Origin of the sequence: Pseudonocardia xinjiangensis (assembly GCF_012911925.1) — a bacterium.
In the GTDB taxonomy this organism is placed as follows: domain Bacteria; phylum Actinomycetota; class Actinomycetes; order Mycobacteriales; family Pseudonocardiaceae; genus Pseudonocardia; species Pseudonocardia xinjiangensis.
The window spans coordinates 1-55,628 of sequence record NZ_JAAXKY010000021.1 but is presented as its reverse complement, the minus strand read 5'-3'; the positions used below and the strand labels follow the sequence as shown (position 1 = coordinate 55,628).

The 55,628-nt window shown below is 70.2% G+C and carries 55 protein-coding genes and 2 pseudogenes (1 of these 57 running past the window's edge); 28 read left to right on the top strand and 29 right to left on the bottom strand.

Features of this window, described 5'->3' with window-relative positions; all coding sequences use genetic code 11:
* Both HF577_RS09375 and HF577_RS09370 read right to left on the bottom strand, forming a co-directional pair.
* A protein-coding gene (locus HF577_RS09375; RefSeq protein WP_169395365.1) for an SRPBCC domain-containing protein crosses the window boundary here: on the bottom strand, positions 1 to 78 show its 5' end (the start). It extends 354 nt beyond the left edge of the window; the window shows 78 of its 432 coding nt (coding positions 1–78); its start codon is at positions 76 to 78; its stop codon lies off the left edge, out of view.
* Between the two features lie 241 nt (positions 79 to 319).
* Complete coding sequence (locus tag HF577_RS09370; RefSeq protein WP_169395364.1) at positions 320 to 1,105, bottom strand: IclR family transcriptional regulator; 786 nt, start codon at positions 1,103 to 1,105, stop codon at positions 320 to 322.
* 448 nt (positions 1,106 to 1,553) lie between these two features.
* Here HF577_RS09370 and HF577_RS09365 point away from each other — a divergent pair, with 448 nt between their 5' ends.
* The gene (locus HF577_RS09365) at positions 1,554 to 3,023 is read left to right on the top strand and encodes an Nramp family divalent metal transporter (protein ID WP_169395363.1); all 1,470 of its coding nucleotides are present in this window, start codon (positions 1,554 to 1,556) and stop codon (positions 3,021 to 3,023) included.
* Positions 3,024 to 3,160: 137 nt separating this feature from the next.
* Here the strand turns inward: HF577_RS09365 and HF577_RS09360 are convergent, their stop codons facing one another.
* Together HF577_RS09360 and HF577_RS09355 are read right to left on the bottom strand one after the other, a co-directional pair.
* Entirely contained in the window at positions 3,161 to 4,417 is a 1,257-nt protein-coding gene (locus tag HF577_RS09360; protein WP_169395362.1) for a Zn-dependent hydrolase, read from the bottom strand.
* A 47-nt stretch (positions 4,418 to 4,464) separates the two neighbouring features.
* Complete coding sequence (locus tag HF577_RS09355; RefSeq protein WP_169395361.1) at positions 4,465 to 5,346, bottom strand: LLM class flavin-dependent oxidoreductase; 882 nt, start codon at positions 5,344 to 5,346, stop codon at positions 4,465 to 4,467.
* Between the two features lie 165 nt (positions 5,347 to 5,511).
* On the opposite strand from HF577_RS09355, the gene HF577_RS09350 reads away from it, so the two are divergent.
* From HF577_RS09350 to HF577_RS09340, 3 genes are all read left to right on the top strand, one after another.
* Positions 5,512 to 6,102 carry a TetR/AcrR family transcriptional regulator gene (locus HF577_RS09350; protein WP_169395360.1) on the top strand — a complete coding sequence of 197 codons (591 nt, stop codon included), beginning with the start codon at positions 5,512 to 5,514 and terminating at the stop codon, positions 6,100 to 6,102.
* 85 nt (positions 6,103 to 6,187) lie between these two features.
* The gene (locus HF577_RS09345) at positions 6,188 to 6,622 is read left to right on the top strand and encodes a nuclear transport factor 2 family protein (RefSeq protein WP_169395359.1); all 435 of its coding nucleotides are present in this window, start codon (positions 6,188 to 6,190) and stop codon (positions 6,620 to 6,622) included.
* A gap of 67 nt (positions 6,623 to 6,689) precedes the next feature.
* Positions 6,690 to 7,796, top strand: coding sequence for a DNA alkylation repair protein (locus HF577_RS09340; RefSeq protein WP_169395358.1), 1,107 nt, complete (start codon positions 6,690 to 6,692; stop codon positions 7,794 to 7,796).
* 30 nt (positions 7,797 to 7,826) lie between these two features.
* Here HF577_RS09340 and HF577_RS09335 read toward each other — a convergent pair whose 3' ends face one another.
* The 5 genes from HF577_RS09335 to HF577_RS09315 form a co-directional block, all read right to left on the bottom strand.
* Positions 7,827 to 9,635, bottom strand: a complete 1,809-nt coding sequence (locus HF577_RS09335; protein ID WP_312859033.1) for an ABC transporter ATP-binding protein/permease — start codon at positions 9,633 to 9,635, stop codon at positions 7,827 to 7,829.
* 122 nt (positions 9,636 to 9,757) lie between these two features.
* Positions 9,758 to 10,762: an LLM class flavin-dependent oxidoreductase gene (locus HF577_RS09330; protein ID WP_169395357.1), complete on the bottom strand. Its 1,005-nt coding sequence runs from the start codon at positions 10,760 to 10,762 to the stop codon at positions 9,758 to 9,760.
* Complete coding sequence (locus HF577_RS09325) at positions 10,759 to 11,097, bottom strand: TIGR04076 family protein (RefSeq protein ID WP_169395323.1); 339 nt, start codon at positions 11,095 to 11,097, stop codon at positions 10,759 to 10,761. The genes HF577_RS09330 and HF577_RS09325 overlap by 4 nt, the downstream gene beginning before the upstream one ends.
* Positions 11,094 to 12,608 (bottom strand): sodium:solute symporter family protein, encoded by a 1,515-nt coding sequence (locus HF577_RS09320; protein ID WP_169395356.1) that lies wholly within the window; start codon positions 12,606 to 12,608, stop codon positions 11,094 to 11,096. Before HF577_RS09320 ends, HF577_RS09325 begins: the two co-directional genes overlap by 4 nt.
* Positions 12,608 to 12,868 carry a DUF3311 domain-containing protein gene (locus HF577_RS09315; RefSeq protein ID WP_169395355.1) on the bottom strand — a complete coding sequence of 87 codons (261 nt, stop codon included), beginning with the start codon at positions 12,866 to 12,868 and terminating at the stop codon, positions 12,608 to 12,610. Before HF577_RS09315 ends, HF577_RS09320 begins: the two co-directional genes overlap by 1 nt.
* A gap of 184 nt (positions 12,869 to 13,052) precedes the next feature.
* Between HF577_RS09315 and HF577_RS09310 the strand changes: the two genes are divergently transcribed.
* Positions 13,053 to 13,589, top strand: coding sequence for a helix-turn-helix domain-containing protein (locus HF577_RS09310; protein ID WP_169395354.1), 537 nt, complete (start codon positions 13,053 to 13,055; stop codon positions 13,587 to 13,589).
* A gap of 44 nt (positions 13,590 to 13,633) precedes the next feature.
* Here the strand turns inward: HF577_RS09310 and rox are convergent, their stop codons facing one another.
* The 3 genes from rox to HF577_RS09295 form a co-directional block, all read right to left on the bottom strand.
* Positions 13,634 to 15,061 (bottom strand): rifampin monooxygenase, encoded by a 1,428-nt coding sequence (rox, locus tag HF577_RS09305; RefSeq protein WP_169395353.1) that lies wholly within the window; start codon positions 15,059 to 15,061, stop codon positions 13,634 to 13,636.
* Positions 15,062 to 15,256: 195 nt separating this feature from the next.
* Positions 15,257 to 16,225: an NAD-dependent epimerase/dehydratase family protein gene (locus tag HF577_RS09300; RefSeq protein ID WP_169395352.1), complete on the bottom strand. Its 969-nt coding sequence runs from the start codon at positions 16,223 to 16,225 to the stop codon at positions 15,257 to 15,259.
* A gap of 80 nt (positions 16,226 to 16,305) precedes the next feature.
* Positions 16,306 to 17,823: a leucine-rich repeat domain-containing protein gene (locus HF577_RS09295; protein ID WP_169395351.1), complete on the bottom strand. Its 1,518-nt coding sequence runs from the start codon at positions 17,821 to 17,823 to the stop codon at positions 16,306 to 16,308.
* A 199-nt stretch (positions 17,824 to 18,022) separates the two neighbouring features.
* Here HF577_RS09295 and HF577_RS09290 point away from each other — a divergent pair, with 199 nt between their 5' ends.
* From HF577_RS09290 to HF577_RS09280, 3 genes are read left to right on the top strand one after another with little or no spacing between them, the layout of a single operon-like run.
* Complete coding sequence (locus HF577_RS09290) at positions 18,023 to 19,468, top strand: amino acid permease (RefSeq protein ID WP_169395350.1); 1,446 nt, start codon at positions 18,023 to 18,025, stop codon at positions 19,466 to 19,468.
* A gap of 53 nt (positions 19,469 to 19,521) precedes the next feature.
* The gene (locus HF577_RS09285) at positions 19,522 to 20,694 is read left to right on the top strand and encodes an aminotransferase class V-fold PLP-dependent enzyme (protein ID WP_169395349.1); all 1,173 of its coding nucleotides are present in this window, start codon (positions 19,522 to 19,524) and stop codon (positions 20,692 to 20,694) included.
* A gap of 44 nt (positions 20,695 to 20,738) precedes the next feature.
* Positions 20,739 to 21,317, top strand: coding sequence for a helix-turn-helix domain-containing protein (locus HF577_RS09280; RefSeq protein ID WP_169395348.1), 579 nt, complete (start codon positions 20,739 to 20,741; stop codon positions 21,315 to 21,317).
* A gap of 14 nt (positions 21,318 to 21,331) precedes the next feature.
* On the opposite strand, the gene HF577_RS09275 is transcribed toward HF577_RS09280, so the two are convergent.
* From HF577_RS09275 to HF577_RS09260, 4 genes are read right to left on the bottom strand one after another with little or no spacing between them, the layout of a single operon-like run.
* Entirely contained in the window at positions 21,332 to 22,243 is a 912-nt protein-coding gene (locus HF577_RS09275) for a TIGR03560 family F420-dependent LLM class oxidoreductase (RefSeq protein WP_169395347.1), read from the bottom strand.
* Between the two features lie 52 nt (positions 22,244 to 22,295).
* Positions 22,296 to 23,591, bottom strand: a complete 1,296-nt coding sequence (locus tag HF577_RS09270) for an MFS transporter (RefSeq protein WP_211174009.1) — start codon at positions 23,589 to 23,591, stop codon at positions 22,296 to 22,298.
* A gap of 32 nt (positions 23,592 to 23,623) precedes the next feature.
* Positions 23,624 to 24,475 carry a DeoR/GlpR family DNA-binding transcription regulator gene (locus HF577_RS09265; RefSeq protein ID WP_312859032.1) on the bottom strand — a complete coding sequence of 284 codons (852 nt, stop codon included), beginning with the start codon at positions 24,473 to 24,475 and terminating at the stop codon, positions 23,624 to 23,626.
* Complete coding sequence (locus HF577_RS09260; protein WP_312859031.1) at positions 24,472 to 25,449, bottom strand: 3-hydroxyacyl-CoA dehydrogenase family protein; 978 nt, start codon at positions 25,447 to 25,449, stop codon at positions 24,472 to 24,474. Before HF577_RS09260 ends, HF577_RS09265 begins: the two co-directional genes overlap by 4 nt.
* A gap of 119 nt (positions 25,450 to 25,568) precedes the next feature.
* On the opposite strand from HF577_RS09260, the gene otnK reads away from it, so the two are divergent.
* Together otnK and HF577_RS09250 are read left to right on the top strand one after the other, a co-directional pair.
* Positions 25,569 to 26,948 (top strand): 3-oxo-tetronate kinase, encoded by a 1,380-nt coding sequence (gene otnK, locus HF577_RS09255; protein ID WP_246266132.1) that lies wholly within the window; start codon positions 25,569 to 25,571, stop codon positions 26,946 to 26,948.
* A gap of 38 nt (positions 26,949 to 26,986) precedes the next feature.
* On the top strand, positions 26,987 to 27,616 hold the full coding sequence (locus tag HF577_RS09250; protein WP_169395344.1) for a class II aldolase/adducin family protein: 630 nt from the start codon (positions 26,987 to 26,989) through the stop codon (positions 27,614 to 27,616).
* An 11-nt stretch (positions 27,617 to 27,627) separates the two neighbouring features.
* On the opposite strand, the gene HF577_RS09245 is transcribed toward HF577_RS09250, so the two are convergent.
* On the bottom strand, positions 27,628 to 29,001 hold the full coding sequence (locus tag HF577_RS09245) for an MFS transporter (RefSeq protein ID WP_169395343.1): 1,374 nt from the start codon (positions 28,999 to 29,001) through the stop codon (positions 27,628 to 27,630).
* Between HF577_RS09245 and HF577_RS09240 the strand changes: the two genes are divergently transcribed.
* From HF577_RS09240 to HF577_RS09225, 4 genes are all read left to right on the top strand, one after another.
* Complete coding sequence (locus HF577_RS09240; protein WP_312859030.1) at positions 28,922 to 30,016, top strand: LysR family transcriptional regulator; 1,095 nt, start codon at positions 28,922 to 28,924, stop codon at positions 30,014 to 30,016. The two genes, HF577_RS09245 and HF577_RS09240, sit on opposite strands and share 80 nt — an antisense overlap.
* A gap of 73 nt (positions 30,017 to 30,089) precedes the next feature.
* Positions 30,090 to 30,686, top strand: coding sequence for a TetR/AcrR family transcriptional regulator (locus HF577_RS09235; protein ID WP_169395341.1), 597 nt, complete (start codon positions 30,090 to 30,092; stop codon positions 30,684 to 30,686).
* 145 nt (positions 30,687 to 30,831) lie between these two features.
* The gene (locus tag HF577_RS09230; RefSeq protein ID WP_169395340.1) at positions 30,832 to 31,533 is read left to right on the top strand and encodes a hemerythrin domain-containing protein; all 702 of its coding nucleotides are present in this window, start codon (positions 30,832 to 30,834) and stop codon (positions 31,531 to 31,533) included.
* Between the two features lie 29 nt (positions 31,534 to 31,562).
* Positions 31,563 to 32,471 carry an LLM class flavin-dependent oxidoreductase gene (locus tag HF577_RS09225; protein ID WP_169395339.1) on the top strand — a complete coding sequence of 303 codons (909 nt, stop codon included), beginning with the start codon at positions 31,563 to 31,565 and terminating at the stop codon, positions 32,469 to 32,471.
* A gap of 223 nt (positions 32,472 to 32,694) precedes the next feature.
* Here HF577_RS09225 and HF577_RS09220 read toward each other — a convergent pair whose 3' ends face one another.
* The 3 genes from HF577_RS09220 to HF577_RS09215 form a co-directional block, all read right to left on the bottom strand.
* A complete protein-coding gene (locus HF577_RS09220; RefSeq protein ID WP_312859029.1) occupies positions 32,695 to 33,939 on the bottom strand; it encodes a branched-chain amino acid ABC transporter substrate-binding protein in 1,245 nt (414 codons plus the stop codon).
* A 96-nt stretch (positions 33,940 to 34,035) separates the two neighbouring features.
* The gene (locus tag HF577_RS40120; protein ID WP_344017181.1) at positions 34,036 to 34,215 is read right to left on the bottom strand and encodes a hypothetical protein; all 180 of its coding nucleotides are present in this window, start codon (positions 34,213 to 34,215) and stop codon (positions 34,036 to 34,038) included.
* A 542-nt stretch (positions 34,216 to 34,757) separates the two neighbouring features.
* Complete coding sequence (locus tag HF577_RS09215) at positions 34,758 to 37,469, bottom strand: LuxR family transcriptional regulator (RefSeq protein ID WP_312859028.1); 2,712 nt, start codon at positions 37,467 to 37,469, stop codon at positions 34,758 to 34,760.
* Between the two features lie 124 nt (positions 37,470 to 37,593).
* Here HF577_RS09215 and HF577_RS40115 point away from each other — a divergent pair.
* The 3 genes and pseudogenes from HF577_RS40115 to HF577_RS09205 form a co-directional block, all read left to right on the top strand.
* Positions 37,594 to 37,701: pseudogene (locus tag HF577_RS40115) on the top strand (AsnC family transcriptional regulator); the annotation flags it as partial.
* 103 nt (positions 37,702 to 37,804) lie between these two features.
* Positions 37,805 to 37,945 (top strand): Lrp/AsnC ligand binding domain-containing protein, encoded by a 141-nt coding sequence (locus HF577_RS37370; protein ID WP_211174007.1) that lies wholly within the window; start codon positions 37,805 to 37,807, stop codon positions 37,943 to 37,945.
* A gap of 175 nt (positions 37,946 to 38,120) precedes the next feature.
* Positions 38,121 to 39,395: an HNH endonuclease signature motif containing protein gene (locus tag HF577_RS09205; protein WP_169395337.1), complete on the top strand. Its 1,275-nt coding sequence runs from the start codon at positions 38,121 to 38,123 to the stop codon at positions 39,393 to 39,395.
* A gap of 78 nt (positions 39,396 to 39,473) precedes the next feature.
* Here HF577_RS09205 and HF577_RS09200 read toward each other — a convergent pair whose 3' ends face one another.
* Positions 39,474 to 40,478, bottom strand: a complete 1,005-nt coding sequence (locus HF577_RS09200; protein ID WP_169395383.1) for an aldo/keto reductase — start codon at positions 40,476 to 40,478, stop codon at positions 39,474 to 39,476.
* 143 nt (positions 40,479 to 40,621) lie between these two features.
* Here HF577_RS09200 and HF577_RS09195 point away from each other — a divergent pair, with 143 nt between their 5' ends.
* Positions 40,622 to 41,494: a helix-turn-helix transcriptional regulator gene (locus HF577_RS09195; RefSeq protein WP_169395336.1), complete on the top strand. Its 873-nt coding sequence runs from the start codon at positions 40,622 to 40,624 to the stop codon at positions 41,492 to 41,494.
* 179 nt (positions 41,495 to 41,673) lie between these two features.
* Here the strand turns inward: HF577_RS09195 and HF577_RS09190 are convergent, their stop codons facing one another.
* The 5 genes and pseudogenes from HF577_RS09190 to HF577_RS09180 all read right to left on the bottom strand — a co-directional run bounded on the left by HF577_RS09190 (position 41,674) and on the right by HF577_RS09180 (position 44,930).
* Positions 41,674 to 42,378, bottom strand: a complete 705-nt coding sequence (locus HF577_RS09190) for an IPT/TIG domain-containing protein (protein ID WP_312859027.1) — start codon at positions 42,376 to 42,378, stop codon at positions 41,674 to 41,676.
* A gap of 129 nt (positions 42,379 to 42,507) precedes the next feature.
* Positions 42,508 to 42,633 (bottom strand): annotated as a pseudogene (locus tag HF577_RS40110) (IPT/TIG domain-containing protein); the annotation flags it as partial.
* Between the two features lie 191 nt (positions 42,634 to 42,824).
* The gene (locus tag HF577_RS09185) at positions 42,825 to 43,616 is read right to left on the bottom strand and encodes an IPT/TIG domain-containing protein (protein ID WP_211174005.1); all 792 of its coding nucleotides are present in this window, start codon (positions 43,614 to 43,616) and stop codon (positions 42,825 to 42,827) included.
* Positions 43,617 to 44,152: 536 nt separating this feature from the next.
* Entirely contained in the window at positions 44,153 to 44,284 is a 132-nt protein-coding gene (locus tag HF577_RS39170) for a hypothetical protein (RefSeq protein ID WP_281359707.1), read from the bottom strand.
* A 43-nt stretch (positions 44,285 to 44,327) separates the two neighbouring features.
* Positions 44,328 to 44,930: an ABC transporter substrate-binding protein gene (locus HF577_RS09180; protein ID WP_246266128.1), complete on the bottom strand. Its 603-nt coding sequence runs from the start codon at positions 44,928 to 44,930 to the stop codon at positions 44,328 to 44,330.
* A gap of 289 nt (positions 44,931 to 45,219) precedes the next feature.
* Here HF577_RS09180 and HF577_RS09175 point away from each other — a divergent pair, with 289 nt between their 5' ends.
* The 10 genes from HF577_RS09175 (at position 45,220) to HF577_RS09130 (ending at position 52,702) form a co-directional block, all read left to right on the top strand.
* Positions 45,220 to 45,471, top strand: a complete 252-nt coding sequence (locus HF577_RS09175; protein ID WP_312859026.1) for a hypothetical protein — start codon at positions 45,220 to 45,222, stop codon at positions 45,469 to 45,471.
* Positions 45,472 to 46,221: 750 nt separating this feature from the next.
* Positions 46,222 to 46,686, top strand: coding sequence for an MSMEG_3727 family PQQ-associated protein (locus HF577_RS09170; RefSeq protein ID WP_169395334.1), 465 nt, complete (start codon positions 46,222 to 46,224; stop codon positions 46,684 to 46,686).
* Between the two features lie 16 nt (positions 46,687 to 46,702).
* A complete protein-coding gene (locus HF577_RS09165; protein WP_169395333.1) occupies positions 46,703 to 48,394 on the top strand; it encodes a pyrroloquinoline quinone-dependent dehydrogenase in 1,692 nt (563 codons plus the stop codon).
* Positions 48,395 to 48,453: 59 nt separating this feature from the next.
* On the top strand, positions 48,454 to 48,555 hold the full coding sequence (pqqA, locus tag HF577_RS09160) for a pyrroloquinoline quinone precursor peptide PqqA (RefSeq protein ID WP_169395332.1): 102 nt from the start codon (positions 48,454 to 48,456) through the stop codon (positions 48,553 to 48,555).
* Positions 48,556 to 48,665: 110 nt separating this feature from the next.
* Positions 48,666 to 49,556: a pyrroloquinoline quinone biosynthesis protein PqqB gene (gene pqqB / locus HF577_RS09155; protein ID WP_169395331.1), complete on the top strand. Its 891-nt coding sequence runs from the start codon at positions 48,666 to 48,668 to the stop codon at positions 49,554 to 49,556.
* Between the two features lie 11 nt (positions 49,557 to 49,567).
* On the top strand, positions 49,568 to 50,305 hold the full coding sequence (pqqC, locus tag HF577_RS09150; RefSeq protein ID WP_169395330.1) for a pyrroloquinoline-quinone synthase PqqC: 738 nt from the start codon (positions 49,568 to 49,570) through the stop codon (positions 50,303 to 50,305).
* Positions 50,295 to 50,621, top strand: a complete 327-nt coding sequence (pqqD, locus tag HF577_RS09145) for a pyrroloquinoline quinone biosynthesis peptide chaperone PqqD (RefSeq protein ID WP_169395329.1) — start codon at positions 50,295 to 50,297, stop codon at positions 50,619 to 50,621. Before pqqC ends, pqqD begins: the two co-directional genes overlap by 11 nt.
* Positions 50,621 to 51,703, top strand: a complete 1,083-nt coding sequence (pqqE, locus tag HF577_RS09140) for a pyrroloquinoline quinone biosynthesis protein PqqE (protein ID WP_169395328.1) — start codon at positions 50,621 to 50,623, stop codon at positions 51,701 to 51,703. Before pqqD ends, pqqE begins: the two co-directional genes overlap by 1 nt.
* Before the next feature lie 7 nt (positions 51,704 to 51,710).
* Entirely contained in the window at positions 51,711 to 51,944 is a 234-nt protein-coding gene (gene rd, locus HF577_RS09135; protein ID WP_169395327.1) for a rubredoxin, read from the top strand.
* Positions 51,941 to 52,702 (top strand): ribonucleotide-diphosphate reductase subunit beta, encoded by a 762-nt coding sequence (locus tag HF577_RS09130; RefSeq protein ID WP_169395326.1) that lies wholly within the window; start codon positions 51,941 to 51,943, stop codon positions 52,700 to 52,702. The genes rd and HF577_RS09130 overlap by 4 nt, the downstream gene beginning before the upstream one ends.
* 57 nt (positions 52,703 to 52,759) lie before the next feature.
* On the opposite strand, the gene HF577_RS09125 is transcribed toward HF577_RS09130, so the two are convergent.
* The 3 genes from HF577_RS09125 to HF577_RS40105 all read right to left on the bottom strand — a co-directional run bounded on the left by HF577_RS09125 (position 52,760) and on the right by HF577_RS40105 (position 55,486).
* Positions 52,760 to 54,157 (bottom strand): DNA-binding protein, encoded by a 1,398-nt coding sequence (locus HF577_RS09125; RefSeq protein WP_169395325.1) that lies wholly within the window; start codon positions 54,155 to 54,157, stop codon positions 52,760 to 52,762.
* 276 nt (positions 54,158 to 54,433) lie between these two features.
* Positions 54,434 to 54,973, bottom strand: a complete 540-nt coding sequence (locus tag HF577_RS09120) for a manganese efflux pump MntP (RefSeq protein WP_169395324.1) — start codon at positions 54,971 to 54,973, stop codon at positions 54,434 to 54,436.
* A gap of 402 nt (positions 54,974 to 55,375) precedes the next feature.
* A complete protein-coding gene (locus HF577_RS40105) occupies positions 55,376 to 55,486 on the bottom strand; it encodes a hypothetical protein (RefSeq protein ID WP_211174004.1) in 111 nt (36 codons plus the stop codon).
* Between the last annotated feature and the right edge of the window lie 142 nt (positions 55,487 to 55,628).

Here is a 55,628-nt window from a genome sequence, read left to right as displayed (position 1 = left end):
CGTGGTGAGGGCAGCCCACACCTTGGCCGGCGGGTGGGCGATCTCGACGACCCGCTCGATGCGATCGGGGAATCCCATGTCAACCTCCATCAAGTAGCAACTGAACGGTTGCAACGTTATTGCAACCGATGGATTGCGTCAAGTCGCCCGGCGCTGCGACCCGGGGCCCCGCGAGTCGCCCGCTTCGCGCGCGCGAGTCGCCCGGTTTCCGCGGCCGAGTCGCCCGCGCGGCCCCCGTGATCGCCGCGAGATCCGGGTATCGGCCGTTCGGAGGGCGAAGAGCCGGGTCTGGGAACGATCATCGCCGTCGGGACGGGTCCTAGCTCGGGTAGCGCCCGCCCAGGGTCCTGGTGAGCTTCTCGGCGGAGCCGACCAGCAGGTCCACCCACCCCTCGCAGACGGCCAGCGGCATCCGGAGGGTCGGCCCGCTGATCGACAGCGCGCCGACGAGCTCGGTGGCCGAGTCGAACACCGGTGCGGACAGCCCGGACGAGCCGTCCTCGCGTTCCGCGATGGTGATCGCGAACCCGTCGGCACGGGTCTGCCGGACCAGCTCGCGCAGGCGTTCCGCGCTCGTGACGGTGGTGCCGGTGATCGGTTCCAGGGGCCGCGCGAGCACCGTCTCCGTGAGCTCGGCGTTCCACGCGAGCAGTACCCGGCCCGCCGACCCGGCGTGCAGCGGGAGGATCTTGCCGACGTACATGTCGCGCCGCAGGGCGTGCCGGGTCTCGGCGACCGCCACACACACCCGGAAGCCCTGCTCCTCCCGGAAGAAGCAGGCCGTCTCGCCCGTGGCGTCCCGGATCTCGCGCAGCACCGGGTTGACGATCGTCAGCACGTCCACGCCCTTGACGGCGGGAGCCGCCCAGTAGGCCATGCGCACGCCGATCCGGATCCGGTCACCGGCCCGGTCCAGGAGCCCCTGCGCCACCATGTTGGTGACCAGCCGCTGGACCGTCGACGTCGGCAGGCCGGTGGCCTGCTGGATCTCGCCCAGGGTCAGCGCGGGGCGGGCGAGGGAGAACGCGTCGAGGATCTCCGTGATCTTCCCGAGCACCAGCAGCGGGGTGCGCCTCGACGAGCCGGAACCGTCGTCCACCGACATGCTGGATGAATGTAGACGGTGCACCGCCCGACCCGACCACCCTGCACGTCTCCGAGGGGCGCCGCCGCGCGAGATCGCGGGGAGCGATTCGGTTCCGGTGGAGTCGCCGGGCCCGGGAATCTCCGGTCCGGCGCACCCGTATTACCGTCGAGAAATTCGGGCCTTGAGCAGAGCCGATGTCATCACTAGACTTCCGCGCAAGGTTGTCGGGTAGCGCATCGAGGCGTCCTCACGGCTACCGCACGCCCGAAAAGCGATTCGCGCGTGTGGTGCACGGCGGGCCGGGTGCAGCATTTCGCCCCGCCGGCTGAGTGGCCGTTCCGGACAGAATGAACTCGATACGTGAGCGATCTGGCACGCCCGGATCGCTGGTTGTCGCCCATCTCCCGGGACAGCGCTCCGGTCGACCGGCGCGGCTCGGGGCCAGAGCGCACAGAGGAGTTGCCCCATGGCCGAGTCCGTCGAGGCGCCCACACCCCGACTCGCCACCGAACTACCCAGCAAGTACCTCCCCGCGGTCGGCTACCGCGACCTGCCCGAGCCCCAGGGTCTGCGGAAGTACATGGGGGCCAGCATCATCCTCACCGCGACGGCACTCGGGTCCGGCGAACTGGTGCTCTGGCCCTACATCACCACGCAGGCGGGGTTGGGCATTGTCTGGCTCGCGGTAGTGGGCATCACGATGCAGTTCTTCCTCAACATGGAGATCGAGCGCTACACCCTGATCACGGGCGAGACGGCCGTCACCGGATTCTCGCGATTGTGGCTACCCTGGGGCATCGTCTTCGTACTCGGCGCTATTCTGCCGAACGCCTGGCCCGGTTGGGCCTCCAGCGGGGCGACGGTGTTCACATTCATCTTCGCCCTCAGCGAGTCGGCGGTCCCGTTGATCGCCACCATATTCCTGCTCTCCATCGGACTGGCCGTGACCGTCTCACCGGTCATCTACCAGACCCTCGAGAAGGTCGAGGGCATCATGATCGTCCTCATCCTCCTCTTCGTCGTCACGGCGATCGTTGTCGCGACGAATGCGGGAGCCTGGGCCCAGGTCGTCACTGACATTCCCGACGTCACCGGCAACCTGCCCGGCGTCGTCGCCCAACTGGGAGCGGCCTCGCTGTTCGGCGCGATCGTCTTCGCGGGCGCCGGCGGGGCCAACAACCTGGTCCAGAGCAACTACATCAGGGACAAGGGAATGGGGATGGGGATCAACATCCCCAACATCGTCTCCCCGGTCACCGGCCAGGAGGTGGCGGCCCCGTCGCTCGGGTACATGGTCCCCACCACCACGGAGAACGAACGCCGCTGGCGGCAGTGGTGGCGCATCGCCAACTGGGAACAGCTCATCACGTTCTGGTTCATCGGGGCGTTGCTGCTGGTCTCCCTCTCGGTACTGGTCGTCTCGACGATCGGCACGAACACCGACCTCGAGGGCGGGCTGGGGTTCCTCCAGGAGGAAGGCGCCGCACTGGGCACCATCATCGGACCGTGGTTCACCACCGCCTTCTACGTCGCCGGCTTCCTGATGCTCTTCTCCACCAACATCGGGGTGATCGACTACGTGAGCCGGCTCGCCGGCGACTCGCTCAAGGTCACGTTCCTGAAGGAGAGCACCTTCTGGAGCGAGAGCAAGATCTACATCACCGTGGTGTGGCTGATGATCATCGCCGGCTCGGGAATCATCTGGACCGGAATCGAGCCGGTACTGCTCCTGGTCATCGCGTCCGCAGGCGGCGGCTTCGTCATGGCGATCTACTCCGTGCTGATCATCATCCTCAACCGCCGGACCCTGCCGGAATTCGCCAAGCTCAAGGGCTGGCGGCTCCCGATCATGGTCCTGATCGCCATGTTCTACATCGCCTTCTCACTGTTCCTGACCTACCAGATGATCAGCCAGGGACCGGCGTCCCTGACCTAGATCCGCGACCACGGCAAGGGAGGGCAACGATGCCAGGAACACTCCGTCGCCTCTGGCTGACCATCCTGCTCGGTCTCACGGTCTTCGCCGTGCTGACCTCGACCGCCTGGGGGCTGGGACTGCTCACCTGACGCTGCTCACTCGGTGGCGAGAGCGTGGACCATCGCGAGGAGCACGTTCGCCCCCGCATCGATGTCCTCCCACGTGGTCAGCTCGGCCGGGGAGTGGCTTCGCCCGTCGACGCTGGGCACGAAGATCATGCCCGTGGGGGCGAGCTTGGCCATGTTCTGTGCGTCGTGCCCGGCACCGGAGGGCAGGGGCAGGGTCCGCAGGCCCTGACCGGCGGCCACCGTGGCCACGAGCTCCTGCATCCGCGGGTCCAACGGCACCGGGTCGGTGATGCTCTCGCGGGTGTAGCCGACCTCCAGGCCGTGGCGGTCCGCGACCTCCCGCGCCACCGCCACGATCGCCGCCTCCAGCTCGAGCATCCGCTCGCGGTCCAGGTCACGGAAGTCCAGTTGCAAGCGGGCCAGCCCGGGCACGACGTTCGCTCCCCCGGGCTCCACGTGCAGGATGCCGCAGGTGGCGACGGCGGTCTCGCTCACCGACCGTGCCACCTCCGGCAGTCGCACCAGAAGCTCGGCGGCTCCCCGCAGCGCGTCGCGCCGCAGCGGCATCGGCGTGGTGCCGGCATGGTCCTGGCGGCCACGGAACTCCATGTGCCCGCCACCCATCCCCACGATCGCCGTGACGACCCCGATCGCGGCCCCGGCCGACTCGAGCACGGAGCCCTGCTCGATGTGCAGTTCGACGTAGGCGTGGACGTCCCCGGGGCGCACCGCGGTCCGGGTTGCCGCCTCGACATCCCAGCCCATGGCCTGCAGAGCGTCGACGAGCAGGTCCCCGTCGCGTCCCCGCAGCGTGGCGAGCTCGTCCGACGAAAAGCCGCGCGCGACGGCCGTGGAGCCGAGGAGGTGGTGGTAGTTGCCTTCCTCGTCGGCGAATACCACGGCCTCGACCGGCCGTCGCAGGGGAACGTGCTCCTCGGCCAGCCTGCGCACCACCTCCAGCGCGGCCAGTGACCCGAGCGCGCCGTCGAAGCGACCGCCTTCCGGCACGCTGTCCAGGTGCGAGCCGGCCCAGACCGGAGGCGTGCCCGCGGGGGCGTCCGGCGCGTCCAGCCGGATGAAGACGTTGCCGATGCCGTCGGTGCGCAGTGCCAGCCCGGCCTGCTTGCACTCGCCCGCGAGCCACTCCCGGACCTGCCGGTCGGCCGCGGAGAAGGCGGTGCGACCGACGCCGCCGCTCGCGGTGGCGCCGTACCCGGCGACGTGTTCGAGGCCGCGACGCAACCGCGCCGAGACGGTGGGCACCGGAGGCTCTGTACCGCTCATGCATGCTCCTGGGTCGTTGTGCGTCGATCTCGACAACTACCAGGATGCTAGAGCCGGGGCGACGTGCTGATGAGCTCGTCGGCGACCCACCGTACGACGTCGGCGGGGTAGGGCGCCGGCAGTCCGAGGACGAGGTGCCGGAAGTCGGCGTCGATCGCCTCGCCGATCGCGTCCCGGGTGGCGCCGGGCCGGTCGTAGGAGACGGGCAGGTGGATCGAGCGGGTGATCGAGGCGGGGTCCCGGCCGATCTCGGTGCAGTAGCGGTCCAGCAGTGCACTGCGGGCGATGGCGTCGTCGATGTCGCCGCCGGGGATGTTCCACAGGTCGGCGTGCTCGGCGGCCACCCGCAGCGTCGGGGCGGAGCGTCCGCCGATGAGGATCGGCGGGTGGGGCCGCTGCACGGGTTTGGGGTTGCAGAACGCTCCGGTGAGCTGGACGTAGGTGCCGTGGACGTCGAACGGCTCCTCCTCGGTCCACAACCGCCGGATCACCGTGCAGGCTTCCGCGAGGCTCCCCACGGCGTGCGCGGAGTCGTGGAAGGGCAGGCCGTGTGCGTCGTACTCGCGGCGGGCCAGCGGGTGGCCGGGGCGGGAGCCTGCGCCGATGCCGAGATCGAGCCGTCCGCCGGAGACGATGTCGACGGTCGCGGCGATCTTGGCCAGCATCGCGGGCGGCCGGAAGCGGTTGCTGGTGACGAGCAGGCCGAGCCGCAGGCGCCGGGTCTGCGCGGCGAGGGCCGACAGCAGGGTCCAGCCCTCGTAGGTCGGCCCGCTCGGGTCACCGCCGATCGGCATGAGGTGATCGAACAGCCACGCGTGCTCGATCTCCGGGATCGCGTCCGCCTCGCGCCAGACCCGCAGGACGTCGTGGTAGCCGACCTGCATGGGGGCGGTCATGATCCCGAAACCGGCTCGGGGTGGGTGCGTCATGGGTCCGTTCGTCCTTTCACGGGGGCTCGTGAGCGGGGAACGACGATCACCGTGGTCCGCCGCTCCCGGCCCCGCTCTGGCATCATGAGCAAGCGGAACGTTGCTCCGCTAACGATACGGAGCAGTGTTCCACTTAGCAACCTCGGCGGCGGAAGGAACGGCGCGATGAACGACGGCGACGAGGGCGCCCGACCCGCAGGGCGGTCCAAGCGGGCGGACGCCCGGCGCAACGAGGAGACGCTGCTCGACGCGGCTGCCGCGGTCTTCGTCGCCTCGGGGGTGGATGCGCCGGTGCGCGACATCGCGGCCGAGGCCGGTGTCGGGATGGGCACGATCTACCGCCACTTCCCGACGCGAGCGGATCTGATCATCGCCGTCTACCGGCGTCAGGTCGAGGCCTGCGCCGAGGCCGGCCCGGCCCTGCTGGCGACCAGCGCAACTCCGTACGCCGCGCTGGGGCAGTGGATCACCCTGTTCGTCGACTTCCTGGTCACCAAGCACGGGCTAGCTGCCGTGCTGCAGTCCGACAACGCCGGATTCGAGACGCTGCACGCCTACTTCCTCGACCGCCTCGTGCCCGTGTGCACCCAACTGCTCGACGCCGCCGCGGGTTCCGGCGAGATCCGGTCCGACCTGACGGCCTACGAGCTCATGCGCGGCGTCGGGAACCTCTGCATCGGCGCCGACCACGATCCCCGCTACGACGCGCGTCGGCTGGTCGATCTCCTCATCGCCGGGCTACGCCGGCCCCACTGACCATCGGCCGCCGGCGGCGACGGAAGGGTCCGCATGACCTCGGAGGTCATCGACCCGGGCACGGGCACCGACCAGGCTGCTGTCCATGGACACCCGAGAGACCGTCACCCGGCTGCTGGAACGGATCGCGCTGGGCGATCCCGAGAAGATCGCCGAGCTCTACGCCGACCACGTGGACTGGAAGCTGGACTGGCCGCCCGGTGACCACTCCCGATCGGTCCCCTGGATCCGGGACCGGTCCACGCGGGCCGGGGTCGCCGAGCACTTCCGCCTCATCGGCGAGCACCACGTGGCCGGTCGGAGCTCGGCCGAGATCGAGGCGGTGCTGGTCGACGGCCCGGACGCCGTGGTGCTCGGGGAGCTGCAGAACACGGCGAAGCCGACGGGGCGGAGCTACGTCGCCGCCTTCGCGCTGCACCTGACCGTGGAGCACGGCGTGATCACCCGCCACCACGTCTACGAGGACAGCCTCGCCGTGTGGGACGCCTTCCAGCCGGGCGGCCCCCGCGGGACCGGCTGAGCCCCGCTTGGTAGGACGGTCCCCGCGGCGACCCGACGGCGCCGTCCGACACGCGCTGGGAGATGCCATGCCGTTCGCCGACGAGCTGATCGGGCCGCCTACCGCGCAGGCCCTCACCCAGGCGATCCACGCCGCCCGGCCGGCTGCCCCGCTGACCGCGCTGCGCGCCGCCGAGGCCGGTCTCGCCCCGCTGGCGCTGCGGGAGCGCAGCGACCTGCTGCGCGACGCACTCATCCACGATCTCCCGGGCGACTACGCGGCCTTCGCGGGCACGATCCGCGCCGCCCGGGACGGCTCGGCACCGTTTCGCGGCTGGCTGATCTGGCCCGTCACCAGTGCGCTCGCGGCCACGGCGATCGCCGAGAACACCGACGAGGCGTTCGACGACGCCCTCGCGATGCTCGCCGACCTCACGTCCCGGCTGACGTCGGAGTTCGCGCTCCGCAGCCTGCTGGACCACGACCTCGACCGGGCGCTGGCGGCGATCCTCACGTGGACGACCTCGCAGGACGAGCACGTCCGCCGCCTCGCGTCGGAGGGCACCCGGCCCTTCCTGCCGTGGTCCACGCGCGTGCGAAAGATCATCAGCGACCCCCGCGCCACCCTGCCGATCCTCGATGCCCTCTACCGCGACGGGAGCGAGTACGTGCGGCGCTCGGTCGCCAACCACCTCAACGACCTCAGCCGGTTGGAACCGGACCTCACCGTCGAGACCGCGAGGCGCTGGCTGGCCGACCCGGACGGCAACACCGCGTGGATCGTGCGCCACGGGCTGCGGACCCTGACCAAGAAGGGACACGTCGCGGCGCTGGACCTGCTGGGCTTCCCGCCCGCCACGCTCGACGTCACCCGGCTGGAGCTCGACTCCCCCACCGTCCCGTTCGGCGGCACCGTCACCTTCACCGCCACGGTCCGCAACGCCGGGTCCGAGCCGGCGCGGCTGGTGATCGACTACGTCGTGCACCACCGCAAGGCCAACGGGAGCCAGAGCGGCAAGACCTTCAAGCTGACCACCACGACGCTCGCTCCCGGCGGCGAGCTCGCCGTCGCCCGTGCCCACTCCTTCCGCGCGATCACCACCCGGCGCTACTACCCCGGTCCGCACGCGGTGGAGCTCCAGATCAACGGCGTCGCCTCGGGCCGGACCGAGTTCACCCTGCTGCCGGCCACCTGAGCGGGGCCGACCGGCCCTCGGGCCGATGCGCTACCGGTGCGGGGCGGTGGCCTGCCAGCGGCCGCCGCCGAGCAGCTCCAGGCGCTCGTCGTGGAAGCGGGCGAGCGTGCTCCGGTGTCCCACGCTGACGATCACGCTGTCGGGCAGCTCGTCGCGCAGCAGGGTGTAGAGGGTGTGTTCGAGGCCCTCGTCGAGGGCCGAGGTGGCCTCGTCGAGGAAGACCACCCGGGGACGCATGATCAGCACGCGGGCGAACCCGAGGCGCTGCTGCTCCCCGGGAGACAGCCGCCGGGCCCAGTCGATCTCGTCGTCGAGGCGGTCGGCGAGGTGTGGGAGCTGCACCTGACGCAGTACCCGGACCGCCTCCTCGTCGCCGATCCGGCCCGCCGGCTGCGGGTAGGCCAGCGCGGTGCGCAGGCTGCCGAGCGGCACGTACGGCTGCTGGGACAGGAACAGGGCGCCGTCGCCGAGCGGGCGGCGCACGATGCCGTCGGCGTAGGGCCACAGGTCGGCCAGGCTGCGCAGCAGGGTGGTCTTCCCGCTGCCGGACGCGCCCGTCACCAGCAGGGCGTGGCCGGCGGTCACGGTGAGGTCGAGCTCGTCGACCAGCGTCCGGTCGTCGGGCAGGCGCACGGTGAGGTCGCGCACCTCCAGTCCGGCGCCACCCTCCAGCTGCACCGACGGCAGCGCGCGGGCCTCGGCGTCGGCGTCGAGCAGCCCGGTCAGCCGGTCGAGGGTGGCACGGTAGCTCGCGAACTGGTCGTAGGCGTTGCGGAAGAACGACAGGGAGTCGTGCACCTGTTGGAAGGCGGTGGCGGTCTGCTGGACGTCGCCGAGCGTGATCTGGCCGGCGAAGAACCGCGGGGCCTGGATGATCACGGGGACCACGACGGCCGCCTGGCTCACCGCCAGGTTGAAGCCCTGGAACTTCAGGCTCCGGAACACGATCGCCCACGCGTTGTCGATGACCGCACGGAAACGCGAGGACAGGGTGCTGCGTTCGACGTCCTCGCCACGGTGGAACGCGACGTTCTCCGAGTTGTCGCGCAACCGCACCAGCGCGTAGCGGAACGAGGCGTTGAACCGCTCCTGGAGGAAGCTCAGCCGGATCAGCGGGCGGCCCACCCGGAATGCGATCACCGAGGCGACGATCACGTACACGTAGGCGGCGAACGTCATGGCCCGCGGGATCTCGGCCCCGAGGATCGTCACCGGCGCGGAGAGCTGCCACAGGATGAGCGTGAACGACACCAGCGACACCAGCGACCCGACCGCGCCCACTCCGAGGGTCGCCGAGTCCATCGGGAACGACGCGATGTCCTCCTGGATGCGCTGGTCCGGGTTGTCGACGGCGGAGCGCGTGAACCGGCCACGGTGGTAGGCCCGGTCGCCGAGCCAGTCACCGACGATGTCGTCGTTGAGCCACACCCGCCAGCGGATGACGATCGCCTGCTGGACGTAGAAGGCGAGCAACGACTGGACCACGTAGATCGTGGCGAGAACGGCGAAGATCACCAGGAAGCGCGCGAAGCTCGCGGCGTCGAGCTGCTGCAGCGCGGTGTACAGGCCGTTCGACTGGTACGAGAGCAGCACGTTGAGGCGCACCCCGGCGATGGTCAGCAGCAGGAGCAGCAGCACGCCGAGCAGCGGGCGCCACCCGGCGCCGCCCCGTGGCGAGAAGTACGGGTAGGCCAGCCGCCGGAACTGCCGTCCCCACACCGTGAATCGCGTGAGGAGCGCGGCGACCACGCCACAACCCACCACCGTCGCCGCGAAGACGCCGACTATCCACACGAAACTGGTGAACCACTCGGTCGACCAGTCCAACGCGCCGCCCACGCGGCCTCCCGGTACGCCTCGGCCCCCGGACTTCGAGGCTAACCGCCGCCTGGAGGCCTCGGCGCTCCCGTGACCAGCCACACCCGACCGGCCGCGTCACTCACGGAGCGCGACGCCGCTCCTCAGTCACGCGAGAGCAGCGGGAGGACGCGGGTGCCCAGCAGTTCGATGCCCCGCGCGGCGGTGCGGCCGTGTGGGGTACCGAACTCCACCCGGGACACCCCCGCGTCGATCAGCCGCTGGGCCTGCTGCGCCACCTGCTCCGGGGTGCCCGAGAACGCGAACCTGTCCAGCAGGTCGTCCGGGATGAGCGCGTCGATCTCGTGATGTCCGCCGGAGCTGACGTACTGCTTCAGCTCGGCGAGCACGTCCGCCGGCACCTCCACGGTGGGGTCCAGCTCGGCCACGACGCCCAGGTACATCGCCACCTCGCGGCGGGCCAGTGCCCGCGCGAAACCGGCGTCCTCGTCCACCACGGTGACCGCGCCGACAACCACGTCGACGGCGTCGAGGGGGCGGCCCGCCTCGGTCGTCCCCACCGCCAGCCGGTCACGCGCCACCGGAACCATGTCCGGGTTCGCCGTCCCACCGACCTTCAGCTCGTCGGCCACCCTGCCCGCCAGTGCCACCATCCGCGGCCCCCAGGCGCCCAGCAGCAGCGGCACGGTGGGGCGCCGCGGGGTGTAGCTGAGCCTCGTGCCCGGCGCGACCTGGAACATCTCACCGGCGAAGCCGCCGTCGTCGCCGGCCAGCAGCATCCTGATCACGGTGATCGCCTCGTCGACCACCGTGACGGGCCGGGTACGCCGGATGCCGACCGCGTCCAGCCACGCTCCCCTGGCGAGTCCGAGGTAGGCCCGGCCGTCGGACGCGAGGTCGAGCGCGGCGACCTGGCCCGCGATCTCGTAGGGATGCTGCGAGTACGGGTTCCAGCAGGCGGCGCCGAGGCGCACGCGCTCGGTCGCCCGCGCCATCTCCAGCAGAGGGAAGATCGGCGGCTGGAACATCAGGTCGCCGAACACGCAGAGCACGTCGAACCCGTAGGACTCGGCGAGCACGGCGAGGCGTGCGTACTCCCCCGCCGTCTTGTCGCCCTGCAGGCCGAGGCCGATCTGCACGCGGGTCACGTCAGGTCCTGGGTGCGGAGCCGACAGATCCCGATGCGCTCCACCCGCATGATCAACCGTTCCTCCGGATCAGGGCAGGCGACCAGTGCGTCGCGTTCGAGCCAGTCGTCCGGCGGCAGCCTGCGCTGCTTGGCCGGCAGCAGCGGGAGCACCGACTGCAGCGCGTAGATGCAGAAGTGGCGGCCGTCCGGGATGCGCAGGCGAGAGCTGTCGACGAGCTCGACATGGTCGCCGACGTCCATCCCGCACACCGAGCGCCCCTCGATCCGGTCCACCGTCACGCGCAGGTCGTACAGCTCGGTCACCGGCTCGCCGGTGCCGTCCGGCGGCGTCACCGGCCGCCCTCGGTCACCGCAGCCAGCGGGCGTGGCCGCCGCGTGGAGGGCGACTCGACACCGACCGCGACCGCGGCCGGATCCGGCGCGGAGGTGACCACGCTGACCAGGACGACGACCACCGCGTTGATGGCCATGGCGATCAGCCCCGGCTCCCATTCCGGGAGCGTCGCCGCCCAGAAGTGCTTCGCGAACGGCGCCAGCAGCGCCACGAAGCCCGCCGCGATTCCCAGCAGCACGGCGACCGCCGACGTCCGGCGCCAGAGGAACGCCAGGAAGACGCCGGGAGCGAGCATGCCGATCGCCGAGTACGAGTACAGCAGGATGTCCACCAGCGACTCGCTGCTGCCGACCGTCAGGAACACCGCCGCGGCGGCGAACACGATCATCGACAACCGGGAGGCGAGCAGCGAGGTCCGGTCGGAGAGTCCCGGCCGCAGCGGGATGAGCACGTTGCGCGTGAAGATCGAGCCGGTGGTGAGCAACAGCACCGCACCCGGCGCCAACGCCAGCAGGAACGCGGTCCCGGCGAAGAGGCCGACGAGCCACGACGGATAGGACGTGGAGACGAACTGCAGCAGGGCCCCGTTGGAGCCGGCGTCCCCCGGCTGCACCCCGGCCAGCAACGCGCCGAAGCCGAGCAGGATGACGAAGAAGTAGGCCAGCGAGTACAGGGGCTGCCAGATCGCGGTGCGCCGGATCGCCGTGCCCGACCTCGCGGTGAAGGACACCTGGAACAGGTGCGGGAACACCCAGTTGCCCAACGCGACGTTGAGCGCCGAGGTCATCAGCCACACCGACGTCGTGGGTGCGGTCGGGTCGAGCCCGGGGAACCTGCCGATGCCCGGGTGCTGCTCCTCCACGAGCCGGAACACGTCGAACAGCGACGACGCCCCGACCCTTTCCGCCACGGTCGCCGACAGCGCCACCACGACGACCACGACGAGCACGTCCTTGACCGCGGCGGCGAACACCGCCGACCGCATCCCGACCACCAGCACGAACGCGAGCATGAGGACCGCACCGAGCACGGCGGCGACGCCGGGCGCTACGGCGGCCCCCAGGGTCATCCGCACGATCAGCTCGAGGCTGACCAGCTGGATCTGCACGTAGACCACGAGCGCGGCGATCCCGACGACGCCCGTCACGACACCCAGCCACGGCGCGTCGTAGCGGGCGGCGAAGAAGTCCGGCTCGGTGATCAGGCCGTGCCGCCGCCCGGCCCGCCAGATCTTCGGCATCAGCCAGTACCCGACCGCGTAGCTCAGCGAGACCGACGTGAGCGCCAGGTATGCGGGTGCGCCCATCGACCAGGCGTAGCCGGAGATACCCAACAGCGCGAAGATCGTGTAGATCTCGCCTGCGTTCATGAACCAGAACATCAGCGAGCCGAACTGCCGCCCGCCGACCGCCCAACCGGTCAGGGTGGACGTGCTTCCACCCCACCTGCCGAAGACGATGGAGCCGACCGCGGTGCCGAGGACGATCACCAGCACCAGAGCGAGCACCATCAGCGCTCGCTACCGGTCTTCTCGAGGAACTCGGCCTCCTCGTCGTCGACGCCGGCCCGGCGGTCCAGCACGAAGACGATGGAGACCACTACCGTCGTCAGCACGATGCCCAGCATCTGCCAGACCATCGGGAAAGGGATGTGCAGCGGCGCGAAGCGCACGTCATTGACCACTGGAGCCGCCAAGATCTGCCACCCGAATGGCAGGACCAGCAACCAGCGGTGAACAGTCGACCGTCGTGCAGGCGAGTACCCGGCCATCTACGGCTCCCGGAGCGTGGATCGAGGCATCAGGAATGTGCAGTGTGACTACACAACGGCCGGACCGTACGACGGCCTTGACAAGCCGGTCAACGGCTTCTGTCCGGGTTATACTTTGTGCATCGACATCACGCGTCCTTCATTTCCGGTCCCAGCTTGTGCAGCGTCACTGCATGGAGAGCGCATGATCGGCGACCAGCTTCGTGAGCTGCGGACCAGGCGGGGCCTCAGCCTTCGGGCACTGGCCGCCGACGCCGGGGTCTCGGCCACCCTGCTCAGCCAGATCGAGCGCGGGGTCACCGAGCCGAGCCTGGCCACGCTGCGCCGGCTCGCGAACGTGTTCGGTGAGTCGATGGCCACGCTGTTCGAGGACGGCGCCGCGCCGTCGGTGTGGATCAGCCGGCCCGGCGAGCGGTCCACCCTGCGCGGGCCGCGCGGGCAGATCGGTTACGAGCGGCTCACGCCGGGCAACGGGCAGATGGAGGTACTCCGCGGCGTCCTCGAACCGGGCGAGGCCATCAGCTCCGAGCCGTGGAGCCACGTGGCGCTGGAGTGTGCGTTCGTCCTGGCGGGCACGCTCACCGTCGAGCTCGACGGCAAACCGAACGCCGTGCACGCGGGCGAGGCGATCACGTTCGACTCCCGCCTCGCCCACCGCTACCTGAACTGCGGAGCCGAGCGCGCCGAGTTCCTCCTCTCCGTGGCGCCACCGACCCCCTGACCGCCCCTGACCGGCGCGGCCGCCACTGCGCCCCCGGCCGGCCCTCAGCCTGCGGCGGCGCCGAACCACCTGGGCAGCCGGCTGAGCAGATCCTGCTGATCGTCACCGACCCAGGCCACGTGACCGTCCGGCCGCAGCAGCGCCGCGGGCACGTCCAGTTCCTCGCTCACGTCGACGACGTGGTCGACCCGGTCCGCCCAGCCCGCCACCGAGAGCCGGCCGGTCTGGTCGAGCAGCAGTCCCCGGCCGCCGTGCATGAGGCCGTAGAGCCGCCCCTGCTTCAGCCCCACGTCCCGCAGCCGCCGACCGAGCAGCTCGTGCCCCTCGCCGAAGTCGTAGCGGACCGAGATCGCGGTGATCTTCTCGGTCAGGAACCGGCTCACCTCGTCGAAGTCCATCAGCTGCGACACCAGCCTGCGCACGGCCTGCGCGCCCGGCTCGAGCGACATCAGCTCCATCTGGGCGCGGGTGTTGTCCAGGACGTCGGCGGCCACCGGGTGCCGTTCGGCCTGGTACGTGTCCAGCAGCCCCTCCGGCGCCCATCCCGTGACCGCGGCGGCCAGCTTCCAGCCCAGGTTGAACGCGTCCTGGATGCCGAGGTTGAGTCCCTGCCCGCCGACCGGCGGGTGGATGTGGGCCGCGTCGCCCGCCAGCAGCACCCGGCCGACCCGGTAGCGCTCGGCCTGCCGCGTGCCATCGCCGAAGCGGGAGAGCCAGCGCGGCGAGTGCGCGCCGAAGTCGGTACCGGCGGTCACCCGCAGCTGCTGCGTGAACTCCTCGATGGTCGGCGGGACCGCGCGGTCATCGGCCACGCCCGCGGCGGGCACGACGATCCGGTACACCCCGTCCTCGAGCGGCCCGGCCCCGAACCGGAGCTGCGTCTTGCGGACCTCCGCCATCACGGCGGCCACCTCTTCCGGTGGTGCGGTCAGCTCCATCTCACCCAGCAGCGTGTCGACCCGGCTGGGCTCGCCGGGAAACTCGACGCCGAGCAGCTTGCGCACCGTGCTGCGCCCGCCGTCGCAGCCGACGAGGTAGCGCGAGCGCAGCTGCGTGCCGTCGGCCAACTCGACGGTCACCCCGTGGTCGTCCTGGCTCAGCTCGACCAGTTCGCAGCCGCGCCGGATCTCGGCGCCTGCCTCGACGGCGTGCTCGGCCAGCAGGCGATCGGTGACGGGCTGCGGGATACCGAGGACGTACGGATGTGCGGTGTCCAGCCGTCCCGGCGACGGCTTGGGGATGCCGGCGAAGAAGCCACCGACCGGGTACTGACTGCCGAGCGCGAGGAACCGCTCCAGCAGTCCGCGCTGGTCCATCACCTCGATGCTGCGCGCGTGCAGGCCGAGCGAGCGGACGACCCTGGTCGGCTCCGCCTCCTTCTCCAGCACGAGCACGTGCACTCCGTGCAACCGCAGCTCGCCGGCCAGCATCAAGCCGGTCGGTCCGCCGCCGGCAACGATCACGTCGATCAAGAGACTCCCCATTCGACAACGTCCCGCGAGACCCGCGTGTCCAAAAAGCACACGCAATTCGCGAATCCGTTGATTTCCGCAGGTCCTGGCTACGGCGGGAGATTCTGCGGCACGACCCGGGTCTTGCCGCAAGACCCCTGGTGCGCTATACGTTGAAGTGGGGAAAGGAACCGGTGGCCCAGTCTTTCGGGCCTCCTAGTCTCTCGGGACCTCCAGGTCGACCTGCCCGTCCGCCACGAGCCGGTCCAGCGCTTCGCGCAGAGCGTCCAGCGCGGTGTAGCGAGGCGCGAAACCCAGCAGGGCGCGTGCGCGCTCGATGCTCGCGCTGATCGAGCGGGAGACGTGCTCGCGGGTCACGTCGGCGTGCTGCGCTCCGACCAGCGACGCGAACGTGGGCCAGTCCACCAGCTCGAGCACGGGTTCGCGCCCGAACCACCCGGCGACCCCGTGGGCGAGGCCGCGCAGGGTCATCGCCTGTTCCGCGACGACATGGAGGCTCGAGCCGATGGCCGCGGGGCGCGTCAGCGCCCGCTCGAACGCCTGCGCGACGTCGTCGGCGTGGACGTGATGGAGGACGCCGAGGCCGAGGTCGGGCAGCGGTAGCGGTTCACCCAGCGCGAGAGCGCGCCACACACCCGGGTCGAGGTTGCCTGCCGGGGTGATGACCGGCCAGCCGGGCCCGCTGATGTGGCCGGGGTGCAGCACCACGCTCGGGACACCGCCGCTGCGGGTCTCGCGGTGCAGCAGCTCCTCGACCGCCGCCTTGCCGATGCCGTAGTCGCCCACCGGTCTGCGCGGCTCGTCCTCGGTGACCGGCACGCGCGCCACGGGTCCGTGCACCCAGATCGTGCCGCAGTGCAGCAGCAGCGGCCGGGTGGGCCGCAGCGCCTCGACGAGTTGGGTGGCCGACTCGGCGGTGAAACACACCAGGTCCACCACGACGTCGGGGGCCAGGGACGCGATCCGGGCCCCGAACGTCCCGGCGGCGTCCTCCGCCTCGCGATCGACGGTCACCCGCTCGACCCGGGACCACTCGGGCGCGGGGTGGTAGGGCTCGCGGGTCCCGCGGCTGAGCGCGACGACCTGGTGCCCCGCGCGCACCAGCCGGGGCACCAGGTAGGTGCCGATGTGCCCGGTCGCTCCGACGACCACGACTCGGCTCATGCGACACGCTCCGGCAGGCGGGCGTCGACGGCGTCAGGAGGAGGGGTCATCGCCCGATCATGCACCTGGCCGCGTGCCGGTCACGCGAGGCCGCCGACGAACACGCCTCGCGCACGCAGAGCCTCGACTCCGGTGATCGCGGAGGGATCGCTCTCGGAGAGGTCGACGCCGGTCAGCGCGGGCATGTCCTGGAGCGGACGGACGTCGGTCAGCGGGTTGCCGCCGATCCACAGCTCGTCGACGGCGGGGCAGCGGGCCACCGTGGCCGCGTCGCCGATCCGGTTGCCGGACACGTCCAATGTGGTCAGGGCCGGCAGCGCCTGCAGCGCGCCCGGGTCGGCGACGAGGTTGCGCGCGAGCCGCAGCTCCTCCAGCCGGGACAGCCCGGCGAGCGGAGTGACGTCGACGACCCGGTTGCCGCTGACGTCGAGCTCGGTGAGGGCGGTCAGGGAGGCCAGCGGCGCGAGGTCGGCGACGGCGTTCTCCGACAACCCGAGATAGAGGAGCCCGGTCAGGCCGGCGAGAGGGGCGAGGTCGGTCACCTCGTTGCCGGACAGGCCGAGCTCCTGCAGCGAGGCCAGCCCGGCGAGCGGTCCCAGGTCGCGAACCGCGTTGTTCGTCAGTTTCAGGGTGGTCAGCCGCGGCGCCTGCGCCAGCCCGGACAGGTCCGCGAGGTGGTTGCCCGGCAGATCCAGGTCCGCCAGGTTCGGCAGGTGGTCGAGCCCGCTCAGGGTCGCCATCGGCCCGGCCCGGGAGAGATCGCCGTTGCACGTCAGCCGGAAGACGCTGTCCAACTCCCGCTGCGACACCCGATCGCCGTCCGCGCCGCCGACCGCCTCGCGCACGCAGGCGGCCAGCGCCGGATCGGGGAACAGGTCCGCGAGCTCCAGCCTGCTGCCCAGCTGCGCGTATCCCGTCCCGGCGGCACCCGCCACCACCAGGACGATCGCACCCACCACGGTCCAGCGCACCGTGCGCCGCGAACCGGTGGAGCGCACCGCGGGCGGTTCGACGGCGGCGCCGCCCGGGCGGTCCGAGAGGAACCACCGGGTGACCACGACCACCAGCAGCAGCGCGGCCACACCCACGACGACCGCCGCCACGATCGGGATGCCCTGAACGCTCCCGCCGCGGTAGGCCAGGCTCTGGACGGCGAGGCCGAGCAGCGCGAGCGCGTAGAGCAGGGCCGTGACGACCGTGATCGTCGCGGCGATCAAGCCGAGCAACCGGTCCCCGAGCACCGCAGCCAGCCCGGCCAGCACCAAGACGATGCCCACCACCAGCAGCCCGACGGGAGCGAGCACGGTGGCCGCGTTCGTGGCTACCTGACTCAACGGGAAGTCCAGGCGGAACAGGTGCAGCGCGTCGGTGCCGATCGTGGTCGCGACACCGGCGACGGCGGCGGCGATGCCCGCGGCGACGATCGCGGAGCCGGCCGCCCGGCGCCTCCGGACGGACGCCGCGAGGGCGACCGCGAGCGGGGAGCAGGCCATGGCGGCCACCAGAGCCCCGGTCGCCAGGATGTGCGATCCCAAGGCCACCGCCACCACGATCCCGGCGACGGCGACGACCCCTGACGCGACGAGCAGGCTGCGCACGTCCCAGCACCCCCCGGACATCGGACCTGGCCCGGCGGACGCTGGGCGAGGACAAGTTACTGCCCGTGCCGATGTCGCCCGCGGCCGCAGCGGCCGGACCCGGTATCAACCCCGTTGAAGATCGTTGACCTGTATTGAACGTGTCCTTAGTGTTCTCGGAGGGTGACCGGGGCGGACACCTGGGGCGAGGAGGTTCCGGATGACCGCGACCACCGGGCACCAGCTGCACCGGCGGCTCACCGCCCGGCAGCTGACGATGATCGGGCTCGGAGGAGCGATCGGCACCGGCCTGTTCCTCGGGTCCGCGCTGGCGATCTCGCAGGCCGGACCGGCGACGATCATCGCGTTCGTCGTCGTGGCGCTGGTCGCGCTGGTGATCGCGTGGGCGCTCGCCGAGATGGTCACCGTGCACCCCACAGCGGGGGCCTTCGGCACCATCGCCCATGCCTACCTGGGACGGTGGGCAGGCTTCGTCATCCGCTGGACCTACTGGACGATCCAGGTGATCGCCGTCGGCGGCGAGGTGATCGCGGCCGGGATCTACGTGCAGTACTGGTGGCCGTCGATCCCGCTGTGGCTCGCCGTCGTCGTGTTCTCCGTCGCGCTGATCGTCGTCAACGCCGCGACGGTGCGGCTGTTCGGCGAGTTCGAGTACTGGCTGTCGATGATCAAGGTCTCGGCGATCGTCGTGTTCATCGTGCTCGGCATCCTGCTCATCACCGTCGGGCTGCCCGACGCTCCCGCAACCGGGCTGAGCAACCTCACCTCCGACGGCGGGTTCTTCCCCATGGGCCTCGGCGGGGTCTTCCTCGCGATGGTGTTCGTGGTCTTCAGCTTCGTCGGTACGGAGGTCGTGTCCGTCACCGCCGCCGAGGCGGAGAACCCGGCCAGGGACGTGCCACGGGCGGCCCGGCAGATGGTGCTCCGGCTGGCCCTCTTCTACGTGCTCGCGATCGCCGTCGTGCTGACCATCGCGCCGTGGTCACAGACCGCGAAGGGCGGCAGCCTGGACGCCAGCCCGTTCGTCCGGGTGCTCGAGGCCGCGCAGGTACCCGCCGGGGCATCGGTGATGAACTTCGTCATCCTGACCGCGGCCCTGTCCAGCGCCAACACCAACCTGTACCTGACGACGCGGATGCTCCACAGCCTGGCCGGGCACGGCTACGCGCCCGCGGCGCTCGGACGGCTCAGCCGGTCCGGGGCGCCCCGCAACGCGCTGGCGCTGTCCACGATCGGGCTGGCCGTCGCCGCCGCACTCTCGGTCAACGACGGAACCGCCGCCTACCTCGCCCTGTTCGGCATCTCGGTGTTCGGCGCGCTCGTCGTCTGGATGATGATCCTGGCCTCGCACGCACGGTTCCGGCTGCTGCGCCGGCGCCACGGACTGCCCGACTCGCCCGCCCGCATCTGGGGAGCCCCGGTCACCACCGGTCTCGCGTTCCTGTTCCTCGGCGCGGTGCTCGTCTCCACCGCTTTCATCGACGGCCTGCAGATCGCCTGGAAGGTGGGGGTTCCGTTCTTCGCGCTGCTCCTCGTCGCCTACCTCGTCACCGCCTCCCGCGGCCGGGGCGACGCAGGCAGCGACCCGCTGCGGGACGAGCTTGCGCAGTCGGCGGCTCCGGCCACCCGGCTGGACGGCGCATGACGATGCCGCCCGCACCCCCGACCAGGCCCGACGACCCGAGGAGCACACGCACCATGTCCGCAGGAACGGCAGGCTCGACACTCACCCTGCCCGATGACGTCAGAAGCCGGTTCCCGGTGCTGGGGAACCTGGTCTACCTGAACTCCTGTTCGCAGGGTGCGCTGTCCGATGCGGTCCGGAGCGCCTACGACGAGTACCTCGGGAGCATGGAACGCGAGGGGTCCTCGTGGGACCACTGGATCGAGCGGCAGGACCGGGTGCGCGGCCTCCTGGCCGACCTGCTCGGTGCGCAGGCCTCCGAGGTCGCGGTGACCACCTCGTCATCCGCGGGAATCGCCGCTCTCGCCAGCGCTCTCGACTTCTCGGGCGAGCGCAACAGGGTGGTGACGACCGACCTGGAGTTCCCGACGATCGGCCAGATCTGGCACGCCCAGGAGAGGCGCGGAGCAGAGGTCGTCCACGTCGGGTCGGACTCCGACAACACCATTCCCCTCGACCGTTTCGCCGAGGCGATCGACGACCGGACGCTGATCGTGTCGATCACGCAGGTCTGCTACCGCAACGGCGCCCTGCTCGACCTGAAGCCCGTCGTCGAGCTCGCGCACTCACGTGGCGCGCTCGTCCTGGTGGACACCTATCAGGGCGTCGGGGCGATCCCGCTGGACGTCCGCGATCTCGGCGCGGACTTCGTCAGCGGTGGATGCCTGAAGTATCTGCTCGGCTCGCCCGGCGTCGGCTTCCTCTACGCCCGCGCCGACACCACGGCCGCGCTGGTCCCGACGAGCACCGGATGGTTCGGGGCACGGGACATCTGGGCGATGAACATCCACTCCTACGATCCCGCGACCGACGCCCGGCGCTTCGAGTCGGGCACCCCGCCGGTGCCCGGCCTGTACGCGGCGGCGGCGGGCATCGAGCTCATGCTCGAGATCGGGATCGGACGCACCCGGTCCCACGTCGAAGGACTGCTGACCCGGCTCCGGAGCGGCGTCGAGGAGATCGGTGGAATCGTCGTCACGCCGGAACGCCTGCACGGGCCGATGCTGGCCGTCGCCACCACCGACGAGCACGCCTGCGTCGCCGCCCTGGAGAAGGACGGCGTGGTGGTCAGCTCCCGCGATGGCAACGTCCGGATCTCCCCGCACTGCTACAACGACACCACCGACATCGACGCCGTACTGGCGGCCCTGCACACCCACCGCCATCTCCTGCGCACCACGCACTGACACGGGTTGCAAGGGCGTTTGCCGGAACGGCAAGCTCCGCCCTCATGGACGACGACCTGGACGACGTACTGCGCGCGGTCGGGCCACGGCTGCGGGCGCTGCGGCGGCGGCGCGGTGTCACCCAGGCCGACCTGGCGGCGACCACCGGCATCTCGGAGAGCACGCTGTCGCGGCTGGAGAGCGGCCGGCGGCGGCCGAACCTGGAGCTGCTGCTGCCGCTGGCGCGCGCGCACGGAGTGCCGCTCGACGAGCTGATCGGCGCGCCGCCCACCGGGGACCCGCGGGTCCACATCCGCCCGATCCGCCGCTTCGGCCGCACGTTCCTGCCGCTGACCAGACGCGCAGGCGGGCTGCAGGCCTACAAGATGATCATCCCGGGTGGTCCGGGCCCCGCGGACCCCGAACTGCAGACCCACGAGGGCTTCGAGTGGCTCTACGTCCTCAACGGGCGGCTCCGGCTCCTCCTCGGCGACCAGGACCTCGTACTCACCCCCGGCGAGGTCGCCGAGTTCGACACCCACGTCCCGCACTGGATGGGCGCGGCCGACGACGACCCGGCCGAGCTGCTCATCCTCTTCGGGCAGCAGGGCGAGCGGACCCATGTGCGCGCCCGCACCCGCTGACCTGGCGGACCAGCTCAACCGAGCTTGAGGATGACCTCCTCGCGGAGGCGTTCGAGCGCGTCGAACCGCCGCTGACCGTCGCCGAGGGTGGAGTCCGGGATGAGGAGCTCGTCGATGCCCGCCTCGGCGTACCGGCCGAACGTGTCGATCAGCTCCTCGGCGCTGCCCATCACGACCGGTTGCCTGCGGGCCGCCAGCAGCCGTTCGCGGCGCTCCTCGGCCTCGGTGTCGCCCGGCGTGATCACCTCGAACAGCGCCTGGGTGGACCGGCGCACCGTGCTCGGGTCGCGCCCGATCTTCTCGCAGTGGCCGCGGAACACCTCGCCCTTGTGGACGGCGAGCTCCGGCAGGCTCCAGTGGTTCCACTCGTCGGCGTACCTGGCGACAATGCCGAGGGTGACCTTCTCCCCCGCGCCGCCGATCAGCAGTGGCATCGCCGCCGGCTTGGGCTCCAGTGGCGCGCCGGAGAGGTGGTAGTACTTCCCGTCGAAGTCCGTGCGGTCCTGGGTGAGCAGGCCCTTGATCACCTGGCAGGCCTCGTCGAAGCGGGCGAGCAGCTCCCCCGGGCGCGGCAGGTCGATGCCGTACGCCTCGTGCTCGTTGACCTGCCAGCCCGCGCCGACACCGAGCACGAACCGGCCGCCGCTGATCTGGTCGATGGTGGCCGCCTGGTTGGCCACGACGGCCGGGTGCCGGTAGGTGTTGCCGAGCACCATCGAACCGAGCCGGACCCGTGCGGTGCGGCCGGCGAGCGCCGACAGCACCGCCATGCACTCGTTCATCGGGACATCGACGCCCTCGGGGCCGTTGGCCATGAAGTGGTCGGCGAACCAGACGCCGTGCCAACCGGTGCGCTCCGCGTACTCGGCGCCGTCGAGGATGTCCTGCCACGACCGCGAGCCCACGGGCCACAAGGAGAAGTCCATGCCCCTGAACGTAATACTCGCCCGACCGCGGGCGGCGCGGACGTGAGCGACGTCAGAGCTTGCGCGAGTAGTCGATGGCCACCGACGGGACCGCCATCAGCACGCCCGCCACGGCGAACATGATGAAGACGCCGACGAAGCTGCCGGTCGCCTGGACGATCACCCCGACCAGGATGGGGGTGAGGATCCCGGCGACATTGCCCGAGAAGTTCATCGCCCCCGAGAGCCGGCCGACGTGCTGCTTCGACGCGAGCCGCGCGGGCACGGCCCAGTAGAGCCCGCCCCAGCGGAGGAAGAAGTTCGCCAGGCTGATCAGCAGGATGGCCGCCGCGGGCGTGGTCACCGTGTTGACGAGGATGATCGCGACGGCGACCCCGAGGCCGGCGAAGCCGAGCAGGGATCGCAGCACGAGGTTGGGCGAGGCACCCGAGCGGATCCACCGGTCGGCCACCTGACCGGCGAACAGCTCGCCGACGAAGCCCGCGCCGAAGATGACGAACGTCCACACGCCGGTCATGCCGAAGGAGACGTGCTGGACCTCGCTCACATACGACGGCGCCCAGGTCAGCAGGCCGTAGAGCACCGCGTCGTACCCGAAGAACGCCAGCAGCAGCAGCCAGGGACTCCGGAACCGGAAGTACCGCAGAGCCGACCCCTGCACGACGGGCTCCGGGCCGTCCTCGACCTCACCCTTCTCGAGGTACTCCACCTCCTTGCGCGTGATCAGGGGGTGGGTGGCCGGGTCGTCCCGCATGAAGACCCAGGCCACGACGCCGATCAGGACCGTGATGACGCCGACGGCGGCGAACGCCAGCCGCCAGGTGCCCAGCCAGACGATCAGACCGGTCACCAGCAGCCCGCCGAACGCCGTGCCCAGCGGGCCGCCGCCGTCGACGAGCGTGCTGCCGCGGGCGTGCTCACTCGTGCGCAGCCAGCGCGTCAGTGAGGCGTTGGCGCCGTTCTGCACCGGGCCTTCGAAGACGCCGAGGAGCATCCGCATGCCGATGAGCGAGGCCACGCCGTTGGCGAGTCCGGTCAGCCCCTCGATGATCCCCCAGCCGAGCAGGCTCGCCGACACGACCCTGCGCGGCTTCAGCTTGTCGACCAGCCAGCCGCCGGGCAGCTGCATCAGGGCGTAGGTCCAGCCGAACGAGCTCAGGATGAGCCCGGTGGTCGCCGCGCCGAGGTGCAACTCCTTGCTGATCAACGGCATCGCGATCGACAACGACGACCGGTCGATGTAGTTGATGATCATGATGAGGACGAAGAACCCGAACATCCACCAGCGCAGCCCGGAGATCCGGGTACCGCCCTGGTTGTGGACTCCTCGTTGAGTGGTGAGTTGCACGTGTGAGACCGCCAGTTCTCTCGCGATGAACGTCAGTGCCGGGCGGATTCACCGGCCCGCACAGCCCGGATCCCGGGTACCGCGTCTTCGGTGGGTTCGGCGTGCGCGAGGTCGAGCTCGACACCGAGATCGCGGATGCCGTCGGCCGCCGCGGCCTGCAGCCTGTCGTCGGTGACGATGCGGTCGAAGCGGCGCAGCGGAACGACGTCGTACATGCCGAAGGTCCCGAACTTCGTGCTCGTGGCCAGCAGCACCGACTCGGAGGCGCCGTCGAGGGCCGCGAGCTTGACCTCGACCTTGGCTTCGGTCGGCGTGGTGACGCCCCGGCTCAGGTCCCAGGAGCTGGTGCTGATGAACGCGAGGTCGGTGTTGAGCTGCCGCAGCGTCTGGGCCGCGAGGCGCCCGACCGTGGACCGGTTGGTGTGGTCGAGACGGCCGCCGGTGTGGATCACGTCCACGGTCGCCGAGCCGGTGAGGTCCTCGACGATGACGTTGTCGTTCGTGATCACGGTCATCCCGCTGCGTGCGCGGATCGCCGGGACCAGCGCGCCGGTGGTCGTGCCGGCATCCAGGTAGATCGTCATGTCGTCGTGCAGCAGCGCCTCCGCCACCTGCGCGATGGCGGCCTTCTCGGCGAGCTCGGTGCCCGCTTTCGTGGCGAAGGTCGGCTCCTCGTGCATGGGGCTCGCATGGCGCACGCCGCCCGGCACGGAGTAGGCCCGACCCTCCCGCTCGAGCACGGCGATGTCGCGGCGCACGGTCATGTGGGAGACCCCGAGAAGCTCGGTGAGCTGGGCGACGCTGAGGACGGTGTCCCGGCGCAGCGACCGCATGAGCTTCTCCCGTCGCTGGTCGGGGATGAGGTTCGAGTCCCTCTCGCTCACTGCCCCGCTTCTTCCTTCTCCGCCGCTTCCTTCGCCGCTGCCGCCTCGAGGCCGGGTGCGGCACCGAGCTCGCGGCGCAGGACGCTCAGGCGGCGATACGCGGCGTCGCGGTAGGCGAGCAGCGCCGGAACGTCCTCGCTGGGGATGTCGAGGAACCCGCGCCCGCTCTTGATCCCGAGGTTGCCCGCCTCGACCGTGGCGGTCAGCGTCTCCGGTGCGGCGAGCCGCTCGCCGTACTCGGCGGCCAGGCTGCCGTAGGAGGCGGCGTAGACGTCCAGGCCGGCCATGTCACCGATGGCGAAGGGGCCGAAGAGGGCGAGCCGGAACCCGAACGCGTTGCTCACGACGGTGTCGATCTGCGACGGGGTGGCCAGACCCTCGTCCACGATCCGCACGGCCTCCTTGTACAGCGCGAACTGGAGCCTGTTGGCGACGAAGCCGGGGCTGTCGGCGACCCGGGCCGGCGCTTTCCCGGCCTCGACGAGCATGGCCTCGACACCGGCGATCGCGTCGGCCGAGGTGTGGGAGGTGGGGATGAGCTCGATGGCGGGGACGAACGGGGCCGGGTTCATCCAGTGCACGCCGAGGAAGCGTTCGGGGCGTTCGACCGACTCGGCGAGCTCGGCGATCGGGATGGCCGAGGTGTTCGAGCCGATCACGGTGTCGGCGCGGGCGGCGCGGGAGATCCGCCGGAGCGCATCGGCCTTGACCGTGCGGTCCTCGAAGACGGCCTCGGTGACGTAGTCGACGTCCGCCACGGCGGACTCGATGCTGTCGGCGGCCCGCAGCCGCTGCTCCAGGATCTCCACCGAGCCCGGGTCGAACAGCCCCGAGTCGACGAAACGCCGCGCCTCGTCGAGGAGCCGGACGCGCGCGGCCTCCGCCTTGGCCGCGTCGACGTCACTCAGCACGACGTCGCGCCCGGACAGAGCGAGCACCTGAGCGATCCCGCCGCCCATGTATCCCGATCCCACGACCGCGATGGTGCGGATCCGGGTTACTTGATCGCTCGACATTCGGACCACTCCCTCGGGGCTGCGGGCGGCGACGACGTCACCGTGTCGCCTTGAACGCACGTTAGCTTCGCGTTCACATGAGCGTCAACTCTGATAACGTATCTTCACATAGGAGAACACGGCAATTCACGCGCTTCGGACAGCGCGAGCGTCGAGAGGGGTTGCACGTGCCGCAGTGGGGCTGCATAGCCGACGACGTGACGGGGGCGACCGACCTCGCCACGAACCTGGTGTCCCGCGGCCTGCGCACGGTCGTGCTGCTGCAGCCGTTCTCCGACTCGGGGGTGCTGCTCGGGCCCGGGCGGCTGCCCACGGACGTCGACGACATCGACGCGATCGTGGTGGCACTCAAGTCGCGCACCGCTCCGATCGACATCGCGGTGGCGCAGAGCGTGGCGGCGCTGGAGTACCTGGAGTCCGTGGGTGCCGAGCGGATCTATGTGAAGTACTGCTCCACCTTCGACTCGACACCCGCGGGGAACATCGGGCCGGTCATCGACGCCGTGCTCGCGCGCACCGGCGAGAATCGGACGATCGTGGCGCCGAGCTTCCCCGACGCCGCGCGCACCGTGTACCGCGGGCATCTGTTCGTCGGCGACGAACTGCTGGACGAGAGCCCGATGCGGCACCATCCGCTGACCCCGATGCTCGACTCCTCGCTACCGCGCCTGCTCGCTCCGCAGACCACGGGGCGGGTGGAGCTCATCACGCTCCCGACCGTGCGCGCGGGCCGTGCCGAGCTGGCCCGGAGCCTGGAGGCGCCGCGCAGCGACGGGCCGGTGTCCCTGGTGGTCGACGCGATCGAGAACGAGGACCTCGAAGCGATCATGGCGGCCTCGGGCGCACTGCGGGTCGTGACCGGCGGATCGGGGCTGGCGCTGGGAATCCCCGAGCGCGCCGCGTCCGACGCCAGAAGGATCCGGGTGGTCGAGGGCCGTCGCGCCGTGCTCTGCGGCAGCGCCTCGCAGCGCACCCGCGACCAGGTCGCCTTCGCCCGGGCGCGGCTGCCGTGGCGGAAGCTCGACGTGGCCGGGCTCGCCCGGAACGTCGAGGATGCCGCCGCGGAGATCGCCGCCTGGGCCGCAGCCTGCTGGGACGAGGACCGCACGGCCATCCCGCTCGTCTACTCGGCGGACTCCCTCGCTGACGTCGATCACGACACGCCCGGCGCCGCCGAGCTCGTGGAGCGCGCCTTCGGCGCCGTCGCCCGGCACCTCGTGGCGCTCGGCGCGACACGTCTGATCGTGGCAGGCGGCGAGAGCTCGGGACGGGTCATGGCCGAGCTCGGCGTGACGCAGCTACGGATAGGTCCCGCGATCGCCGCCGGAGTCGCGTGGAGCGAGGCCACGACGGCGGCGGGCGACCCGCTGAACGTCGCGTTGAAGTCGGGCAACTTCGGCGCGGTCGACATGTTCACCGAGGCGTGGCACGAACTGGAACGGGGCATGAGCGAGTGAGCGACAACGGATCTCGGACGTCCGTGGAGACAGAAGCGATGCTGAGGAGGGAGCTCGTGGCCGCCGCGGCGCAGCTCGCGGGAGCCGGCATGAGCCCGGGCTCGTCGGGCAACCTCAGCGTCCGCCACGGCGACCGCATCATCATCTCGCCGACCGGATCGGATCTCGCGTCGCTGATCCCCGAGCGGCTCTCGGAGCTCGACTTCGACGCAACGCTGCTCTCCGGACCCGCGCCCTCGAAGGAGTATCCGTTCCACCGGGCGTTCTACCGTCGCGACGAGACGGTGCGAGCCGTCGTCCACGTGCACTCCCTCGCCGCATCCGCGTACTCATGCCTCGACCCCTGGTCCGAACGCAGCGCAGTTCCGCCGCTCACCCCCTACTTCGTCATGCGCGTCGGCCAGACTCCCCTGATCCCCTACGCCGATCCCGGTGACGCGGCCCAGGCCGACGCCATCGAGGCGTCCGACTCCCGGTTCCGGGCGGCACTGCTGCAGAACCACGGCGCGATCACGGCCGGGCGCACCGTGCGCGAAGCGCTGGACGCTGCCGTCGAACTCGAACAGACGTGCGCCCTGCTGCTACAGCTCGGCTCACGCCCGTTCCGGCTACTGCCGGCGGAGGCCGTCGACCGGCTGGCGACGAAGTACGACTCACCCTGGGGCTGACGCGGAGCGCGTCATCCGGTCGTCTCCTCACGGCGCGCGAGAGCGAACACCGACCACGCGATGGCACAGACTGCGGACGACATCAGCAGGGCCCACCCGGTGCCCGTGGCGACGGCGGCACCCATGACGGCGACGCCGAGGGTGGCGCCGACCTGACGTACGGCATTGAGCAGGCCGCCCACCGCACCGGCCGTGCCCGCCGGGGCGACGCCGACAAGGGCCGTGACCAGCGCCGGCATGGCGTAGGAGACGCCGAAGCCGGTCAACAGCAGGCCCACCGCGAGCCACGGGTAGCCGCCCTCGGCGAAGACCGTGCCTGCCAGCACGGCACCTCCGGCGGCCAGCAGAGCCAAACCGGCCAGGATCGGCCGGCGAGGACCCACCCGTGCCACGATCTTGCCCGTGAACGGCGGGTTGGCCGCGAAGGGAAGAGTCAGAGGCAAGAACGCCAGCCCGGTCTGCAGGGGGCTCAGGTGGCGCTGCTGCTGCAACAACAGGGGCAGCACGAACAGCCCTCCGGTCAACGCGAAGTTCACCGCCGCAGCCGCCAGCAGCCCGGCCCGCACCCGGCGGGACCGCAGCAGAGCACGGTGCAGGACGGGAGCCGGGCTACGACGTTCCAGGCCGCAGAACGCCAGCGCCGACACCCCGAGACCCACCGACGTCCACGCGGCGTGAGCCCATGCCTGCGCACCGGCGGCGATCAGTGCGTCCGTGAAGAGGGCCAGCACCGCGGCGGCTGCCAGCTGGGCGGACCAGTCGATCCGGCGGTCACCGCGTGGGCAGGCCAACGCCCGGCCCAGCGTCAACGCCAGCACCGCCGAGCCGATGGGCACGTTGACCAGGAAGATCGACCGCCAGCCGGCCGCGCCGACCAGGGCACCACCCGCGATCGGACCGGCCGCAACCGCCGCACCGCTGATCGCGGCCCATGCCGAGACCGCCCGCGCCCGCGCCGCCGGTTCCGGGTACAGCTGGGCGATCATCGCCATCGAGGCGGGCACGCATGCCGCCGCGGCGACGCCCGAGATCGCACGCAGGAGGACCAGGGCCCCCAGTCCCGGGGCGAATGCACTGAGCAGGGAAGCGAGCGTGAAGACCGCGATCCCGGCCCGGAAGAGCCGCTCGGCGCCGAAGCGGTCCGCCGCCGCCCCCGCCGACAGCAGCAGGGCGGCGAACGCCACGGTGTAGCTCGCCGTCGCCCACTGCAGCCCGGCCATCGAGGTGTCGAGAGACGACGCCAGATCGGGCTCGGCGATCGACAGCACGGTCATATCCAGCAGCACCATGAAGTAGCCCAGCGAGATGCCTGCCAGCGCGTGGGCACGCCCCCGCCCGGGACGGGGACTCGCCGAAAGCGGCGCGGGTGAACTCGAGAAGGTCATGCCTGAGACAGCTCCCGAAGACGAATGTGGGGATGACGCGCCCCACTGTCCGTTTCGGCAGGCCGGCGGCTCCACCGCCGGAGCAGCACGTCCCGTTCGGAATTTCCGAACGTTCGGCACTGCTTGTGCGGCTGTGGAGCTGCGCCAACTCAGGACCTTCGAGGCCGTCGTCCAGCACCGGACCGTGACCGACGCCGCCGTCGCGCTCGACCTCGCCCCGTCGTCCGTCTCCCAGCAGATCCGGACTCTCGAACGAGCACTCGGTGTGGCCCTGTTCGTGCGCGGCCCCAAGGGAATGGAGCTGACCCCCGCCGGACAACGACTGCAGGGATGGGCACGGTCGCTGCTCGACCAGGCCACGCGGGCCACCCGCGACGTCAGAGGCGAACGGCAACTGCTGCGGCTCGGCGCGCTGGAAACCCTCGCCGGCTCCTACGTGCCCAGGGTGTTCGCCCGGTTCGCCGAACGCCGGCCCGACATCGACCTCGAGATCCACACCGAACGCGCCCGCGACGGTCTCCTCGCCGACGTGATCGAGGGACGGCTCGAAGCCGCCCTGCTGCTGGACTCCGGCGACGACGTCGGCGGACTCGGGTTTCCCGCGCCCGCCGCACCGCTCACCTTCGTCGACCTCGACCCGATCCCCCTCGCACTGGTATCCGCGCCGGCCCATCCGCTCGCCGCCCGAGCCGGGCTGACTCCCCGCGACCTCGAACACGAGCGGCTGCTGGTCAACGTGCCGGAGTGCTCGTTCTGGATGGCCGGGAACACGATCCTCGGCCCCGGTCCCGAACGGATCAGAGTGGGAGGCGTCCCGGTGATGCGCGCATGGGCGGAGCACGGCCTCGGAATCACGCTGCTACCCCGGTTCGTGGTCGCCGACAGCCTCCGCTCCGGCGCCCTGACCCAACTCGACCTCCCACTCCCGGATCTCAGCCTGCGGCTGGTCTGGCGAGAAGACCAGGAGTCGTTGCCCGGCATGCGCGACGTCCTGTACGCCACGGCCCGCCCCTGAGCACGAGACCTCGACGACTCGTGACCGGCGCAGCGGGCGTGGAAGTCGGTGTGCCGCCTCCTAGGCTGGATAGATGCCACTGGACGTCGACGCCGAAGCGCGACTGGACGCGATCGCCGAAGCCACGATCGAGCAGGCCACGCACGCCGGCCCCAGGGCGATCACGATCCGCACCGTGGCAGCTCGGCTCGGCGGTTCGACCACCAAGGTCACCCACTACGTACGCAGCCGCGGTGAGCTGATGGCCAACGCCGTTCGACGGGTGCAGCAGCACTGGCGCCCGGAGCTGGCCGAGGTCCTGGCCGGGAGGACCGGCCGGGACCGGCTCGCGACGTTCGTCGACTGGTGGACCACCGGAACCGCCCAGTACGACGTCTTCCGCCTCATGTGGGTCGAGATGCTGGCGATGCGCGACTCGGACGAGGTCGTTGGCAGAGCGCTCCAGCAGGAGGCCCACGCGGAGCGGGACGAGGTGGTCGCCGTACTGACCGAGTCGCGGATCGCCGACCCGCAGCTTCGCGCCGACATGCTCTACCTGCTGCTGCGAGGCATCAACATCTCCTCCGTCGAGGACCCGGAGACCTGGCCGGCCGAGCGCGGACGGCAGGCAGCCCTCGCCCTCGTCGAGCTCATGCCGAGCACACCCACCTCCTCGCGCCAGCCTGACTGAGGCACGGCGGATTCCACCCCCCGCGGTCGTTGACACCTGAACTACCGTGCTACAACTATGTTGTACAACGTTGTTGCACAACGCCCATGCTGCACATATCCGACACCGGAGCCGTGTCTGCAGCCCACGTACAGGGAGAGCCTTAGTGACAACCAGCGAAGTATCGACCGGTGAGGCACATTTCGACGGCCGCGAGATGCTCATGGTGCACCACATGTTCCGGCGCGAGTTCGGCCTGATGCCGCGCCTGGTTCGTAGCGTCGCAACACGAGATACCGCGCGCGCCCAGATCGTGGCCGATCACATCGCGACCCTGAGCGGCGTGCTGCACCATCATCACCACAGCGAGGACGTGCAGGTCTGGCCGGTGCTCCGAGAGCGCGTCAAGGACGCGGACGCGCGGATGGTCGATCTCATGGGGACCCAGCACGAGGAGGTCGAGAAGGCCGTCTCCGAGGTCGACGCGGCCCTCCAGGTCTGGCGTGCATCCGCGGCAGCGGAGGACCGCGATGCGCTGGCCGGCGCCATCGAGTGGCTGCTGCCACTGCTGCGCGGGCACATGCGCACGGAGGAAGCGAACGTGGTCCCGGTGATGGAGCGGTACATCACCGCGGCCGAATGGAACCGGATGGTCCAGGCCGGAGCCGGAGAAGCCGACCCCGAAGCCATGCCACTCATGCTCGGGATGGTGATGTACGAAGGCGATCCGGAGATCATCGACGCCATCATCGGCAACATGCCACCCGAGGTTCGTCCCGTCATCGGACAGCTGGCCGCCGACGCGTTCGCTGCCCATTCCGAGCGGATTCACGGGACCCCCACTCCGCCGCGCAGCACCGAAATCTGACCGTTCGCCTTTCGAGGAGAGACCGACCTATGACTGACTACGGTCATGACCTGTTGTTCGGCGCCAACCCGGAGTCGCCGCCGGAGGGAAGCGGCGACATCGTGGAGCTGGCGAAGCTGACCGAGCAGGTCGGACTGGATCTGGTCACCATCGCCGACCACCCCTACATTCCGGATCAGCTGGACACGATGGCACTGCTGTCCGTCATCGCCGCCCGCACGTCGACGCTGCGGGTGCTGCCGGCCCTGGCCAACCTGCCCTTGCGGCCACCGGTCGCACTCGCCCGGACCGCCGCCACGCTGGACATCCTGAGCGATGGACGGTTCGAGCTGGGCGTGGGCAGCGGCGCGGTGTGGGACCAGATCGCCGCAGAGGGCGGCCCGCGACACACTCCCGGCGAGTCCATCGCCGCACTGGAGGAGGCCGTCCGGATCATCCGCGCACTGTGGACCCCGGGGGACCCAGTCCGGTTCGACGGTCGGCACTACCGCCTCGACGGGGTGGCGCCGGGTCCGTTCCCGGTCCACGACATCCCCATCTGGCTCGGCGCGTACCGGCCGCGGATGCTGCAGATGACCGGACGGATCGCGGACTGCTGGCTCCCGAGCTCCCCGTACCTCCCCCCGGAGCACCTCGCGGCGGCCAACGCGATCATCGACGAGGCGGCCTCCGACGCGGGCCGCGCGCCGCAGGCGGTACGGCGCGCCTACAACATCGCCGGCGAGTTCACCGCGGAAGGCGGCGGTTTCCTGCAGGGGCCACCCAAGGCGTGGGTCGAGCAGCTCGCCGAGCTCGCCCTCACCCAGGGCATCAGTACCTTCATCCTCTACCGGATCGAGTCCGCGGACGTCATCCGTCAGTTCGCCGCGGAAACGGTCCCGGCCGTGCGGGAGATCGTCGCCGCGGAGCGCGGCCGCCCCTCGGGACAGCCGGCCTAGGTCCTACGCCGGCGCAGCGCGCCGTGGCGGTCAGCAGCGCAGGTGCCGCCACGGCCACGCTGGAAGTGCGGTGGTGCTCGGCGCGCCAGAAGCGCCGAGAACCCAGCCGCTCCACGTGCCGGGCGAGGTCGACAGTGTTCTGCAGCGCTTCCCCGACCGTGAAGCCGACGGCGATGGGAAGTGGCCGACGAGCGTCCGAGCGAATCCGCCGGATGCTCCTGGGCTAATGCCCCGACCCGCCCGGCGCCGTGAAGGTGCCGGTTTCCACTGGCGCGAAATCATCGCCCTGCACCGCATACACCGTAAGCGCCTTGCTGACGGTTTCGCCGAACTCGTCGAACGCCACCTTGCCGCTTGTCCCATCGAGATTCGTCTGCTGGACGGCATCAACCAGCTCCTGGCGACGGGAGCTGCTGAAACCCACATCCCGCACGACCTTCGCCAGCGCATCGATGATCACGTTTGTCGCGTCGAAGGTCAGCGGCCCATATGCGCTGTACGAATCGACGTAGCCGGCCGCCGCGTACGCATCCGTGAAGTTCTTGGCGCTGGGCAGGCTCTGCACCGGTGCTCCGATTCCGGTAGCCAGGTCGCCCTGCCGGCCACCGAGGGTGACGTACTGCTTGTCGGCAATGCCGTCGCCGCCCATCACCGGAATCGCCAGCCCGGCATCGGCGAGCTGCTTCGACAACGGTCCGGCCACGGGGAACTCACCGCCGTAGTACACCGCATCAGGGTTCATCGGACGGATCTTGGCGATCACGCTGGAGAAGTCGGTGTCATGTTCCCCCACCCTCTCCTGGGCAACGACGTCGGCGCCGAGCTGCTTCGCCTCCTTCACGAAGTTCTCGGTGAGTCCGACACCGTAGGTCTTACCGTCGTCGATGACGGCGATCCTCTTCTTGCCCGCCTTCTGCACCAGATACTGCGCACCGAACGGCCCCTGCAACAGATCCGTGGTAGCCAACCGGAAGTACGTGGGGAACTGACGCTTGGGCGCAGTGGCGGCCTGCGGACCCATCGTCAGCACCGGATCCGTGTTGCCCGACGACACCTCCACGATGTTCTGCTGTTCGAGGATCGGAGCGACGGACTGCGCCGCCGACGAGTTGTAGGTCCCCACCACAGCCGCGATGTTCGGGTCGGATGCCAGCTCGGTGGCCGCCTGCGCCGCAACCTGCGGAGTCCCCTGATCGTCCTCCGGCTGGAACATCAGCCGATACCCCGGCACCGCACACTTCTCGTTCGCCTGACGGATCGCCAGGTCCGCCGAGTTCTTCATCCCTTGTCCGTAGGCCGACAGCCCACCCGACAACGGCGCGATCAGGCCGACAACCAGGGCCCCCCTACTCGTGTCGCACGACGACTCGGCGCGACCGCCGCCCAATTGGTTCGTACCGCATGCCGGAAGCAGCATCACCCCGGCCAAGAGCACGCCCGCCCAAGTCACCTTGCGTTTCAGACTCACTTCCACTCCCCCTCGGATCGTATGATCTGGCATTACTGCTCCTGACATCACAAGGTCATGGTTGCAGTTCGTAAACCGTGTTGAGCGGAGTTGACGTCACAACTCGCGAAGATACGTTATGTACCAAGAGGCGGCCATCGCCAGGAGCCACTCCCGCACGTAACGCTTGACCAGGACCGCACGCTCCGCGAGTTGGGCCGACGTGGCTGCAACAGCACTGCAGATCGCGTCGAACAACCCCAGCTTGTCGCCCAGAAATGCTAGTGGAACAGCCAGTGCGGCACCAGCATCAACAATTATCTAATCGCGCAGCCGCTCTGCCCTTTCATTATTGAACTGCTCCTCGCAGGTATGATCCTGACTCAGACTCGACATCATTCTCCTGATATTCGTTCGAGGCGCGCCTCACCGGTGAATAGAATTGGATTCGCAACACCCCCCGGTTGATGCGAATCACCAGGAACTGAGCGGAACGGCCTCCGGCAGAGGCTGGGGTGAGGCGGCGGACAGGATCAGAGTGCTCGCGTACCGCAGCTGAGCAGGCGTGAACGACTCATGGCGAGCCTCGTGGCTCGCGCATCAACTCTGTCGTTTATGCACGCTTTCGGTCCAGGCGTCATGAACACGTCCTTCGGCAGTTCGTTCAGGTTTCGCATCCCACCTTGGGCGTTCGCAGCGCCCGGTCGCGCCCGTGAGGACGAGGGCACACTCACGGGGATGCCCCGGGGCGGAAGTGGCAGCAGCGATACGCCCGATGGCTCTGAGGCGAGCCGGAACCTGCTGGCGATGAGACACGCACCCGCCTTCGCGGGTCCAGTTCAGCGGGAGAGGTCCTTCCGTGAGGTGATATGGAGCTTTGCGAAGATTCCTCTGAGGTGCCATTCGACGGTGCGGCGGCTGAGGAACAGCCGGGCCGCGATCTCGGGGTTGGACAGTCCCTCGCGGACGAGCCGCGCGATCTGGGTCTCCTGTTCGGTGAGCCGAGTGGTGGTCTCGGTGGTGCGCTTGCGCGCCGTGGCGCCGGTAGCGCGCAGCTCGCGCGCCGCGCGCCGGGCGAAGGCCTCCATGCCCATTTCCCGGAACATCTCGTGCGCCGTGCGCAGTTGCTGGCGCGCTTCCACCCGGCGCCGTTCCCGGCGCAGCCATTCGCCGAACAGCAGGTGGGCCCGGGCCAGCTCAGGACGGACAGACGCGCGGCCGAGTCTGTCGATCGCCTGGCGGTAGACGCCCTCGGCCGCCGGGCCCTCGGTCAGCAGTGCTCGTGAGCGGGCGGCGATCCCCAGTCCCCAGTCGGTGCTGCTGGCGTCGGTCACCTCCGTGAGCCGCCGGAGGGCGTCGGCAGCCTGCTCGCGGGCACCGCTGCGAACGGCCGCCTCGATCAGCTCGATCTGGACGCCCCAGGTGGAAATGCCCAGTTCGCGAGGGTGCTGGGCCTCTCGAGCTGTGGCCAACGCATCGTCGTAGTAGCCGAGACTGTTGCCGAGCAGCGCTTTGGCCCAGCAGATGATGGTCAGCCCGACTCCCTCGCCCTGGTCGAACGCTTCCGTGGCGAAGGTTTCGATCAGAGAGGAGGTCTCGGCTTCCCGGCCCTCCCACGCCGCAAGCAGCAGAGGCCCGTAGGGAATCAGGATGCCCGAGGTCGCCTCCGTCACCGTGTCCAGCTCCTGGCCGAGCGATGCAGCCGCGTCCAGCTCACCGGCAAGCGTCTGCGTCACCATTCGTGCGCTCAGCGCAATCGGGAGCACGGCGAGGGCGCCTGCCTCGCGCGCCTGCCGGACGAAGCGAGCGGTCAACCCGTCCCAGGCCTCGACATCCCACATCAGGTCGGCGACAGCTCGGCCGGCGAGCCAATGCCAGCACAGCGGCTCCTCCGGGGAGATGTCTCCTTCCCCGAAGGCCTCAAGGGCTCGGCGCAGCAATGAGATCGCGGCGGCGTATCCGTCGGTGAACCGGGCAGCCACGGCGGCAAGGAGAAGATCCGCCGAGCTCGGATCCGACGACGGCGCGGGGGCCGTCCGCGCGGCCTCGGCCACCTCCCGCACGCTGGCGAGCGAACCGGCGTGCATCGCCGCCAGGAGCGCCTCGAGATATGTCTCGCGCGCCAGCCGTGCGTCCAGGGACTGCAGCTGAGCGGCCGCCTTGAGCAGCAACGGCGGTACGTCGCCACCGCGGCTACTGGTGAAGGCAGTCCGGGCGCGCAGCAGGTCGACCCTGGCCCCTTGCAGCTCGGTCAGTGGACCGGCCTCCGCAAGGGCCAGCAGCCTCTCGGCCGCGGCCGGCATCCCCGCCTGATGTTCGGCCTGAGCTGCTTCCAGTACCCGCTCCACCCTTCGCGCCGGGTCGGGCGTGAGCTCTGCAGCCCGTTTCCAGAACGCCGCTGCAGCGGCCGGCCCGCCACGGGCCTGCGCCCGTCCCGCGGAGCGCTCCAGATCCGCGGCGACATCCTCGTCCGGCCCGGCCGCGGCTTGCGCTGCGTGCCATGCGCGCCGGTCGGGATCGCCATGGGGATCGGTCGCTTCCGCCAGAGCGCGGTGCACGCGACGCCGCTCCTCCGCCGACGCGTCGTGATAGACCGCCCAACGCTCCAGCGGATGCCTGAACCGCATCCGCCCGCCGATCACCAACAACCCGGCGGCAACCGCCGGCTCCGCGGCCTCCACACCGAGCCCGAGGTACTGCGCCGCCCGCCACACCAGCACCGGGTCTCCCAACGGTTCCGCCGCGGCGAGGAGCAACAGCCGCAAGGTCTCAGCCGGTAACGGCGCCAGCTGCCGACGAAAGCTGTCCTCGATCCGGGCCGGCAGCCCCGCGCCCCCCGGCCCGAACCCACCTGCCAGCTCCGCCGGGGAGAACCCCCGGGGCAGCTCCAGCAACGCCAGCGGATTACCCCGCGTCTCTGCCACGATCCGGTCCCGCACCCGACCGTCCGAAGGCCCCGGAAGTACCGAGTCCAGCAACGACCGCGCGTCCGCATCGGCCAGGCCGCCGACCACCACCTCGGGCAGGCCGGTCACGTCCTCGGGGCGGCGGGTCGCGAAGACCATCCCCACCCCTTCCGCTCGCAGGCGGCGCGCAACGAAGGCGAGCACCTGGGCAGAAGCGCGGTCGAGCCACTGCGTGTCATCGACAACGCAGATCAGGGGACGTTCCCGGGCGGCCTCGGCGAGCAAGCCGAGGACGGCCAGCCCGACCAGGAACCGATCGGGTGCCGGTCCTGCACTCAGCCCGAGCGCAGTGCCCAATGCGTCGCGCTGATGACCCGGGAGGCGCTGCGCCAGGTCCAGCATCGGCGCGCACAGCTGATGCAAGCCGGCGAAGGCCAGCTCCATCTCGCACTGGACACCGGCAACCCGTGCCACCCGGCATCCCGCCGCGTGCTCCACCAGGTAGTCGAGCAGTGCGGTCTTCCCCACACCCGGCTCGCCGCGCACCACCAGCGCCCGGCTGTCGCCCGCCGTCACCGTCTCGACGAGCGAACCGAGTCGTTCACATTCCGGGCGCCGACCCCGCAGGCCGGCCGGCGTCGCCACCCGTCCAATTGATATTCCCACTCGGCAACTTTATGCCAGAAGCCATGACATTAAGTTCCCGATTACGCTGCAATGATTGTAAGATGCGCAACAACACGCGCCTCGATTCGATCGATCGAGACATTTGTTTCATTTACAGAGGAACGGTCGGCTGAGCAACGTCGCGCTGGCGACGCGGGTCGGCTTGACCCCGCCGCCGTGGCTGCGCCGGATCAAGCGACTCGAGGCGGAAGGGATTATCACCGGCTACCGGGCACTGGTCGATCCCGCCGCCGTCGGGCAGGGCTTCGAAGTGACGGTCTCGGTCGAGATCCGGGGTCACCGATCTCGAGACGTTGCGGGATTTCGAGAGCACGGTTGCCGCCTACGACGAAGTGGTCGAGCTGCGGAGGGTCTTCGGCACGCCCGACTACTTCATGCTCGTACTCGTCGCGGACCAGACCGAGTACGAGGCCCACCACGGCAGCGTCCGATGACTCCGCCGGCGCGCCTACAGGGAATGACGCAGGCCGGGCAGCTTCAGCGGCCCAGCCAGCCTGTCGTTGCGAGGTCGCTGCGGCGGCGTCCCCCACTGACGGCGCGAGCGCTGAATGGCCGTTGACCTGCGACGACCAACATCTATTCGAACATGTGTTCGAGTATGATGAAGAGGTGTCGGACAGCCCGCTCACCACCGCGCATCGCCTCCTGGTCGAGGCGATCGACGCGCTGTCCGCGGCCACCGACGCCGCCACCGACGATGACCTGCTGTCCGTGCTCACGCTGTGCGGGGGCACGAGCAGGCGGTTGGACCGGCTCACTGTTGCCACCGTGGCCAGTTTGGAGCGGCGGGGCACGTTCGCCGAGCGCGGCTACACGTCGACCCCGGCGGCGTTGGGGGATCTGCTCGGCTGGGAGCGGTTCGAGGCCCGCCAGCGGGTGGTCGCCGCCGAACAGGTGTGCCCGCGGGTGAGCCTCGATGGCACCGCGTTGCCCGCGAAGCTGCCTGCCACCGCCGCGGTGTTCGCCGCCGGGCACACCGGGCTGCGGCACGTCGCGGTGATCGCCCGCGTGCTCGTCAGCCCGGCCGCGGAGCGGCTCACGCCCGACGTGTGGGCCGGTGCGGAAGCCCAGCTCGCCGACAAAGCCGCGGTCTATACGCCGTCGGAGCTGCAGACCTGGGGCACCGCGCTGGTCGATGCCCTCGACGAGGACGGCGCCGAACCCGACGACCGTCCACCCGCGCCGGTCAACGAACTGCACCTGACCCGCCACCGCGGCAAGCCCGGCGGCACCCTCAAAGCCCGGTTCGACGACGCGGCGATGTTCGATGCCATTGCCACCGTGATCGACGCCCACGCCCGACCCGCCACTGGCGACGAGCACCGCAGCACCGCGCAACGCCAGGCCGACGCCCTCGCCGACGTGTGTGGCTACGTGCTCGACCACGGCGATGTGCCCGAGTGCGGCGGGCGCCGCCCGCACCTGAACGTGCTGATCCGGCTCGAAGACCTGGAGAACCGGGCCCGCGCCGCCTGCCTGGACTTCGGCGGCACCCTCACCCCGGAGTCGCTACGGATGCTGGCCTGCGACGCCGCCGTCGTGCCCGTCGTGCTCAACGGGAAGGGTCAGCCGCTCGATGTCGGTCGGGTCACCCGCACGATTCCCGACGGTCTGCGCCGCGCGATCGCCGCCCGCGACCGCGGGTGCGCCGGGTGCGGTCGGCCGCCGTCGTGGTGCGAGGTCCACCACATCAAGGCTTGGCAGGACGGTGGTGACACGGCCCTGCACAACTGCGTCATGCTCTGCCGGGCCTGCCACCGCCTGCAGCACCACTCCGAATGGGAAGTACGCATCCGCGACGGGCTCCCCGAACTCATCCCACCCGCCTGGATCGACCCCCAACGAAGGCCTCGCCGACAACCACTCCTGCACCTCGCCGCATAAGCGCGCCCGCCAGATCAGACCGCGGTGGTCAGACCTGAGCGCGCCGGGAGCTTCAAGGCCGATGATCCGCGCGCATCGTCAGGACTTCTCGCTGTCCAGGATGGCCATCTGCGAGGCCGCGTACCGCTCACCGGCCGCGGCGTCCGCCGGCACCGCCGCCTCGATCTCGGCGAGCGTCTCCTCGTCGAGATCAAGGGCCGCTGCGGCGAGGGACTCGGCCAGCCGGTCGCGACGGCGGGCGCCGACGAGCGGGACGATGTCCTCGCCCTGGGCTGCGACCCAGGCGATGGCGACCTGGCTCGTTGTGGCCCCGATGCGCCCGGCGACCCGGGTGAGGGCGCCGACCAGGCGCAGGTTCGCCTCGAGGTTTCCGTCCTGGAAGCGGGGGCTCTGCGCCCGGAAATCGCCGCCGGTCAGCTTCCGGTCGGGGTCCCAGTGGCCGCTGAGCAGGCCGCGGGACAGCACTCCGTAGGCGGTCATGCCGATGCCGAGCTCGCGCAGCGTCGGGATGATGGCCTTCTCCGGGCCACGCGACAGAAGCGAGTACTCGATCTGCAGATCGCTGATCGGAGCCACCGCGGCGGCGCGGCGAATCGTGTCCGGTCCGACCTCCGACAGGCCGAGACACCGGATGTAGCCGGCGTCCCGCATCTCCAGCATGGCGCCGACGGTGTCCTCGATCGGAACCTGCGGATTCAGCCGGCTGGGGCGGTAGATGTCGATGTAGTCGGTCCCCAGGCGTCGCAGCGAGTACGCCAGGCGATCTTTCACCGCGGCGGGCGAGACGTCGTAGTGCACGGGTTGGAAAGCGCCGTCGGGCGTGCGCCGCGACCCGAACTTCACGCTGATCACGACGTCCTCGCGGCGGCGCTCCTTCAGGGCGCGACCGATCAGCATCTCGTTGTGGCCGGAGCCGTAGAAGTCACCGGTGTCGATGAGCGTGACGCCCGCGTCGATCGCGGCGTGCAGGGTCGCGATGCTCTCCCGCTCGTCAGCGGGTCCGTAGAGGTCGGACATGCCCAGTGCGCCCAGGCCGATGGCCGAGACCTGGGGTCCGTGCGCGCCGAGCCGGCGGGTACCGATGGTGGGCACTGTGGTTCTCCTTGACGTGTCGTCCTTGTTGCGTCGTCAGCGTGGGCCGGTGTTTCCGGGCCAGCCATGGCTGCGTCTACCCGGGGGTTGCCGTCCCCTGGCTCAGCCGACCGGGATCGGTGACGATGGAGAACGTGAACGAGCCGGAACTCGCCGCATTCCTGAGGTCCCGGCGCGACCGGATCCGACCGAGCGAGGTCGGTCTGCCCACCGGTCCCCGGCGCCGGGTCCCCGGGTTACGGCGCGAGGAGGTCGCCCAGCTCGCCGGATTGTCCGCCGACTACTACACCGAACTGGAGCGCGGCCGCAGCGCGCAGCCCTCGGCCCAGGTCCTGGCTTCGCTCGCCCGGGCGTTGCGACTGAACGGCGACGAACGCGACCATCTGTTCCACCTCGCCAACCGGCCGAACCCGCCGGCGGCCCGCGGCCCGGCCGCGCACGTCCAGCCAGCGATGCTCAGCCTGCTGGACCGGCTCACCACCACTCCCGCCCAGGTCATCACCGACCTGCACGAGGTACTCGTGCAGAACCCGTCGGCCGTCGCCCTTCTCGGCCGTCAGCCAGTGGCACGGGGTCCAGCGACCAGCTTCGTCTACCGCTGGTTCACCGATCCCGACATCCGCGCGCTGCATCCGCCCGAGGACCACGACCACCACTCGCGCGTCTTCGTCGCCGACCTGCGCGCCGTCGTCGCCCGTCAGGCCCGGGACACGGAGGCGAACCGGATGGTGGCCGCCCTACGACGGCGCAGCCAGGAGTTCGCGACGCTGTGGGAGACGCGTGACGTCGCCCTTCGGCGAGCCGACCACAAACGCATCGTCCACCCCGCGCTGGGCGTCATCGAGGTGGACTGCCACAGCCTGTTCAGCGAGGACGGACACCAGCGCCTGCTGTGGTTCACCGCTCCGCCCGGCACCGAAGGTGCCGCCCAGCTGGAGCTTCTCTCCGTCATCGGCACCCAGGACATGACGGTGGAAGAAGCTGCCGAGGCCCGTCACGGCCGATGATCCGCGCGCACGATCGTCAGGACCGACACCCACGCGGCGATCTGAGCCACTCTCCCCGGTCGGCCTCCGTCCGCGGGGGCGTAGGCCGACCGGGGGTCACGGGGAGCGGCCGCTGGTCCGCGGGTGCGGATGCGCGGGTCAGACGTAGTGGTCGTCGCCCCGGCGACGCCGCCTGACGCTCAGATCTCCGGTGCCGGGATGTAGTTGTAGGGAAGTCCGCTGCTGGTACCGCCCGGCGTGGTGAGAGTGACCTGCACCGTGCCGGCACCCGCCGGGGCCGTCGCGACCACCTGGGTGGGGGACAGCACCGTGAACGGAGCGGGGTTGACCCCGAAACTCACCGCGCTGGTGAAGGTCAAGCCGGAGCCGCTGATCGTCACCGAGGTTCCGCCTGTTGCCGGCCCCTCATCAGGCACCACCGAGGTGATCACGGGAGCCGCGATGTAGAGGTAGTCGGCTGCGGAGCTCGGGCCACCGGGTGCGGTGACGACGACCTGGGCCGTGCCCGCTGCATGTGCCGGTGCGGTGGCGGTGATCTGGGAGTCGGAGTTCACCGTGAACGCCGTGGCCGGCGTGCCACCGAAGCTCACCGCGCTGGCTCCCGTGAACCCGGTACCGGTGATCGTCACGACCGTGCCCCCTGACGTGGGCCCCTGGTCGGGAGTCAGGCTCGTGATCGCAGCTGAGTTGACGTAGAAGAACGCCACATCAGCGTTGCTGCTGTTCGCGCCGGGCTTGGTGACGACGACGGGAGCCGCGCCGGCGGCGTGCACCGGTGTCGTCGCGGTGATCTGGGTCGCGGAGTTCACCGTGAACGACGCGGCCGGTGCCCCGCCGAAGGTCACTGCGGTGACCCCGGTGAACCCGGTACCGGTGATCGTCACGACCGTGCCACCGGGAGTCGGCCCGGACGACGGACTGACGGTGGTGACCACCGGCGTCACGGGGGCCTGGTACACGAAGTTCAACGGGTTGCTGACCCCGGTGGGCCCGGTGACAGTGACCAGCGCGTTACCCGCCGCGTGCGCTGGCGCCGTGGCGGTGACCTGGGTCGCGGAGATCACTGTGAACGACGTGGCCGGTATGCCGCCGAAGGTCACTGCACTGGATCCCGTCAACCCGGTACCGGTGATCGTCACGACCGTGCCACCGACAGTCGATCCGACTGCCGGGTTGAGGCTGGTCAGCGTAGGCACGACGGCTCTTCTGAACTAGCGGCGCCGGAAGAGGCCGGCATTTCGGTGGTCATGATGCCCTTCCTTCCTCAATGTGCCCACGGACCCGGGGGGCGCCGCGAGCTCGCGGCGCCCCCCGGGTCCCATGGGATGCCTCAGATCCCAGGCCCGGCGAGATAGGTGTAGCCGGCGGTCAGGGTGTCGGTGCCACCCGCGCCCGTCACCACCACGTCCGCGGTGCCGGCAGCTCCGGCCGGCGTGACCGCGCTCATCTCCGTGGGCGAGACGACGACGAAGCTGGCCGGTACGCCGTCGAACGTGACCTCGGTCGTGCCGGTCAGATCGGTGCCGGTGATGGTGGTGGCGGTGCCGCCCGTGGTCGGTCCTTCGGCCGGGACGATCGCCGTGACGCCCGGTGCGGCCACGTACTCGTAGAACAGGCCGTTCGTGCTGCCTGCCGGGGTGGTCACCGTGACCCCCACCGAGCCGGCGGCCCCAGCAGGGACCGTCGCGACGATCGAGCCGGCGTTGGAGCTGGTGACCGTGCCGGCGTTGGCCCCGAAAGCGACCCCGGTCGCGTTGTTCAGGTTGGAGCCGTTGACGGTGACCGTCTCACCTCCGGCCGTGGAACCTTGGACGGAACTGAGACTGAACTTTGTCGGCGGCTCGAGATAGAAGTAGGACAGCGGGTTGCTGGTGCCGCCCGGGGTGGAAACGGTGACACCCACGGCACCATGTCCGGCTGGGCTGGTCACGCTGACCGAGGTCGGAGTGTTCGCCGTGATCGTCCCCGGCCTCGTACCGAAACGGACCGCACTCGCGTTGGCGAGACCGGTACCGGTGATCGTCACGGCCGTGCCGCCGGCGCTGGAGCCCTGGTTGGGGGAAATAGGCATGACAGGATCATCCTCACTCAGAACACACGGGGAAAGGGTTGCGTCGCGCATGAGAAAGCCACCGAATGACTAGTGAATTGCGGTGATCCGGCTCTGACGTTGGCAGTCCCGCGCGAACATTCGTCACTCTACCGGGTTACTCCGACAGACAGATCAACAGGCGTGTAGTTCATCTGCACGGCCCAGCGGCGAGCGAACCCGCCACGCAACGTCAGAGATCTTCGGCCATACGAGGCCGGCCGTGGCGATCGTCCCGCCGCATTGCGAAACGAAACGCCGACTTCATTACGCTGGGTAATGGCAACGCCCGGAGTTTATCTAAATGTCGGCCGCCGGCATTTCCGGGCGACCCGATGAACACCTGAAACCAACGCACGACGCAGTGGTCTCGATTTCCGAAGAAGCCGGGCGTCTTTTACCCCGACGAGCCCATGGGCACCGCCGGAAGAGACGGCGCCTGACAATTACTGCGAAACGCGCCGTATCGCCATCTCGCCGCGAAACGGCCGAACACGGTACCCCGCGCCACCAGCTACGCCTGTTTTCCGGCCGGCGTGTTGCTCGTCCGGGCGGTCGCTCGGGGTGGTTCAGCGGTCCAGCCAGGTCGTCGCGTAGACGATGTCCCGCGTGATGTACCGGTCGATCCCCTTCACGTCGGGCTTCGTGATGGTCGAGAGATAGCTGCGGCTGAGCCAGAGGAACGCGATGTCCTGGTTCACGAGTAGCTCAACCTGCTGGTAGTCCGACGTCCGCGACGCGGCGTCACTCGTCGCCGCGGCGTCGTCGAGCAGGCGGTCGACCTGCGGGTTCGAAGAGGCTGTCGGAGCCGACGAGCTGGTTGCCGTACTGGCTCGCCGCGAGCGCGTTCAGGTCGATGGCCCGCACGGCCGCCTCGCGCATCCTGCGGTCGTCGAACGGGGCTCTCGCGAAGTTGAAGTAGAAGAAGAAGCCGCCGCTGCCCGGGCCGTAGTACACGGTGAAGGCGGGGTTGGCGTTCGCGCGGACGAGCTCGTTGTTGTAGCCGCCGAAGATCATGTCGACGTCCCCGTTGCCCATCGACGCGTAGCGCGTCTCGGTGTCCGACAGCGGGCGGAACTCGAGCCCGTCCAGGTGGGGCAGGCCCGGCTGCCAGTACCGGTCGTTGCGCACGAGCTCGAGCTTGTTGTCGCGCAGCCAGCTCGTGACCCTGAACGGTCCGGCGCCGACGGGGTGGTTGCCCACGTCGTCGCCGTACTGCTGCAGGGCCGCAGGCGAGATGATCATGCCGAGCGTGCCCGCGAAGAGCGGTTGCGCGAAGACCACCGGGAAGTCGCCGAGCGGGGCCGCCAGTGTGAACTCCACCGTGAGCGGGTCGACCGCCCGCATCTGACCGCCGCCGTGTTGGCCCCCACCGCCCCGCACGCCGCGAGCAGCACCGCGACCAGCACGATCCCGAGCGCCGCTCTCCCACCGGCGTTCCGCCGCGTCGTGATCATTACCCGACGCCAGGACGCGGTGACCGCCGGGGAACCGTACCGACGGCTCCCCGTCGCTACGCCAGATGTCGCGGGGCGGGCCGCGCTTCCACGGCACGGAAGGCGCGTAGCCGCAGCGGCCCGCTCGCCGTTACCTTCGGCCCGCCCGACGGTGCGGGCCCACCAGGAGGGACGGCCTCGTGACGATCGACGACACCGCCCTCGCCGGACTGCGCGCCACGCTCGCCGCCGACGACTACGCCATGGAGGTCCGCCCGCACGGCCCCGGCGTGCAGGTGCAAATCAGCGCGGGCCCGGAGGCGTGTGCGGACTGCCTGGTCCCCAAGCCGATCATGCGCAGCATCCTGCACACCGCGCTGGGCGTGCCCGAGGAGGCGATCGAGTTGGCCTACCCCGGCGACGAGACCGGCGCGGCGGCTCCCGCGGACTGAGAGCGGTCACTCCCCCGCCGTGTCCCGACGCATCCTGAAGACCGGCGCCGAGACCGTTCGCCCGAGACTGTCCGAGGATCGGTGACCGACGGCCGGTATTCCTGAGGTCCCGGCATGCGCGGCGCCCCGCTCACGGCCACCGCTCGGGCAGTCGCGGCGTGATCGCGGCGTGATCCAGGTGTGGCCGATCGACCGCCAACGGGGCAGAAGCTCCTACGAACGGTAGCTCTTCGCCAACGAACGGGGCTGGGTCGCACAACTCGGCGGCCACTCTTGCCGGGCTAATCCTGGAGCGAGTACGGTACTTCTCGTCTCACATTTACGCAAAGAGTGTGACCCTGAGCAGGTTTCCATTGCGGGGCCGCTCCCATGCAGGCCAGGGGCCCGACCAGCGGGCGCACTGGATCGGCAGTAGAGCCACGTACGAGATACCACACTGAACAACGGAGTTGCAGTGGGAGTACATTTCGGACGCCGTCACCGAACCGATTGTGGACGACGCGGACAACGCACAGAGCTACGGTAGTCGTAGAGCTCGATCGCATTTCACTCGGCCAGCCGGCCCGGGACCCCTCGATACTCCCCGCTGAGATCGATGACGAGGCCCGCACCTGACTGGAGCGGATCGGGCCGGCCGGAGCGAACAGTGACCTGTCCGACTCCCGGCAAAGCCGTACCAGATAAGCCATTAAGGCGTTCTGCGAGATCATTTCGTATCGGTGTCCACAAGCCGACGGAGAAGGGTACTCAATGACGACTACTTCGAACGAGCGATCAGAGCAGTTGGACGAGGCCGGCCTGGCCGTGCAGAACAGGCTCGCCCTGGGCCGGCAACTGGGGACGGGGAACATCGGACACGCCGAGGAGGATTCTGACGGCCGAATGCGCGCCACCATCCGGATCCCTGAGGACGAGCTGGTCTGGGACCCCGCGATCATCATCCTGCCCCACGGCGGCGAGCTCGAGCTCACCCTCATCAACGACGACAAGAACACCCACTGCGCGGTGCTGCCCACCATCGGGGACCACCTGATCATCTGGCTGGTCAACCATTCCAAGGGGACGGCCACGCTCAACCTGCCGGGCCCGGGCACCTACTGGTACGGCTCCACAACCGGTAACGACGAGGGCCGCGGCCTGACCGGGGCGATCGTCATCGGCGGGGAAGTTCCAGCCGAGGCCAAGCTCGACCGTCCCGCCCAGCCGCGCCCGTAGCAGAAAGGAGCAGGTGATGACCGACTACGTCGACGCAGGTCAAGCCGTCCGCCTCACCTCACTCAGCGCCGTGAAGGGAAGTGCGCCGCAGGTAACCGAGAACGTCAACTACGAGCGCATTCTCGAAGCGGGCTCGGAGCCACACAACTGGCTCACCTACTACGGCACCTATGACGGCCAGCGCTACAGCACGCTGGACCAGATCAACAAGGAGAACGTCCGGCGCCTGACGCCCGCGTGGGTGTTCCAGGCCGGCGCGACCGGCATGCACTCCGGCGCGTCGACCTACTCGTTCGAGGCCTCCCCGCTCGTCGTGGACGGGGTCATGTACGTCTCGGGCCCGGAAGGCAAGGTCTGGGCCATCGACGCGACGACCGGCGAAGAGCTCTGGCGGTTCAAGTACCCCTCCCCGTACGACGTCTCGCTGTGCTGCGGGAACGTGAACCGCGGCGTGGCCGTTGGGCACGGGAAGGTGTACCTCTGCACCCTCAACGCCCACCTCATCGCCCTCGACGCGACGAACGGCGAGATCGTCTTCGACGTCGTCAACGGTGACGTGCGCGCCGGGGAGAGCGGTACCGTCGCGCCGCTGCTGGTGAAGGACATGGTCATCATCGGGAGCTCCGGCGGGGAGTTCGGGGTCCGCGGGCACCTCGACGCGTTCGACGCCCAGACAGGGGAGCGCCGCTGGCGCTGCTACATGATCCCCAAGCCCGGCGAGCCCGGGTCCGAGACCTGGCCGGCCGACGGCGAGGCGTGGCAGCGCGGCGGTGGGAACTGCTGGGTCACCCCCACCTACGACCCGGAGCAGGAACTCCTCTTCCAGGGGACGGGCAACCCGGCGCCCGACTTCGACGGCGGAGTCCGCGAAGGCGACAACCTCTACACCGACAGCGTCGTCGCGGTGGACGTGAACACCGGCGAGATCCGCTGGCACTACCAGTTCACCCCGCACGACCTGTGGGACTACGACTCCACGATGGAGAACCTCCTGTTCGACGCCCCCGACGGGCGCAAGCTGCTCGCGCACGCGGACAAGAACGGGTACTTCTTCGTCCTCGACCGGACCAATGGCGAGCTGGTCCGGGTGTTCCCCTTCGTGGACCGGATCACCTGGGGGGAGATCACCCCCGACGGGAAGGTCACCCCCAAGGTGTATCCGGACAAGGAGGGCGAGCCGGTGCACTTCTGGCCGGGGCCCGCCGGGGGCAAGGAATGGACGCACATGTCCTACAGCCCCCAGACCGGGCTGATCTACGTGCCGGTCCAGGAAGTCGGGGCGACGGCCACCCGTCGGCGCCGCGAGTTCAAGGAGAGCATCCCGTACTGGGGCGCGGGCGTGGCCGTGGACCTCGAGGACTTCTACGGGTACGTGGCCGCCATCGACCCGCTGACCGGCGAGGAGAAGTGGCGCTGGCGCAACGAGTACCCGATGTGCGCCTCGACGCTGGCCACGGCGGGCGGACTGGTGTTCCAGGGCACGCCGACGGGTGACTTCGTCGCCCTGGACGCCGAGACCGGTGAGAAGCTGTGGTCGTTCCAGTGCGGGAGCGGGCACCACAGCAGCCCCACCCCGTACAGCGTGGACGGCCGCCAGTACATCGCGGTGCCCACCGGCTGGGGTGGCTGGGTCGAGGGCTTCTTCCCCGGATTCCTCGGCGCCAACGCGGGCGATGCGCTGTTCGTCTTCGCCCTGCCCGAGGACTGACAGACACGCCGGCAATACCGCGCACACGCGGCGAAGCAACGGAGAAAGGAGGTGACGGCATGGAGTCCACCATCACCCAGCTCGAGTGGGAGGCACCCGAGTTCGAAGAGATCGGGTGTGCCCCGGAGGTGACCATGTACATCGCCCGCTCGGAGGCCTGAGCCGACGCACGGGTACGAGGACGGAGGAGGGGCACCGGACGGGTCCGGCGCCCCTCCTTCCGTTCGGACGCACGACACGCGCCACGGCGCGCGAAGGAGGAGGACGCGGGATGAGGCTGCGAGTGCTGGGATCGGCGGCCGGGGGCGGGTACCCGCAGTGGAACTGCAGCTGCCCGACGTGCGGCGCGGTCCGTGACGGGTCCCGGCCGGCCCGGGCGCGCACCCAGTCGTCGATCGCGGCGAGCCCGGACGGGCGACGCTGGTTCCTGTTCAACGCCTCCCCCGACATCCGGACCCAGTTCGAGGCGTTCCCCGGCATGCATCCCGGCGACGGGCGGGTGACGCCGCTTCAGGCGGTGCTGCTCACCGACGCCGAGATCGACCACACCCTGGGCCTGCTGCTGCTGCGCGAAGGGCGCGGCATCCAGCTGCACGCGACGGCCGCGACGCACGCGACGCTGCGCGATGGCACCGGGTTCCTGAACACGCTGGAGCGCTTCTGCCCCGTCGACTGGCACCCGGTCCTCCCGGGACGGGAGGTGTCGCTCGGCGGGATCTCCTACCGGGCGTTCGACGTCCCCACGGCCAAGCACGACCGGTTCGGCACCGGGAACGACCAGGGACGGGTGGTGGGCTACCGCCTGACCGACGAGACCACCGGACGTGCGGCGGTGTACCTGCCGGGTGTGCAGGAGCTGACGCCGCCCGTGCGCGACGAGTTCGACGGGATCGACTGCCTGTTCATCGACGGCACCACCTGGCACGACGACGAGCTGATCCGGCTCGGGCTGGCTCAGAAGACCGCACGCGACATGGGGCACCTCGCGATCGGCGGCCCCGGGGGCAGCCTCGAGCTGCTGTCCCCGCTACCGATCGACCGCAAGATCTACATCCACATCAACAACACCAATCCGATCCTGTTGGAGGACGCTCCGGAGCGCCGCCTGGTCACCGAGGGCGGCATGGACGTGGCGCACGACGGGCTCGAGGTGGAGGTCTAGGCACGATGACGATGACGACGACATCGAACGGCAACGGAGTAGCGGCGAACGGACGGACCGCGACGGCGGGCCCGGGTACCACGGCGTTCCTGGAGCGCCTGCGCGCGCACTCGAAGAGCTACCACAGCGCCCACCCGTTCCATGTGCGGATGAACGAGGGAACGCTCTCCCCCGCCCAGATCCGCGGCTGGGTGGCGAACCGCTTCTACTACCAGGAGAACATCCCCCGCAAGGACGGGGCGATCCTGTCCAACTGCACTGACGTGGAGGTTCGCCGGCGCTGGATCCGCCGCATCGTCGACCACGACGGGGTCGTCGCCGGGGAGGGCGGCATCGAGGCCTGGCTGCGCCTGGGCGAGGCATGCGGGTTGACCCGCGAGGAGGTCCTCGACCACCGCCACCTCGTGCCCGGCGTGCGGTTCGCCGTCGACGCCTACGTGACGTTCGCCCGCACGAAGCCGTGGGTGGACGCGGTCGCGTCGTCGCTTACCGAGCTGTTCGCACCGGACCTGATGGCCGAGCGCCTGGCCGCGTTCGAGCGCTGCTACACCTGGATCGACCCGGACGGGCTGGCCTACTTCCGGGCCCGGCTCGAGCAGGCGCCGCGCGACTCCGAGCACGCGCTGGAGGTCGTCACCGCGCACTGCCTGACCCCCGACGCGCAGGACCGCGCCGTGGAGGCGCTGTCGTTCAAGTGCGACGTGCTCTGGTCCATGATGGACGCGATCGACCAGGCCTATGCCGAATGACACCGGGCTCACCCCGGCCGCCCCGGCCCCTCTATCCGCACTGCCGCCGGACACGGTCCGTCCCCGGCTCGGGCCGCACCTACGGCTGCATTTCGACCGCTCACGCGGCAAGCACGTCCTGCTCGCACCGGAGTCGGTGATCGTCCTCAACGCAACCGGCGCGGACGTCGTCGGCCTGTGCGACGGGTCCCGGACGGTCGCCGCGATCGTGGACGAGCTGCGTGCCCGCTACCAGCGACCGGTGGACGACGAGGTGCGGGACTTCCTGGTCCGCATGGCCGCCCGCCGCCACGTCATCCTCGAGGAGACGATGTGATGGACAGGCCCTTCGGGTTACTGGCCGAGCTCACCTACCGCTGCCCGCTGGCCTGTGCCTACTGCTCCAACCCGCTGGAGCTCGCCGCCTACGACGACGAGCTGTCCACGGCGGACTGGCAGCGCGTGTTCACCGAGGCAGCAGAGATGGGCGTGCTGCAGTGCCACCTCTCCGGCGGCGAGCCGCTGCTGCGCCGCGACCTGGTGGACCTGGTGCGCACGGCCGCCGAGCTGGGCATGTACACCAACCTGGTGACCAGCGCGATCGGCTTCTCCCGCCCGCGGGCCGAGGCCCTCAGGGCGGCGGGGCTCGACCACGTGCAGGTCAGCGTGCAGGCCGACGAGCCGGCGACGTCGGACCGGATCGCGGGCATCCCGTCGTTCGAGCGCAAGCTCAAGGCCGCCGCCGTGGTGAAGGACCTCGGCTGGCCGCTGACCGTCAACGTCGTGCTGCACCGGCAGAACATCGACCGGATCGCCGAGATCGTGGCGCTGGTCGAGGAGCTGGATGCCGACCGCGTCGAGCTGGCCAACACCCAGTACTACGGGTGGGCGTTGCGGAACCGGGCCGCGCTGCTGCCCAGCCGCGACCAGCTCGCCCGTGCCGAGGAGGTCGTGCGCGACGCCCGGGCCCGCCTGGGCGGCCGGATGGAGATCGTGCACGTCCTGCCGGACTACTACAGCGAGTACCCGAAGCCGTGCATGGGCGGCTGGGCGTCGCGCCAGCTCACCGTGGCGCCCAACGGCGACGCGCTGCCCTGCCCGGCCGCGCAGACGCTCCCGCTGCCCCGGGCCAGCGTCCGCGAGGACTCCCTGGCGACGATCTGGGACGAGTCGCCGATGTTCACCGCGTTCCGCGGCACCGGCTGGATGCAGGACCCGTGCCGCACCTGCGATCGCCGCGAGCTCGACTTCGGCGGGTGCCGGTGCCAGGCGTTCCAGCTGACCGGCGACGCCACCCGGACCGACCCGGTCTGCCACCTCTCCCCCGACCACGGGCTCGTGACCGAGGCGGTGGAGAAGGCCAACGCGGGTTCCCGCCCGGTGGACGAGCTGCTGGTCGCCCGCCCGCACCGCGGCTGAGCCCGGCATGAGCGTCAGCGGACGGACCCAGGCCGAACCGGTGACCACGCGATGGGTCTGCATCCCCTGTGGATTCATCTACGATCCCGAGGAGGGCGACCCGGACAGCGGCATCGACCCAGGCACGCCCTTCGAGGACATCCCTGACGACTGGATGTGTCCCATCTGTGGTGCCACGAAAGCGGATTTCCGCGAGCTGGAGCCGGGCGAGTTCCCGGAGGACGGAGGCCTTGAGTCGTGATCGCCGGATACGACCACTTCGTGACACTCGCCGAGTCGCTGCAGTGGGACGAGACAGCCCTCGACTACTCGGCCGACCGCGAGGCCTGGCCGCAGCTCACCGACGCCGAGAGCGCCAGGGTCCTCGGGCTGATCGCGGGCTTCGTCATCGCCGAGACAGCGGTGTCCGGGGAGCTCGCCGCCTACCAGGCGGCCGCGTCGGACAGCTCGATGGAGGCGGCCTTCCGCGCCCAGCTCCGTGACGAGGCGCGCCACGCCCGCTTCTTCGACCTCGTCGCCGCCGAGGTCGCCGGCGTCCCGGGGGCCGACCCCGCCGCACGGCGCGACGCTCTGCGCAGCCTCGTCAGCAGCGACCTCGTCGACCTGTTCGAGGAACGCCTGCCGGCCACCGCCGGGCGGCTCGCCGAGAACCACGGCTCCCTGTCCGCCGCGGTCGGGCTCTACCACATGGTGATCGAGGGCGTGGTCCTCCTGGCGGGACAGCACGCGATGCTCGAGGCGCTCGAAAGCCTGTCCGTCAAGCTGCCGGGTGTGCACAAGGGATGCGAGCTGGTCCTGCGGGACGAGCGCTGGCACATCGGGTTCGGGTCGCGCATCGTCCAGCGCGCCGATATCGGCCCGGACGAGGCGGACATGCTGCTCGAGCAGGGGGAGACGGCCGCGAAGGTGTGGGGGGACCTCATCACACCCGCCGCGATCGAGACCGCCGTGCGGCAGCACCGGCGCCGGCTGAAGGCCGCCGGCATCAAGTTCTGGTGACCCCATGACCTGCGCCCGGGACGCCGGATGCGGGGCCCGTACGGGCGTCCCGCGACGTCAGAGCCCCAGTGCGTCACGGACGGCGGGCGTGTTCCTCCGGGAGACCGGCACCACGTCGTTGGCCCGGCTGTCCATGACCAGGAACAGCTCGCCCTTGAACCCGCGCTCGATCTCCCGGACGCGACTGAGGTTGACCACGTAGCGGCGGTGCACCCGCAGGAACCCGGAGTCGGCCAGCTCGTTGGTGAGCTTGTCCAGGCCCGGGGAGGCGGCGCGCAGCCGCCCCTGCTCGGTGGACAGCCACACGTCGTTGCCGTCCGACTCGGCGAAGCAGACCTCCGGCAGCCGCAGCAGCACCATCCGGTCCTCCCGTAGCGCCACGACCCGGTGCATCGGCCTCGCGGGCGGATGGGTGGGCGCCATGGTGGGGAGCGGCTGCGTATCGCCGGAGGCGCCGAGCAACATCAGGTGCCCGGCCAGCTGCCCCGAGAAGAACACCGGCCGGACGGTGACCGGGACCGGCTCGTCGGCGAGATGGGTGAAGATCTGTGTCGAGCCGACCCAGTCGGGATTCTGGGCGGCGCACCCGCTCGCGTACTGGGCGACACGGATCAGGTCCGGCAGGGAGGTGCGCCACCTGATGGTGGGCTCGACCGCCGGCACCTCGCTGGGCACACCCATGAGCACGCTCGCGCGCTCGTCGGCGATCACCACGTTCCCCGCGGTGTCCACCGCGGCCACTGCGGCCGTGGCACGCCCTTTCACCTGGGCGAATGCGGCGATCAGTTCGGCGGCACTGTCCCGGGCGCGCCCCTTCAGCGTGCTCTGCGTCTGGGTGACCGCATGGGAGAGCCACCTGCCGGTGGCATCGGGCAGCGGGGTGCGCCAGCACGAGATGTTGAGCACCGCGATCGGCTCGCGGGTCACCACGTCACGCACGGCGATGGCCGCGCACGCCCAGCTGTGGAACGCCTGGCACCAGTGTTCCGCGCCCCTGATCAGAACCGGGCCGTGCGTCTCCAGCGCCGTACCCATGCCGTTCGTGCCGGCCCCGGCCTCCGACCAGCAGGACCAGGTGGCGAGGTTGGCGTCGGCGGCTCTGGCCACCGTGGCCTGGTCACCCCAGGTGGCCAGGATCCGGCCGGTGGCGTCGGCGACGGTCACGATGCCGTTGAGGCCTTCCACCTCCCGCGCCATGGCACCCGCAAGCCCGCCCAGCTCGGTCAGCACCACGTCTTGTTCGAGCGTGTGGTCGCTGTGTGCCGCCGCCAGCGGAGCTTCGGTCAGGTGTGGGTCGACCCGGTACTGCTCGCGGCAGCGATGCCAGGAGACCACCACCTCGGGCCGGACGCCACGGACATGATCCTCGCCCTGGACGAACCGCTCCCACGCGGCGAACACCGTGCTTCTACCGGGACTCCCCGACATGGTGTCGAGCCGGTGCACATCGCTCATGCTGAAGAACCGCCTTTGGTCCATCCCCACACCGCACAGCACCCACCCAGCTCACGCCGCCGAGCGCTCGTCACCGCCGGGCCGACCGCTGCCGGGCACCGCGCGGCGCATGTCCCGCGTGATCACCCGGCGCCACCTCATGTGTACCCCGCCCCTCCATGGTCTGCAAAGGGGCCGAAGACCACGTTCCTCCGCGTTCCCGATGCGGGCGGGCTCCAGCACGGCCGTGACGGCCGGTCGGACCACGCCGCGGCCGGCGCCCGGCCATGCCCCGCGCTAGTTGCCGAACGCTATCGGCAGCACGATGGCCGCGACGATGAGTGCGATACCACTCAGCAGATCTGAGCGAATGCGGATGAGCCGGGCCGCGGCTCGACCGAGTTGCAGCCCGACCAACGACATCAGGGCCGTGGTGACCCCGAACACCGTCGCCGAGATCCAGGGAGAGAATCCGAGCAGTCCCAGCCCGGCGCCGGCCAGCAGATTGTCCAGGCTCAAGGACAACGGGATTCCGAACAGTGCCCACGGCTGGTCCACCTGTTCGGGTTCAGGTTTGCGCAGCGCTCCGATGAGAAGATACAAACCGTACCCGCCCAGCGCGGCCGACCCCACGTACTCCGCGACCGTACCGGTGGTCTCGCCGACGTAGTTGCCGACCAGCAGGCCCACCAACGGCATTACGCCGTCCCACAGCCCGAACGTCAGAGCGACCTGCACCGCACGGCGAAAACCGAACGGCACCGTGCCGAGCGCGATCGCCACCCGGAAATTGTCCAGACTGAGCGCAAAGCTGAGGATCAGAAGCTCGGTGATCATGCGGCCGGCAGTTTCCGCCGCGCACTGAACCGATGGGGCGAGCTCCGACGACAGTGTCGTTTCCTCATGCGGCTCAGACTAGTTCGACCACGCCAGTCCTTCAATAACCATTTCGGCCCGCCGCACTCGATGGACCCCGCACCGGGAAGTACATTCGTCCCTATTGCGGAAATTATGATCGCCGACCCCGGGTGTGCATCGAACAGTTCCGAGCCGGCCGGCGCCCGATGCCGGTACCGCGGCTCGGGTGGAGAGTTTCTCCACCGGGGCTACGGCGCTCGCCCGACGACACGGCGATCCGGCGGACCTACGTTTTGGTGGCGGCCGGGAATCGGCCGGACACGCGATGCACTCGGCGAGGGAGACCGGTCATGACGTACGTGAAGGGCTTCATCCCGCGGGCTACCCCCGCCCCGCCCGCTCGGCGAGCGCCTGCGCCGCACCGCGCGGGACCACCACCACCGGCACCGGCGAGTGCCGGACGATCCGCGACGAGCGGGAGCCGATGAACACACGCTCGAGCGGTCCCGCGGTGCTGGCCAGTGCGGTGCCGGTCTCCGGGTCGTCGTACTCCTACGCCTACGCCACGCTCGGCGAGGTCGTCGCCATGGGGGTGGCGGCATGCCTGCTGCTCGAGTACGGCGTGTCGTCCGCG

Excerpts from the sequence above, each read along its gene's own strand:
- HF577_RS09370 (WP_169395364.1), bottom strand. The coding sequence starts at position 1,105 with ATGTCGGTGGACGACGGTTCCGGCTCGTCGAGGCGCACCCCGCTGCTG.
- HF577_RS09365 (WP_169395363.1), top strand. The coding sequence starts at position 1,554 with ATGGCCGAGTCCGTCGAGGCGCCCACACCCCGACTCGCCACCGAACTA.
- HF577_RS09360 (WP_169395362.1), bottom strand. The coding sequence starts at position 4,417 with ATGAGCGGTACAGAGCCTCCGGTGCCCACCGTCTCGGCGCGGTTGCGT.
- HF577_RS09355 (WP_169395361.1), bottom strand. The coding sequence starts at position 5,346 with ATGACGCACCCACCCCGAGCCGGTTTCGGGATCATGACCGCCCCCATG.
- HF577_RS09350 (WP_169395360.1), top strand. The coding sequence starts at position 5,512 with ATGAACGACGGCGACGAGGGCGCCCGACCCGCAGGGCGGTCCAAGCGG.
- HF577_RS09345 (WP_169395359.1), top strand. The coding sequence starts at position 6,188 with ATGGACACCCGAGAGACCGTCACCCGGCTGCTGGAACGGATCGCGCTG.
- HF577_RS09340 (WP_169395358.1), top strand. The coding sequence starts at position 6,690 with ATGCCGTTCGCCGACGAGCTGATCGGGCCGCCTACCGCGCAGGCCCTC.
- HF577_RS09320 (WP_169395356.1), bottom strand. The coding sequence starts at position 12,608 with ATGGTGCTCGCTCTGGTGCTGGTGATCGTCCTCGGCACCGCGGTCGGC.
- HF577_RS09315 (WP_169395355.1), bottom strand. The coding sequence starts at position 12,868 with ATGGCCGGGTACTCGCCTGCACGACGGTCGACTGTTCACCGCTGGTTG.
- HF577_RS09310 (WP_169395354.1), top strand. The coding sequence starts at position 13,053 with ATGATCGGCGACCAGCTTCGTGAGCTGCGGACCAGGCGGGGCCTCAGC.
- HF577_RS09300 (WP_169395352.1), bottom strand. The coding sequence starts at position 16,225 with ATGAGCCGAGTCGTGGTCGTCGGAGCGACCGGGCACATCGGCACCTAC.
- HF577_RS09290 (WP_169395350.1), top strand. The coding sequence starts at position 18,023 with ATGACCGCGACCACCGGGCACCAGCTGCACCGGCGGCTCACCGCCCGG.
- HF577_RS09285 (WP_169395349.1), top strand. The coding sequence starts at position 19,522 with ATGTCCGCAGGAACGGCAGGCTCGACACTCACCCTGCCCGATGACGTC.
- HF577_RS09280 (WP_169395348.1), top strand. The coding sequence starts at position 20,739 with ATGGACGACGACCTGGACGACGTACTGCGCGCGGTCGGGCCACGGCTG.
- HF577_RS09275 (WP_169395347.1), bottom strand. The coding sequence starts at position 22,243 with ATGGACTTCTCCTTGTGGCCCGTGGGCTCGCGGTCGTGGCAGGACATC.
- otnK (WP_246266132.1), top strand. The coding sequence starts at position 25,569 with ATGAGCGTCAACTCTGATAACGTATCTTCACATAGGAGAACACGGCAA.
- HF577_RS09250 (WP_169395344.1), top strand. The coding sequence starts at position 26,987 with ATGCTGAGGAGGGAGCTCGTGGCCGCCGCGGCGCAGCTCGCGGGAGCC.
- HF577_RS09240 (WP_312859030.1), top strand. The coding sequence starts at position 28,922 with ATGCCTGCCAGCGCGTGGGCACGCCCCCGCCCGGGACGGGGACTCGCC.
- HF577_RS09245 (WP_169395343.1), bottom strand. The coding sequence starts at position 29,001 with ATGACCTTCTCGAGTTCACCCGCGCCGCTTTCGGCGAGTCCCCGTCCC.
- HF577_RS09235 (WP_169395341.1), top strand. The coding sequence starts at position 30,090 with ATGCCACTGGACGTCGACGCCGAAGCGCGACTGGACGCGATCGCCGAA.
- HF577_RS09225 (WP_169395339.1), top strand. The coding sequence starts at position 31,563 with ATGACTGACTACGGTCATGACCTGTTGTTCGGCGCCAACCCGGAGTCG.
- HF577_RS09185 (WP_211174005.1), bottom strand. The coding sequence starts at position 43,616 with ATGCGCGACGCAACCCTTTCCCCGTGTGTTCTGAGTGAGGATGATCCT.
- HF577_RS09180 (WP_246266128.1), bottom strand. The coding sequence starts at position 44,930 with ATGCGGGCGGTCGACCCGCTCACGGTGGAGTTCACACTGGCGGCCCCG.
- HF577_RS09170 (WP_169395334.1), top strand. The coding sequence starts at position 46,222 with ATGACGACTACTTCGAACGAGCGATCAGAGCAGTTGGACGAGGCCGGC.
- HF577_RS09165 (WP_169395333.1), top strand. The coding sequence starts at position 46,703 with ATGACCGACTACGTCGACGCAGGTCAAGCCGTCCGCCTCACCTCACTC.
- pqqA (WP_169395332.1), top strand. The coding sequence starts at position 48,454 with ATGGAGTCCACCATCACCCAGCTCGAGTGGGAGGCACCCGAGTTCGAA.
- pqqB (WP_169395331.1), top strand. The coding sequence starts at position 48,666 with ATGAGGCTGCGAGTGCTGGGATCGGCGGCCGGGGGCGGGTACCCGCAG.
- pqqC (WP_169395330.1), top strand. The coding sequence starts at position 49,568 with ATGACGACGACATCGAACGGCAACGGAGTAGCGGCGAACGGACGGACC.
- pqqD (WP_169395329.1), top strand. The coding sequence starts at position 50,295 with ATGCCGAATGACACCGGGCTCACCCCGGCCGCCCCGGCCCCTCTATCC.
- pqqE (WP_169395328.1), top strand. The coding sequence starts at position 50,621 with ATGGACAGGCCCTTCGGGTTACTGGCCGAGCTCACCTACCGCTGCCCG.
- rd (WP_169395327.1), top strand. The coding sequence starts at position 51,711 with ATGAGCGTCAGCGGACGGACCCAGGCCGAACCGGTGACCACGCGATGG.
- HF577_RS09125 (WP_169395325.1), bottom strand. The coding sequence starts at position 54,157 with ATGAGCGATGTGCACCGGCTCGACACCATGTCGGGGAGTCCCGGTAGA.
- HF577_RS09120 (WP_169395324.1), bottom strand. The coding sequence starts at position 54,973 with ATGATCACCGAGCTTCTGATCCTCAGCTTTGCGCTCAGTCTGGACAAT.